General features: G+C 38.4%; 48 protein-coding genes, 1 tRNA gene and 1 other RNA gene. 25 read left to right on the top strand and 25 right to left on the bottom strand.

Annotation, left to right across the window (positions count from 1 at the left end):
• Positions 1-4: 4 nt before the first annotated feature.
• Positions 5-169: a class II aldolase/adducin head domain-containing protein gene (locus XM47_RS19085; RefSeq protein ID WP_154665743.1), complete on the bottom strand. Its 165-nt coding sequence runs from the start codon at positions 167-169 to the stop codon at positions 5-7.
• Positions 170-541: 372 nt separating this feature from the next.
• On the opposite strand from XM47_RS19085, the gene XM47_RS04680 reads away from it, so the two are divergent.
• The 6 genes from XM47_RS04680 to XM47_RS04655 all read left to right on the top strand — a co-directional run bounded on the left by XM47_RS04680 (position 542) and on the right by XM47_RS04655 (position 6,799).
• The gene (locus XM47_RS04680; protein ID WP_048690530.1) at positions 542-1,219 is read left to right on the top strand and encodes a GntR family transcriptional regulator; all 678 of its coding nucleotides are present in this window, start codon (positions 542-544) and stop codon (positions 1,217-1,219) included.
• Between the two features lie 219 nt (positions 1,220-1,438).
• Positions 1,439-2,470: a Gfo/Idh/MocA family protein gene (locus XM47_RS04675; protein ID WP_048690292.1), complete on the top strand. Its 1,032-nt coding sequence runs from the start codon at positions 1,439-1,441 to the stop codon at positions 2,468-2,470.
• Between the two features lie 50 nt (positions 2,471-2,520).
• Positions 2,521-3,489 (top strand): SMP-30/gluconolactonase/LRE family protein, encoded by a 969-nt coding sequence (locus XM47_RS04670; RefSeq protein ID WP_048690291.1) that lies wholly within the window; start codon positions 2,521-2,523, stop codon positions 3,487-3,489.
• 69 nt (positions 3,490-3,558) lie between these two features.
• Positions 3,559-4,521: a D-2-hydroxyacid dehydrogenase gene (locus tag XM47_RS04665; protein WP_048690289.1), complete on the top strand. Its 963-nt coding sequence runs from the start codon at positions 3,559-3,561 to the stop codon at positions 4,519-4,521.
• Positions 4,518-5,459, top strand: a complete 942-nt coding sequence (locus tag XM47_RS04660) for a hypothetical protein (protein WP_048690287.1) — start codon at positions 4,518-4,520, stop codon at positions 5,457-5,459. The genes XM47_RS04665 and XM47_RS04660 overlap by 4 nt, the downstream gene beginning before the upstream one ends.
• Positions 5,460-5,539: 80 nt before the next feature.
• Complete coding sequence (locus XM47_RS04655; RefSeq protein WP_048690286.1) at positions 5,540-6,799, top strand: hypothetical protein; 1,260 nt, start codon at positions 5,540-5,542, stop codon at positions 6,797-6,799.
• A 602-nt stretch (positions 6,800-7,401) separates the two neighbouring features.
• On the opposite strand, the gene XM47_RS04650 is transcribed toward XM47_RS04655, so the two are convergent.
• Entirely contained in the window at positions 7,402-9,042 is a 1,641-nt protein-coding gene (locus XM47_RS04650; RefSeq protein ID WP_048690284.1) for a nicotinate phosphoribosyltransferase, read from the bottom strand.
• A 9-nt stretch (positions 9,043-9,051) separates the two neighbouring features.
• The gene (prs, locus tag XM47_RS04645; protein WP_048690282.1) at positions 9,052-9,927 is read right to left on the bottom strand and encodes a ribose-phosphate diphosphokinase; all 876 of its coding nucleotides are present in this window, start codon (positions 9,925-9,927) and stop codon (positions 9,052-9,054) included.
• A 216-nt stretch (positions 9,928-10,143) separates the two neighbouring features.
• On the opposite strand from prs, the gene XM47_RS04640 reads away from it, so the two are divergent.
• Positions 10,144-10,842: an NUDIX domain-containing protein gene (locus tag XM47_RS04640; RefSeq protein WP_048690280.1), complete on the top strand. Its 699-nt coding sequence runs from the start codon at positions 10,144-10,146 to the stop codon at positions 10,840-10,842.
• 51 nt (positions 10,843-10,893) lie between these two features.
• Positions 10,894-13,635 carry a DEAD/DEAH box helicase gene (locus XM47_RS04635; protein ID WP_245623418.1) on the top strand — a complete coding sequence of 914 codons (2,742 nt, stop codon included), beginning with the start codon at positions 10,894-10,896 and terminating at the stop codon, positions 13,633-13,635.
• A gap of 253 nt (positions 13,636-13,888) precedes the next feature.
• On the opposite strand, the gene nrdG is transcribed toward XM47_RS04635, so the two are convergent.
• A complete protein-coding gene (gene nrdG, locus XM47_RS04630) occupies positions 13,889-14,341 on the bottom strand; it encodes an anaerobic ribonucleoside-triphosphate reductase activating protein (RefSeq protein ID WP_048690279.1) in 453 nt (150 codons plus the stop codon).
• 98 nt (positions 14,342-14,439) lie between these two features.
• Between nrdG and pdxH the strand changes: the two genes are divergently transcribed.
• Positions 14,440-15,075: a pyridoxamine 5'-phosphate oxidase gene (gene pdxH, locus XM47_RS04625; protein WP_048690277.1), complete on the top strand. Its 636-nt coding sequence runs from the start codon at positions 14,440-14,442 to the stop codon at positions 15,073-15,075.
• Between the two features lie 15 nt (positions 15,076-15,090).
• On the opposite strand, the gene nrdD is transcribed toward pdxH, so the two are convergent.
• The 3 genes from nrdD to XM47_RS04610 all read right to left on the bottom strand — a co-directional run bounded on the left by nrdD (position 15,091) and on the right by XM47_RS04610 (position 19,586).
• The gene (gene nrdD, locus XM47_RS04620) at positions 15,091-16,911 is read right to left on the bottom strand and encodes an anaerobic ribonucleoside-triphosphate reductase (protein ID WP_048690275.1); all 1,821 of its coding nucleotides are present in this window, start codon (positions 16,909-16,911) and stop codon (positions 15,091-15,093) included.
• 364 nt (positions 16,912-17,275) lie between these two features.
• Positions 17,276-18,562, bottom strand: coding sequence for a glutamate-1-semialdehyde 2,1-aminomutase (gene hemL, locus XM47_RS04615; protein ID WP_048690273.1), 1,287 nt, complete (start codon positions 18,560-18,562; stop codon positions 17,276-17,278).
• Position 18,563: 1 nt separating this feature from the next.
• Complete coding sequence (locus XM47_RS04610; RefSeq protein ID WP_048690271.1) at positions 18,564-19,586, bottom strand: aspartate carbamoyltransferase; 1,023 nt, start codon at positions 19,584-19,586, stop codon at positions 18,564-18,566.
• 418 nt (positions 19,587-20,004) lie between these two features.
• Here XM47_RS04610 and XM47_RS04605 point away from each other — a divergent pair, with 418 nt between their 5' ends.
• Complete coding sequence (locus XM47_RS04605; protein ID WP_048690270.1) at positions 20,005-20,316, top strand: hypothetical protein; 312 nt, start codon at positions 20,005-20,007, stop codon at positions 20,314-20,316.
• A 290-nt stretch (positions 20,317-20,606) separates the two neighbouring features.
• Positions 20,607-22,055: a sulfatase family protein gene (locus tag XM47_RS04600; protein WP_077066475.1), complete on the top strand. Its 1,449-nt coding sequence runs from the start codon at positions 20,607-20,609 to the stop codon at positions 22,053-22,055.
• 30 nt (positions 22,056-22,085) lie between these two features.
• Here the strand turns inward: XM47_RS04600 and XM47_RS04595 are convergent, their stop codons facing one another.
• The 6 genes from XM47_RS04595 to XM47_RS04570 are packed head-to-tail and all read right to left on the bottom strand — an operon-like array spanning position 22,086 to position 28,729.
• Positions 22,086-22,898, bottom strand: coding sequence for a symmetrical bis(5'-nucleosyl)-tetraphosphatase (locus XM47_RS04595; protein ID WP_048690268.1), 813 nt, complete (start codon positions 22,896-22,898; stop codon positions 22,086-22,088).
• 9 nt (positions 22,899-22,907) lie between these two features.
• Entirely contained in the window at positions 22,908-23,297 is a 390-nt protein-coding gene (gene apaG, locus XM47_RS04590) for a Co2+/Mg2+ efflux protein ApaG (RefSeq protein ID WP_048690267.1), read from the bottom strand.
• Positions 23,298-23,312: 15 nt separating this feature from the next.
• Positions 23,313-24,116, bottom strand: a complete 804-nt coding sequence (rsmA, locus tag XM47_RS04585) for a 16S rRNA (adenine(1518)-N(6)/adenine(1519)-N(6))-dimethyltransferase RsmA (RefSeq protein ID WP_048690265.1) — start codon at positions 24,114-24,116, stop codon at positions 23,313-23,315.
• Entirely contained in the window at positions 24,109-25,101 is a 993-nt protein-coding gene (gene pdxA / locus XM47_RS04580; RefSeq protein WP_048690264.1) for a 4-hydroxythreonine-4-phosphate dehydrogenase PdxA, read from the bottom strand. Before pdxA ends, rsmA begins: the two co-directional genes overlap by 8 nt.
• Positions 25,101-26,402, bottom strand: a complete 1,302-nt coding sequence (surA, locus tag XM47_RS04575; protein WP_048690262.1) for a peptidylprolyl isomerase SurA — start codon at positions 26,400-26,402, stop codon at positions 25,101-25,103. Before surA ends, pdxA begins: the two co-directional genes overlap by 1 nt.
• An 8-nt stretch (positions 26,403-26,410) precedes the next feature.
• Positions 26,411-28,729, bottom strand: a complete 2,319-nt coding sequence (locus tag XM47_RS04570; RefSeq protein ID WP_048690260.1) for an LPS-assembly protein LptD — start codon at positions 28,727-28,729, stop codon at positions 26,411-26,413.
• Between the two features lie 201 nt (positions 28,730-28,930).
• Here XM47_RS04570 and XM47_RS04565 point away from each other — a divergent pair, with 201 nt between their 5' ends.
• The 4 genes from XM47_RS04565 to XM47_RS04550 all read left to right on the top strand — a co-directional run bounded on the left by XM47_RS04565 (position 28,931) and on the right by XM47_RS04550 (position 33,030).
• Positions 28,931-29,926, top strand: a complete 996-nt coding sequence (locus XM47_RS04565; protein ID WP_048690258.1) for an aminoglycoside phosphotransferase family protein — start codon at positions 28,931-28,933, stop codon at positions 29,924-29,926.
• On the top strand, positions 29,923-30,585 hold the full coding sequence (gene murU / locus XM47_RS04560; protein WP_048690257.1) for an N-acetylmuramate alpha-1-phosphate uridylyltransferase MurU: 663 nt from the start codon (positions 29,923-29,925) through the stop codon (positions 30,583-30,585). The genes XM47_RS04565 and murU overlap by 4 nt, the downstream gene beginning before the upstream one ends.
• A 10-nt stretch (positions 30,586-30,595) precedes the next feature.
• Positions 30,596-31,402, top strand: a complete 807-nt coding sequence (gene djlA, locus XM47_RS04555; RefSeq protein ID WP_048690256.1) for a co-chaperone DjlA — start codon at positions 30,596-30,598, stop codon at positions 31,400-31,402.
• Positions 31,403-31,464: 62 nt separating this feature from the next.
• Positions 31,465-33,030: a GGDEF domain-containing protein gene (locus XM47_RS04550; protein WP_077066474.1), complete on the top strand. Its 1,566-nt coding sequence runs from the start codon at positions 31,465-31,467 to the stop codon at positions 33,028-33,030.
• Between the two features lie 41 nt (positions 33,031-33,071).
• On the opposite strand, the gene XM47_RS04545 is transcribed toward XM47_RS04550, so the two are convergent.
• From XM47_RS04545 to trxA, 5 genes are all read right to left on the bottom strand, one after another.
• A complete protein-coding gene (locus XM47_RS04545) occupies positions 33,072-34,823 on the bottom strand; it encodes a flotillin family protein (RefSeq protein ID WP_048690254.1) in 1,752 nt (583 codons plus the stop codon).
• A gap of 21 nt (positions 34,824-34,844) precedes the next feature.
• Positions 34,845-35,483: an OB-fold-containig protein gene (locus XM47_RS04540; protein ID WP_048690253.1), complete on the bottom strand. Its 639-nt coding sequence runs from the start codon at positions 35,481-35,483 to the stop codon at positions 34,845-34,847.
• Positions 35,484-35,970: 487 nt separating this feature from the next.
• Positions 35,971-36,047 (bottom strand) — tRNA-Arg (locus tag XM47_RS04535).
• 150 nt (positions 36,048-36,197) lie between these two features.
• The gene (rho, locus tag XM47_RS04530; protein ID WP_048690251.1) at positions 36,198-37,460 is read right to left on the bottom strand and encodes a transcription termination factor Rho; all 1,263 of its coding nucleotides are present in this window, start codon (positions 37,458-37,460) and stop codon (positions 36,198-36,200) included.
• 194 nt (positions 37,461-37,654) lie between these two features.
• Complete coding sequence (gene trxA, locus XM47_RS04525) at positions 37,655-37,984, bottom strand: thioredoxin TrxA (protein ID WP_048690249.1); 330 nt, start codon at positions 37,982-37,984, stop codon at positions 37,655-37,657.
• Between the two features lie 110 nt (positions 37,985-38,094).
• On the opposite strand from trxA, the gene rhlB reads away from it, so the two are divergent.
• Both rhlB and gppA read left to right on the top strand, forming a co-directional pair.
• Positions 38,095-39,348: an ATP-dependent RNA helicase RhlB gene (rhlB, locus tag XM47_RS04520; protein WP_048690523.1), complete on the top strand. Its 1,254-nt coding sequence runs from the start codon at positions 38,095-38,097 to the stop codon at positions 39,346-39,348.
• Positions 39,349-39,378: 30 nt separating this feature from the next.
• Entirely contained in the window at positions 39,379-40,872 is a 1,494-nt protein-coding gene (gene gppA / locus XM47_RS04515) for a guanosine-5'-triphosphate,3'-diphosphate diphosphatase (RefSeq protein WP_048690248.1), read from the top strand.
• Positions 40,873-40,899: 27 nt separating this feature from the next.
• Here gppA and XM47_RS04510 read toward each other — a convergent pair whose 3' ends face one another.
• Together XM47_RS04510 and XM47_RS04505 are read right to left on the bottom strand one after the other, a co-directional pair.
• Positions 40,900-41,742 (bottom strand): DUF6279 family lipoprotein, encoded by an 843-nt coding sequence (locus XM47_RS04510; protein ID WP_048690245.1) that lies wholly within the window; start codon positions 41,740-41,742, stop codon positions 40,900-40,902.
• A complete protein-coding gene (locus XM47_RS04505; protein ID WP_048690243.1) occupies positions 41,743-42,237 on the bottom strand; it encodes a DUF4760 domain-containing protein in 495 nt (164 codons plus the stop codon).
• A 140-nt stretch (positions 42,238-42,377) separates the two neighbouring features.
• On the opposite strand from XM47_RS04505, the gene hemC reads away from it, so the two are divergent.
• The 4 genes from hemC to XM47_RS04485 are packed head-to-tail and all read left to right on the top strand — an operon-like array spanning position 42,378 to position 46,407.
• Positions 42,378-43,304 carry a hydroxymethylbilane synthase gene (hemC, locus tag XM47_RS04500; protein WP_048690242.1) on the top strand — a complete coding sequence of 309 codons (927 nt, stop codon included), beginning with the start codon at positions 42,378-42,380 and terminating at the stop codon, positions 43,302-43,304.
• The gene (locus tag XM47_RS04495) at positions 43,294-44,019 is read left to right on the top strand and encodes a uroporphyrinogen-III synthase (RefSeq protein WP_048690240.1); all 726 of its coding nucleotides are present in this window, start codon (positions 43,294-43,296) and stop codon (positions 44,017-44,019) included. Before hemC ends, XM47_RS04495 begins: the two co-directional genes overlap by 11 nt.
• 8 nt (positions 44,020-44,027) lie before the next feature.
• The gene (locus tag XM47_RS04490) at positions 44,028-45,158 is read left to right on the top strand and encodes a uroporphyrinogen-III C-methyltransferase (protein WP_172656503.1); all 1,131 of its coding nucleotides are present in this window, start codon (positions 44,028-44,030) and stop codon (positions 45,156-45,158) included.
• A 16-nt stretch (positions 45,159-45,174) separates the two neighbouring features.
• Positions 45,175-46,407: a heme biosynthesis HemY N-terminal domain-containing protein gene (locus tag XM47_RS04485; RefSeq protein WP_048690237.1), complete on the top strand. Its 1,233-nt coding sequence runs from the start codon at positions 45,175-45,177 to the stop codon at positions 46,405-46,407.
• A 95-nt stretch (positions 46,408-46,502) separates the two neighbouring features.
• Here the strand turns inward: XM47_RS04485 and XM47_RS04480 are convergent, their stop codons facing one another.
• The gene (locus tag XM47_RS04480; protein WP_048690236.1) at positions 46,503-48,674 is read right to left on the bottom strand and encodes a YgiQ family radical SAM protein; all 2,172 of its coding nucleotides are present in this window, start codon (positions 48,672-48,674) and stop codon (positions 46,503-46,505) included.
• Positions 48,675-48,901: 227 nt separating this feature from the next.
• Between XM47_RS04480 and XM47_RS04475 the strand changes: the two genes are divergently transcribed.
• Together XM47_RS04475 and ssrA are read left to right on the top strand one after the other, a co-directional pair.
• Positions 48,902-51,430 (top strand): reprolysin-like metallopeptidase, encoded by a 2,529-nt coding sequence (locus XM47_RS04475; RefSeq protein WP_048690234.1) that lies wholly within the window; start codon positions 48,902-48,904, stop codon positions 51,428-51,430.
• A 58-nt stretch (positions 51,431-51,488) separates the two neighbouring features.
• Positions 51,489-51,854, top strand: a transfer-messenger RNA (tmRNA) gene (gene ssrA, locus XM47_RS18835).
• A gap of 329 nt (positions 51,855-52,183) precedes the next feature.
• Here the strand turns inward: ssrA and XM47_RS04470 are convergent.
• Genes XM47_RS04470 through XM47_RS04455 form a run of 4 tightly spaced genes read right to left on the bottom strand, consistent with a single transcriptional unit; the run spans position 52,184 to position 56,762 of the window.
• Positions 52,184-52,588 carry a DUF2750 domain-containing protein gene (locus XM47_RS04470; RefSeq protein WP_048690232.1) on the bottom strand — a complete coding sequence of 135 codons (405 nt, stop codon included), beginning with the start codon at positions 52,586-52,588 and terminating at the stop codon, positions 52,184-52,186.
• Between the two features lie 27 nt (positions 52,589-52,615).
• On the bottom strand, positions 52,616-53,845 hold the full coding sequence (locus tag XM47_RS04465; RefSeq protein ID WP_048690231.1) for a glycosyltransferase: 1,230 nt from the start codon (positions 53,843-53,845) through the stop codon (positions 52,616-52,618).
• 57 nt (positions 53,846-53,902) lie between these two features.
• Positions 53,903-54,871 carry an LPP20 family lipoprotein gene (locus tag XM47_RS04460; protein ID WP_048690229.1) on the bottom strand — a complete coding sequence of 323 codons (969 nt, stop codon included), beginning with the start codon at positions 54,869-54,871 and terminating at the stop codon, positions 53,903-53,905.
• Between the two features lie 10 nt (positions 54,872-54,881).
• Positions 54,882-56,762, bottom strand: a complete 1,881-nt coding sequence (locus tag XM47_RS04455; protein ID WP_048690228.1) for a GNA1162 family protein — start codon at positions 56,760-56,762, stop codon at positions 54,882-54,884.
• A 155-nt stretch (positions 56,763-56,917) separates the two neighbouring features.
• Here XM47_RS04455 and tusA point away from each other — a divergent pair, with 155 nt between their 5' ends.
• Both tusA and XM47_RS04445 read left to right on the top strand, forming a co-directional pair.
• Positions 56,918-57,160: a sulfurtransferase TusA gene (gene tusA, locus XM47_RS04450; protein WP_048690226.1), complete on the top strand. Its 243-nt coding sequence runs from the start codon at positions 56,918-56,920 to the stop codon at positions 57,158-57,160.
• Between the two features lie 205 nt (positions 57,161-57,365).
• Entirely contained in the window at positions 57,366-57,548 is a 183-nt protein-coding gene (locus tag XM47_RS04445; RefSeq protein WP_048690224.1) for a hypothetical protein, read from the top strand.
• Positions 57,549-57,671: the final 123 nt, after the last annotated feature.

The raw sequence follows: 57,671 nt of genomic DNA, 5'->3' as shown, positions 1-57,671 counted from the left end.
AACCTTATCCAAATCGTGATAATAATTCTTGCCAGTCTAATTCACTTAACGGATTCGTATTCTTACCGTCTAATAACATCATTAACTTGGCACTTTCTGCTAACGCTTCCATATTATACATGGTTGTTATTAAATATTTACCAGCAACTATCGGACCATGATTAGCCATTAAACTGCACACTTGGCGTACTCATGCTTCTAGCAGCTCTTATAGCCGTAATTTAGCTATCGCTGGATAGAAAAACACTATAACTAGTCGTCATAATTAGAGCTTCAAGCAGACTTGCTTTATTCTTAACCAGTTCAGGAAGGAATATAAAACCATACGGCAAGTGCTGCACTGAGATACCCATTCAAATTGCCTGATTATAATGCAATTAAGTCCCACTTCTAGTGTCTGTAATAAATAGCTAGCATCCAAGAGGCCCCTTGAAGGGGATTATTTTGTCGCTTTAAAATTAAGTTGGAAATTCAATAAAACTCAGTATAGACTGGCAATAAACCAATGTATACATTAACGTACGGACTCTTAGAGCTATTAATGACTAAAACGATAACAACGAATATCCCACTTGCTGAAAAAGCTTATCAAGTAATTCGGGAACAAATTCTCAATAATAGCTATAGAGCTGGAGAGCAAATATTAGAGAAGACTCTAGTCGAGACGCTAGCAATAAGCCGAACGCCTGTGAGGGAAGCCTGCGTTAGGTTAGAAAAAGAAGGTTTAATAGAAATTAAACCTCGTCATGGAATTAGAGTTAAACCTATTTCACTTGAAGACATGGCGGAAATATACGAAATACTTACAGCCCTTGAATCTGAAGCAGCGAGAAAGTTAGCGACACAAAACCTCAAAGCAGCTGATTTAAAAAAATTAGTCACACCAACGACGGCCATGGAAAAAGCACTCGCTAAAAACGATCTCGAAGCTTGGGCTGAAGCGGATGAGGCTTTCCATTTAGCATTAGTAGAGCTGTCAGGTAACCAAAGATTAAAACAAGTTGTCCTACAGTTTTGGGGACAAGCTCATAGAGTTAGATACTTCACCTTACATCTGCGTGACAAGCCAACTGGTTCAACCCAAGATCATATAGATTTAGTCAATGCGATAAAAGCAGGTAACTCTGAACTAGCAGCAAGCATCCACAGAAATCACCGAATAGAGGGTAAAGAAAACTTATTAAAACTACTTGATAAGTATAGATTCGTGCAGCTCTAATCTATTATTTCTGCTCATTAAATCAATCTTAACTGAATATAGCTGTTTTTCAAAAAGGATGAGTGAGGACAGAAGCGGATTTATTCCCTATGCTTTCAAAGCAAGTTTCGGTTATCTTATTGTCTATTATCGTGATTGTTGTACTCAGCAATTCCCCTGGTTTAACAAAATAGCCAAAAATGTACTCAACCACTCAAAAAATTCTAGGAATAATAACGCATGACGCCATTAAAAGTAGCTTGTATTGGCACAGGATATTTTGCTCAATTTCATTACCAAGCTTGGCAAAAACTGAGCAAAACTTTACCAATTGAACTTGTCGCTGTTATCGATAAAGACATAGCGAAAGCAGAAAAAACAGCTGCCGAATTTAGGATCCCCTTTGCGTTTAGTTCATTAAAAGAACTTGATTTTATTCAAGTCGATTTAATCGATATTATTACCCCACCTCAAAGTCACCAAACCTTGATTAAACAGGCACTAGAGTTAGATGCAAATATAATCTGCCAGAAACCTTTTTGCGAAAATTATAAACAAGCTAAAAATATGGTGGATTTAGCTAAACAGAAAAATCAAACCTTAGTCATTCACGAAAATTTCAGATTTATGCCTTGGCATAGAAAATTAAAAGAACTACTTAGTCAAAACTTGATTGGTGACGTGTTAAATACCAGTTTTAAATTTCGTCCGGGTGATGGGCAAGGTAAAGAAGCCTACTTAGAACGCCAACCTTATTTTCAAAAAATGCCTAAATTTTTAGTTCATGAAACGGCAATTCACATTATTGATGTATTTAGATATCTGTTTGGCGAAATCTCAGAAGTAAGCGCTCAATTACGTCAGTGTAATCCTGTCATTAACGGCGAAGACTCTGCTTTAATCAGCTTTGCGTTTAAAAAGGGTATGAGCGGTTTATTTGATGGCAACCGATGTTTAGATCACGCGGCGAGCAACCATAGACGAACTATGGGTGAAATGTGGATTGAAGGTACTAAAGGCTGTTTACGTTTAGATGGCGAAGCCAGAATTTGGCACAGAGAATTCCAGCAAATAGAAGAAAAACAAATTGATTACGCTTGGCAAGATATTGGCTTTGGTGGTGACTGTGTTTACCTAACCATAGAGCACATTTGTCAGCACTTTATAAATGGGACTAAATTGGAAAATAACGGCTTTGAGTACCTAAAGAATATCAAAATTGAAGATGCAGTCTATAAATCGAGTAAAGATAAACGTGTCATAACTGTGTGAATATCCCTATCAAAATAAAGTTGTTCAAGTAAATACCAAGAGATAATCGGATGAGCGAAATTAACCAATTTAACCAAGCAATCAAAAGAATTGGCGTTCAGCTAACCAGACCCGAATGTGTGCTAACCAACGCTAAGGGAGAAGTTTACGTCTCGGATTTTGGAGGCGGTGTCACACAAATCAAGTCAAATGGCAGCCAAGCGTTCTATGGCGGTGAATACCCAGGTTTTGGGGTTCTGCAAACCAATGGCTTTGCCATGTTAGCTGATGGTAGCTTTTTAATTGCCCATTTAGGGCAAGACAAAGGCGGCATTTTCAAATTAACTCGAGACAATAGAATCACCCCTTTTCTGCTTGAGATAAATGGTAAGCCCTTGCCTCCGAGTAATTTTGTTTACCTTGATCACCAAGGGCGAATTTGGATAACCGTTAGTACTCAGATCCTACCGAGAGCCGACGCCTATAAAGCTAGCTGTAACGATGGTTTTATTATACTAGTGGATCAAAGCGGCGCGAGAGTCGTCGCTGAAGGCATTGGCTATACCAATGAATGCTGGGTTAATCCAGAGGGAACAGAATTATATGTCAACGCGACCTTTAGCCGAGAATTACTCAAATATAACATACATAATAACGGCGACTTATCCAATCAAAGCCTAGTTACTAAATTTGGCGCTGGCACCTTTCCGGATGGCCTCACTCGAGATGTTCAAGGCAATTTTTGGGTAACCAGTATTGTTAGCAATCGAGTGATAAAAATTACGCCTGATGGCGAGCAAGAAATCATGCTCGAAATAAGTAACGACCAACATATCAATAAAACAGAAATTGCATTTCAAACCGAAATCATGGGTCGACCACACCTAGATAATAACCCTGCACCACTCAAAAACATCTCTTCGTTAGCCTTTGCCGGCGAAAAGCTCAATCAAATTTTGCTCGGCTGTTTGTTAGACCAACAAATTTATCAACTCGATACCGAATTTAACGGCGTAAAACCTGCACACTGGTACTTTTAACGTTACAATCAGGCTTATACCTTAGATATCCAAGACAATTGGAAATATAAATTTGAAGTTGAGCCTATTATGAAGTGTGCTTTTTTAGATGTGGATACTGTCGGTGATGTCGATTTTAGTCAGATACAACAAGTAACTGGAGACTTTGCTCGATACACTAAAGCCGAGTTTGAACAAAACTCAGAAGCCATTTTAGCCGATATTGAAGTCATCATTACCAATAAAGTCGTAATAAATGAAGACAGACTCAAACTAGCACCCAATTTAAAACTTATCTGCGTAGCGGCTACTGGCTACAATATTATTGACTTAACGGCTTGTGAAAAGCACCAAGTAGTCGTGTGTAATGTCACGAATTACGCGACAAATACTGTTGCACAACACGTATTTGCATTACTCTTAAGCTGGGCAAACCAAATAAAACAGTATCACCAAGCAAGTGTTGATGGTACTTGGCAACGCAGCCAATTTTTCTGTTTACTCGACTTCCCGATCTTTGAATTAGCAGGTAAAACCCTAGGTATTATTGGCTACGGAGCATCAGGCCAAAAAGTTGCTGAAATCGCCAAAGCTTTTGGGATGAAAGTACTGATTGCCGAGCGTGAAAACGCGACTGATTTACGACCAGATAGAACAGAATACAAGACTGTACTAGCCCAAGCCGATATCATCAGTTTGCATTGTCCACTCACGGCAGAAAATGCAAACTTTATTAATACAGAGTTTTTCCAACAACTAAAACCAAGTTGCATTTTAGTCAACACCGCTCGCGGTGGTTTAATTAACGAAGAAGCGCTATATAACGCTTTATCAAAACAGCAAATACAAGCGGCTTTATTAGATGGTTTATCTGTTGAACCAGCTCCTCATGAGCATATTTTAATTAAAAATAAATTACCAAACCTAATTATCACGCCGCATACAGCTTGGGCGAGTCAAGAAGCAAGACAGGTATTAATCGATGAAATCGCTAACAACATTCAAGCTTTTATTGCCAATGAGCCAAGAAATAGAATAGGTCTAGAGCCATGAAACTCATATCTACACAATCGATTTGGCAAAACAACCAACACAATGCCTTTACCGATCTTGTTGAATACCAAGGCCGCTATTTTTGCTGTTTCCGACAAGCGACAAATCATGTAAGTAAAGATGGCATCGTTCGAATTTTAGTATCGGATGATCTTGAAAACTGGCAGCTTATTTCAACCGAAAGCTATCATTTAGCCGACTTGCGCGATCCTAAGCTCACGATACATCCTAGTGGAAAATTACTCCTAACCTATTATAGAAAACGCTTTACGCCAGCAGGGCAATGCATAGCCAATGAAAACTGTGTCAGCTTTTCAACAACAGCGATTTCATGGTCTCAACCTAAAGTGCTCGGTGAAAATAACTGGTGGCTTTGGCGCTATCGCTTTTATCAAAATACAGGCTTAGCCATTGCTTATAATCGTAGCCAAAACACAGTTCATTTATATCAAGGCGACCCGCTGGCAAGCTTTCATAAAGTAAAAGATCCTCTATTTAGCTTATCCAGTCATGGAAAAGGCTACCCAAACGAAAGCGATATTCTATTCACAGAGGATGGCACCGCCATTTGTATTTTACGCCGTGATGCTGATAGCTTTAGCGCCCAACTCGGCATTGCAAAATTAGGCTATCAAAATTGGCAATGGTACGACCTAGCTGAATATGTGGGTGGCCCCGCCATGCTCAGATTAAGCAATGGAAAAATCATTGTGGCCGGAAGACGCTGGATAGCAAATAGACTCAAAAAACAATTAACAACTTGGATATTTGAACTCGATCTCGATAATAAAAAATTAATTCCTCTACTCGAGCTAGAATCCGCTGGTGATAATAGTTATCCTGCTATGATAGAAAAACAGGGTAAACTTTACGTCAGCTACTACTCGCAACATAGCAATAGAAAGTGTGCTATCTATCTTGCAAGTATAGATTTATGAGCCTAGCAAAATACTCAAACTGATGGGAATAGTGAACGATTCAATATTAAAAAATCGGTTTTAAAGGAATTAATATAAAAATGAAAGTATTACTCAAGATTGCAGTATTGTCCTTGACGCTAACAGGATGTGACCTCAGCTTTACAGATAACATAGAAGATACAGAAACAACTAGCATTTCGTCATTTGAGTCATCTAAAACGAACTCTAACTCTGCGATATGTAGACAGGATGAAATATTTGATTGGACCGATAAAATAGCTCAACTCAATCAACATACACTGAATCAAGCATCTAAAATTAACGAGCATGAGGTATATAATGCTTTCGCTAATTTATACAATGCAAGCTTAATTAGCTTAACGGCTAAAAACCATTCCCTAGCAGAATTAGCAAAAATTGATTTAGTTGAATTTACAACCGATTATGACTGGCATGATGTAATTTGCCACCAAGAAAAAGCGACCCCAACTTCAAGTTTACAAATAGATGTTGCCTCTAATTGGTTACTTAATAAAAGTTTACTACACAAGTATCAAAAATATTACCAAGCAAATTTTGCTGCTAAATCAATCGATTTAACCTCAAACCTCTGGCGCCTAAACGCGAACTATCATTGGCAATTGGATATTTCATTAGCAGTCACAGCTATTGAAACTATACATTATCAATCGAGTAGCGACTCTGCACTTCAATATGCAAATGCCATAAAGGTTAGCGGTCAAATAGAAGCTGCATCAAATGAATACGCAGATTACCTGAGCATAATGGAACCAAGCGGGACTTATCAACTACATTTTATTCAGCCCGTATTTAGCCAAACTAGCTATGTGATGAATAATTTTTCAAGCCTGCTGAGTCAATTTAAACAAGTAGAAAAAACAGAACTCACTAGCGCTATTATTCCATATTTTGATCACGTGCTAACTTCCATTGACTTTTCGGCTTGGCTTGCGCAACAAGACATATCTGAAATTTTCGATCCAGAGGGGCAAGACTTTTCAGCGATAAATACGCTCGAGAAATTTAAGTTAGAAACCTCACAAGCTAGCGCAATAAATTTTGCTGATGACGGCGTTTTATCATTAACACAAACCAACTCACACCATTATTCTGCTCTAAAATATGTCGCAGATGCGGACACCACGCTATCGAGTAATATTACGACTGAAACTATTGTGTTTAAAATTTCACTTTGTGGCAACTGGCAAACCTTTGATACCCACTGGCGCCCTTATATCCTAATTATCGAAGACATAAACACAGGTCTAATTTACTCTGTCATTAACTCACCGCAACCAGAATTAGTAAGCGATACGGAAACGTTTTGTTTAGACTAAGCGGTGAAATAACACCGTATGTATTCGAGTTATACCAGTTCACCTAAACTTTTGATCTATATTTTACGTAGAAAAAAGTGCGCTAACAAGGCATGAATTGCCGCTACTAGTAAACTAATAGCAAAATTCATAACGCAGTTTACGTGCTTTTTAACCCTTAAAATTGAGCAATAATTAGGATGGATTGGTATTATACATTGGACCTCAAGATATAAATAAGTGGATAGGCATTAGTGATGGAGGATTCGAAGTTGTTCCGCCCTTTGGTGTCGAAAGCTTAGAGGGATTTGCCAGTGAAACATCATTTATTAAAGCAAAAGCGTTCCCCCCACTAAACTAATCAATGATTACTATATTATGGGAAATAATATGAAACAGGCTGCATCCCTCAGTCGTGGATTAAAGAAAACAAGGCAGAAAAAATTAAACCGCCGAAGCCGCACGTTTCATTAATACGATTAAGAAATAATCTTCAAAGAACGTTCTGACAGTTGCCGCTTCAAAACCGATAACTGTCAGATACAAACTGAGCAATTCTCCTAAATCATTTTACAATGAGACAACTTAATTTAAGCGGGCTATAAAATTCCCCCCGTTGATGCTCAAATTTGCTGAGCAATCAACGCTCGGATGTCTGCTAACGTAGTCTCTTTAAGTAACTGGCCATTTTCAAATACGACTTCTAACAATCCCGCCTGCTCCTCTTGCTCGCTCACGTTATCAAATAACGTTAACTCTCCGTTAACACGCTCTATTTTAAGTAAACCTTTAGCTGACTTTTTCTTAGTGTCGGTTTTAGGATCTTTAAAAATAGCTAAGCGTTGATTATTTTTTACCACACTGGTGGCTTTAACAGCCGAACCATGTGTGTCACGAGTCACATATTGATAGCTATATGAACCAATGCCCAGCACGACTTTTGATGCAAAGCCTTTATCCATTAAACGTTGCAATATTTGACGTTGACGTTGCAACGTGATCGCATCGCCATAAATAGCACCGATGTGCTCATCCAATAATTTAAAACCTTTATCGGTTATGGTTCCGCCAAAAATATCCCATAGACATTCAATTAATCCCTTTACTTCGCACGGCATTAATACAGTGTGCGCTTCAATACTTTCAATTTTACCGCCGCTGTTTAATGATTCCGCATCTATAGCAAAATATTGCCCCTGCCAGCGATAGGCTTCAAAACCGTTAACTCGAGCATACTCTGCTGCACTTATTTGATTTTGAAACAGCGATTTATTATGGCTAAAATCCGTTGTATTATCTAAGGTATAACCGGTTAAAATTTTCACTGGGTCGCCTGAATCAGGTCGAATAACCAAAGTGCCTTCGCGCTGCATAATCGTTTCTTTTAGCTGCGGTAAATAATCAGTGACTAGCGTCCAAAAATCCCATGTATCTGACACAACACTCAAGATACCTTTAGGTGATTGGGTTTCCATTAAATATTTAAAAAACTCAATTTCACCTTCCAGGATCCAAGAGCACGTTACTGAATGCTCGGTAGCATCTACAGAGCACCCAACCAATTCATTCTCGACATTAGCCCCGTAATACTGCTCAGCAAATAAAACGGCTGGAATAGTATCGGTACCGACTAACCCCGAAGCTAAATGGCCAAAACCACTCATCGCAGCAGCCTGCTTACCAAACATGCCTCTAAAACTGAAGTCATGCCCTTGAAATGGTACAAAATCACTTGGTAATCCGGTTTTAGCGGCAAACTCTTTGAACACTTTTAAATAAGCAACCGACGTTGTGGTACTGGTTTGAATAGGCCAGTTTTCGCAGCTTAATACCGTTTCTATCATATTTGTTAACCATTGAAAGCCCGCCTTGGTGTTGACCACCGTCATAGGGGGGACTAAATAAGGTACAAGCGTTCCTTCTGGTAAAGCTTTAATTTTAAGTGGCAAATAGCCTAAATCATGCAAATCTTCTAAATATTTTACATCTACCGAATAACCCAGCATGGCACTCATTATGCGTTTATGGTTAGCGACAGCACTCGCTTTGTCTTGCTTAAAAAAAGCAGCCCATTCGTCTTGTAAATAACTCTTAATAAAATACTGTAATCCGACAAAAGCCACTTTATCGTTATTTTCAACATTACTTAACTTACCACTACGTGAAGTAAAATTAGCATAAACTTCACTCACATCAGGGTGATAAGCGCGGCTATGAAACTCTTTATAAACATCTTTTTGCATACTTGCGGCGATAATAGTCATGTCCTTCTCCTATAATTCAATAATGGTTAAGTTAATCGCTGAATCAACAACAAATTCATTCTTGGCTTTAAATGAGTCAGTGGTGTAAATGTGATCAATTAATCCTTCAAATACCCCTAAACCTTTTGAAAATATGCCATGCGTAATAAACAATGAAACCGTAGAGGCACCCTGATTTTTCAACACTTTTGCAAGTTCAATAAAGGTTCGCCCGCCATCGCAAATATCATCGGCTATGAGTACTTTTTTACCTTTTACATCACCTAAAATTTCGGTTTTGTCAATTTCACCCGTTTTTAAATTGCGTACTTTTTGTGCTTGAACAACGTCGGGGTCACCGTTAAATGACTCGGCAATCTTCATGGTTTTTTTAGTCGCGCCAGCATCTGGCGAAATCAAAGTCAACTCGCCTGCGCTTAATAACGCGCTCAATTGTGCATTTTGTTTTAACAAAGTAACTTGCGGTACATTCACCACATTATTAATTAACGCGGGGGTTACATCACTGTGTGCGTCCCAAATGGTGACTTTGGCAAAATTTAATTGATTAATAAATGTTGCCATCACCGCAGCCCCTAACGCTTCACCTTCAACACACACTCGATCTTGACGCGCATAGGGAAAATACGGAATAACCAATTCAATAGGTACATTGTTATGTGTTAAACGCTTTAATGCATCAACCGCCAGCATTAATCGAATCAATTTAGCTGAGCAAGTTAATCGTTCAACAATTTCAAATTTAATAACGCAATTCGAATTATCCAATATTGAGTTCAACTGAGTTGCATCAAAACGAATATGCTCCTCACCGCCCGAAAATGTGAAACATTCAAAATTTAATAAACTTTTTATTTGATTACTTTGATGGCTATATACACGCATTTAAATCCCCTTTTCTTTTTTAGTGTCCCTAAGACACAATTAAACTTTAGCAATCATTTTTTTGAACGTCAAGAAAAAGTGTCACTAAGACACAATTAAACTTTTTTCGTCATTAAAGCGTATTGAAATAAAATGATGAATAAACTAATGTAGCGGAATCAAATGTGTCGTATAGACATGAAGTAAATAACCGTTTAAACAACTGAGCATCATCAAATGACCACACCGTATAATATCAACGACTACCAAAACCCACTTTTTACCGTTGATAGTGTGTTATTTACTATCAAAAATAATGCACTTAATGTATTACTGGTTAAACGAGCCAACCAACCCTTTATCGACCATTGGGGTTTACCCGGTGGTTTTGTTGATATTAATAAAGACACATCGACTGACCAAACCGCATTACGAAAATTAAAGGAAAAAACAAATGTCAGCCCTCTCTACCTTGAGCAATTAGAAAGCTACTCGGGTCACGAGCGTGATCCAAGAGGTTTTAGTGTCACTTTAGTCTATTTTGCGTTAGTACCCGAGCAAGCCGTATCAACCCATATCGAAACCGTAGATGATGTTAAATGGATTGAGGTGAATAGCTTAAACACACTGTCGATTGCGTTTGATCATGCCTACATCATCCAACAAGCTAAAACACGTTTACAACAAAAAGCCTTGTATTCAATGACGCCGGTTTATTGCTTACCACCGTGTTTTACCATCGGACAATTCAAGCAGGTAATTGAAGCCATTATTGAAAAAACCATACAGCGTAAAACCCTCATTCGGCGTATTGAGGCTTCAGATATGTTTGAAACCATTGATAAAAAAGTCAAATCTGGTGGCCGGTTAGCACAAGTTTATAAAATAAAACCGGGTGTTGATATCGTCAATTTTGAGCGTAACCTATCTATTTGAATGTGGTGTGAATGAACATTCAAAACAATAATAAAAGCAAAGGATGATGACTTGAAACAACAAAATATGTTTTCTTATTACCGTGATTGTTACAAAGAAGACAGCGCCGATTTAAATTTATGGCACTTGAATAAGCTAAAAGCTGAAGACAGATTTATACTCTCAGGGCAAGACGATCTCGGCAGTGGTTTTTTAACGCAATTACCGATCCCTCGTGATTTTGCCGAACCCATGCACAAACGGATAGACATCTATCAACGCGAACGTGTCTTGTTATATGTAAGCTTTTTATTTGTCGGAAAAATAGAAATCAAAGGCGAAATAAAATCGGTCGTTTCGCCTTTGATTTTTAATGACGCAAGCCTGACTCATAAACACGATGAGCATAACCTAGCCAATAATGGGGGCCATAACGATTATTATTATTGCTCCATCGATCAAAACGAACCTGAAATCAATAGCGCCTTAGTTGATATATTATTAGCAGAACAAGCTAACGAACCAGAGGTGGTAAATGCGTTGAATCAAGCCGATGTACGCTCGCCCACATTTTGGACTGCACTACTTAAGCACAGCGAGACAAACATTGATACACTTGAGCTGCTTAACTTCCCTACACTTTCACACGCAGATAGTATAAAAACGGCACTCAAAAAAAAGGTGGCATCACTGCTCCCCGTGTCTATGTTGGTGTTTATCGAACGTTCAAGCAGTAGTCGAGGCGTATTACACGAGCTTGAAACCATTAGTACAAGCCAATCATTTTCAGCACCGTTAGCCCAATTAATTAATCCCCAACCGCCAATAAACACACTAAAAAAATTAAAATATGATTATTTGCCAGGATTACTGTCTATACCACAGCAGAAACTCATTTCAATTGCTGCACACGAGCCATTAGGGTGTGCATCGGGCCCACCCGGTACCGGAAAAAGTTATACCATTGCTGCGATCGCCGCTGAGCATATGGCACGGGGCGAGTCAGTTTTAATTGTTGCAAACAACGATGCCGCATTAGAAGTCATAGGTCAAAAACTAGATGAGAATTTTGCATTAAGTGACGTGTCTATTCGTACGGGGCAAAAAATATTTTTAAAGCAATTTAAAAACTACTTAGCCGATTTACTTTCGGGTTATTTTAACGATACGTTAAAGCAACAACCTGATGCCTGTGAAGCGCAATTAAAGTCGATCAACAAACAGCTAAAAACGCTTGAGTCTCAATTTTTACGTTTTTGCAAACAAGCCATAAAAAGAGGCCTGCGACTAAAAAAACTAGCACAGCGACAGTCACCTTGGCTTTATAAACTTTATTTAACTTTTGCTCATCGTCGCATAAACAAACTAGTGGACCAATGGCACGCATTAGACGCAATAAACAAGCAACACGCGCAACGTGAAACACTCGCGAGCCAATATTTAAGCGCACTGAAAAATAAAAATTTAAAAACCTTAGTCGACAATCATCGCTCTTCTTTGCAGGCTTTTAATAAAGCAATTAGAAGCCGTACATCAAAAAGGCAGTTTGAATTGTTCGATAACATCGAATATCCGGCCTTGTTGTCGGCATTTCCTATTTGGTTAGTTAACTTAAACAGCCTTTACCGTGTATTACCCTTAAAAACAGAAATGTTCGACTTAGTCATTATTGATGAAGCCACGCAATGTAATATAGCCAGCTGTTTACCGGCTTTATATCGCGCTAAGCGCGCCTTGATCGTAGGCGATACCAAACAGCTGCGCCATTATTCATTTTTAGCTAAACGCAAAGAGTCGCAACTCATGGTTAAAAATGCGGTCTCAACAAGCCATCATGCTATTGTTAGTTATCGCGACAACTCGATACTCGACTTAACATTAGGCACGTTGAGCAGTACCGACCAACTGGCTTTTTTAGATGAACATTTTAGAAGCAAACCTGAGCTGATCCATTTTAGTAATCAACACTTTTATCAAAACAAACTAAAAATTATGCAGCATCGCCCTTGCACACGAGCCGGTTTTTTACATGTGCAACGCGTTGAGGGCGAACGAAATAAAGCCGGTGTTAATCAAATTGAGACTGAACAGGTTATAAATGCAATCCGTGAGGAAATAGCCAACGATTCAATCACAGGTCACCAACACACTATTGGCGTTATCTCGCCTTTTAGACATCAAGCTGAGTTCATTGCACAAGCGATCGAGTCTGCATTTACGCCACAACAGATCAATGACCATAAATTACGCGCAGCGAGCCCGTTCGGCTTTCAAGGCGAAGAGCGCGATATTATGTTGATCTCATTTGCGATTGATAACCAAGCCAAAAGAGCGGCTGCCTATTTAAACAAACCCGATGTATTTAATGTAACCATTACTCGCGCTAAGCAAAAGCAAATTTTATTTTTGTCGATAGATGAACAGCAACTGCCTGAAAGCAACCTGTTGAAGCAGTATTTAAATAGCATTAATCAATTTAACGCAACACACCATGTCGCCTCTCAACTAGGTCACTTTCAAACCGAAATAATAGCCGCACTCAATAAACTAGACATTGAAACGTGGCCGGGATATATGCTGGCCAATACCGAACTCGATATATTGTGCCGTTATCAAGGCCAGTATTTAGCACTTGATTTAATAGGCTACCCAGGACCATGGTCTGATTATTTTGAGCTGAATACTTACAAATTACTTAAACGCGCTAAAATCAATGTATTGCCCATCAGCTACGGATTATGGGTGGTTAACCCTACAGCCTGTTTAAATAAAATTGTCACTCTGTTAAAAATTAATGAGCATCATAAAAGATAATCTAGCCCATACTTGCTTTCTCAAGCATGGGCATACCAGAACTAAAATCCAGTTACGTGCCACATAGTAGGAAGCTGTTTAGTAGAGGTCTCGCTATAAGATTGAAAGGTGCAGAAAGTTACACCTAAAAAGCAGCATTTCAATAACTTAAACTCATTGCCAATTATCTACTTCCTTGTTTGTTTGATTAATAATATCGCTAACTGACATGACTGGCCGCCTTGCGATATCAAAGCATGAAAAATCTCTCTCTTTATCGCAAAAATCTAACATTAAGTAACTCACCGGTTTTAACGTTGAACATGCGTTGATTTGTGTTTGAGCTTTCCAACCCGCCCAAACTCTCAACCCAAGGACCCAATTTAAGGTAATCCAAGTGTGCTATGATAGCTTGGCTTACTTTTTCTTTGCCTGTATATAAACAGGTTTTCAATTTATATCCTTGGCTAATTTTGAGTAGCTCAATTAATCTTTGGCTCTGCCACTCTCCACCAAAAAAAACGACACAACTAATTAATGCCTGATATTTGTCAATCCATTGAGTAAATATCTCGCAGCTTAATGGTGTACCAAATTTTGCATTTTGAATTTCTGGACTATGGCAGCCAAGGCAATTTAACCGACAGCCTGTAATAGTGAATAATAAACTGATTTCACTTGGCACTTCTTGCAAAACAATCTGGGGTGGCGATATATAATTAAACATAAAAATTCCTATATAAACGCAAGTCATTATTCTATATCAACACAGTAAATCGTTGGCTTAGTTAGCCTTAACCACACCTTAAATGCTGGACTAATTCGATGAAACAATTTACTGATAGGCGTGAATACCAATTTGCTCAACTCAACGAAAACCAACTCACCCCTGACCCGATAAAACAACTAGACACTTGGTTAAACCAAGCAATTGAACTTCCGATTCAAGATGCAAACGCTATGGTGCTATCTACTCTAAACCCAGAACTAGAAATAAGCGCTAGGGTTGTGTTACTCAAACAAATAGATCAAACTGGCTTAACTTTTTTCACTAGTTTGAATAGTGAGAAGGCGCAAGATATACGTTTTAGTAATAAGGTGTCTGTGCTATTTCCTTGGCTCGCATTAGACAGGCAAGTTCGAATTAAAGGCATAGCCGAACCAATACCAACTCATTTTGCAAAGCTGTATTTCCAAACTCGACCAAGAAATAGTCAGCTTACCGCTTGGGTTAATTCAACCAGCTTAATTGCAGATTCTAAACAGTACCTAAAGCACCAATACCAATACATGAAACAAAAGTTTTTAAACCAACAAATTCCTATGCCTGATAACTGGGGCGGGTATATCATCAAGCCCCATTATTTTGAATTTTGGCAAGGTGGTGAAGCTAGGTTACACGATCGTCTTTGTTACCAACTTTGCGCTAAAACAGGTTGGAAAATTAGCCGTTTAGTCTAGCTTCTGTTGTTTTTGTTAGCTTGCTCGTTTCACCGGCTGTATATGATAATGCCTTAACTTGTGTTCCTGCTGCCTAGGCGAACTAAAGCTAGATACCTTCTTTAAATAGCCAATAACACGGGTTGCCCAAGTTATCTGTTTTGAACCACATTGAGTGCAGGCATATTCTGTTCTCTTATCAATGTAATGACAGTCATTACATACTGTCACCTTGATGTTAGTTGTCCAATAATTACATCCTGTTCTGGCGGCGATTTGATAAATTTTGAGGTATTGTGCTTTATCTGGATAATCATCCAAATTTAAATGCAAGGCTGAACCGCCATCTAAAAATCGATTTAACTTTTTGCCATGTAAAATAAACTTATCCAGCATATTAATATCTTCATCTTCAACTGCATAAAAATACGAGTTGTAGCAATCTCGATTAACCTTTAACCCATCGGCTTTATCCCATTTTGCATTTTTAACCCCTAAATTCTCAGCTGGGACAAACTCTGTGTTGAACTTATAACCCCACTTGCGACTTGCCAGTCTATTTTGCTGATATATGGTTTGGAGTTTTTCAGAGACAAAATCTATGTATCGCGCATTGTTATCTGCGACTATGCCTTCTGACTCTGCAGCTTCAACCATGCCATTTATACCTATAGTTAAAAATTGCTTATCTAGTTGAATAAAGCCAGCGTCATATACAGGCATCAAACCATGTGCTTGATAGTCTTCAATTAACTGTCGGTAAGCGACCTGATAACAATGAATTTTATTAACCTGCTCTGTTAAATCTAAGCCTAATTGAGTCAAACGGTTAATATTTAGCGTCATTACGTTAATAGAGCCAGTTGCAACCCCACCCGCTCCGAGTGAATAAGAAAATGTGTTATCTTGTACTTCATTCCTTAAGCGGCAACATGAAGCTAACGAATCAGGACTATCCGACATATAAACAAAAAAGCTATTGCCTTGGGCATTTTGGTCCGCGCAAAAATCAGCAAATTCGGTATCCGCAACTTCGCCGTTATTTGTCAACATAGCAGCTGTCACGACAGGGTAAGTTAACAATGCTTTGGTTCTTTCTTGATTAAACCAAGTCATAAAAAAAGCCTGTAATGCTTGTATACTTGTCCAATCTGGGCAGTGATTGCTTGTCTTTGAGGAGCTAGATTCATCATAAGGAAAGACAAAATTATCGAACATGGCTTCGCCGAATGTGCGAGAAAACAAGCTTATATTCCAAAAAACCGACTGATAACCACGTGCTGCAGCTGGTTGATTTAAGCTATAAACCACATGTTGTAGGTGCGCAATAATCGTTTTCGTATGCTGCTCTAGGTAATTTTCACCGTAATCTTTACGAGCAAAATAATCAAAATAAGTTAAAAATTCGACCGTTGCCACAGCCCCAGCAAATTGCGCACTCACTGCAAAGACTAAATTAATAAACGAGCCACAGAAAGACTCTAAGTGCTTGGGCGCTTTAGATTCACCACCGAGTTGAGTTAAACCATCCAGCAACAATGGATACAAGGTTAAACTAACACAGTAAGGCTTGAGCGAGCTCTCATCATGACAATATATTAAGTGCTGTTCTAAATCAGCAAGATAACTCTCCGCCATCTCTTGGCCAAAGACCGAATTAATTTTATCGACCAATAATGCTCGATTTACCGCTATATTGATGTCCTTATTTAATTCGCTTTCTAGAGTTGCAATATTCTTACAATTTACATTGGCATTAGCATCGTATTTAGAGCCATCTGCCGCATTCTCTGCTTGCACATATTGCTTAATAAATTGAGTTTTATGTTGGATCAGTGATGGTGATATATGTTGCATTAGCGCCCCTATTACTAGATATAGTATTTTTTATAGAGTTAATCACTATATCTAGTAAGCAACAATCGACAACAGAATCTCACTTGACCCACATCAAGCAGTAAATCAATTTAGCTTTACCCTTTTAATTTGTAAGTATTTATTGGCATAGTATTTTTAATTTAAGTGCTAGGAAATATTAGCTGATACAATCAAATAGGGAAGTTGAAAATACGCTAAAAGGCATGATCAATGAAGCTATATTTAGCTGCTATGCACGCTCGCATAACCATATAGTTTTTTAAATGAAAAATTCAGAAAACTAAACCTTGAGCCGTTAATCCTTACATGCTCAAGGTTTTATTTTTTATCGGTTTAGTACAGATTAAAGCTGTCTGAATGCGATTTCAGCGGCTTTAATTGTAGCTTCAATATCAGCTTGTGTATGCGCAGTAGAAGTAAAGCCAGCTTCAAACGCAGAAGGCGCTAGGTAAACACCTTGATCTAACATTAAGTGATAAAACTTCTGAAAACGCTCAATATTGCATTCTGTTGCTTGTTGATAGCTAGTAACTTGCTCTGCATCAGTAAAGAAAAAACCAAACATACCGCCAACCTGATTTGTGGTTAACGCAATACCAGCAGAGTCGGCAGCTGCTTTAAAACCTTTTACTAATTGCTCAGCTTGTGCAGTAATATTGCTATATACAGCTTCAGCATTATCCGCTAATAAGGTTAATGCTTTTATCCCTGCCGCCATAGCGATTGGGTTTCCAGAAAGCGTACCCGCTTGATAAACAGGACCGTCTGGTGCGATATGGTTCATGATTTCAGCTTTACCGCCAAATGCACCAACTGGCATACCACCACCAATGACTTTACCTAAAGTAGTTAAATCTGGCGTGATATTGTAATAACCTTGCGCGCCACTTAATGACACACGAAAACCAGTCATGACTTCATCAAAAATAAGTACAGAACCTGATTCATCACAAATTTGACGTAAGCCTTCTAAAAAGCCTTCATTTGGTGGGATACAGTTCATATTACCGGCAACAGGCTCAACAATAATACAAGCAATATCGTCACCACATTCGGAGAATAATGCTCTAACTGAGTCTAAATCGTTAAATTGAGCGGTTAATGTGTGTTTAGCGAAATCAGCAGGTACGCCCGGAGAGTTAGGCACACCTAAGGTTAAAGCACCTGAACCAGCTTTTACTAATAAGCTATCCGCATGGCCATGGTAACAACCTTCAAATTTCAATAATTTATTACGGCCGGTATAACCACGAGCAAGGCGAATAGCAGTCATAGTTGCTTCTGTACCTGAGTTCACCATACGAACTTTTTCCATTGAAGGTACAATTTTTTTTACTAACTCAGCCATAGTGATTTCAGCTTGAGTTGGTGCGCCATAGCTTAAGCCTTTATCTACCGCTTCATGAACAGCTTGACGAATTTCAGCATGGTTATGACCTAAAATCATAGGTCCCCAAGAACCAACATAATCTATGTATTTTTTGCCATCGACATCAAATAAATAAGCACCGTCTGCTTTATCAATAAAAATAGGATCGCCACCAACTCCTTTAAAAGCTCTAACTGGAGAATTAACGCCACCCGGAATGTGCTGCTGCGCTTGCGCAAATAATTGTTCTGAAATTGTCATATTAAATTACCGTGTTGCCTTTATTGCTATACCAGTGAACTGGCGTTTCGTATTTACTAACCACATCTTGTACACCCAATGTCAGCGCAAATAATGCCATTCTGACTAATACGCCATTATCGGCTTGACGGAAAATAGCTAGGTTAGGGTTTAGATTTAAATCGTTATCTAGTTCGTTCGCATCGGCACGCGAATCACGTGGCAATGGATGCATTATAATAGTGTTAGATTTACAGTGCTGAGTGTAGATAGCTTGATTTAAACGGAAACGACCACGATACAAGTTTGCTTCAGCTTCTGTTGGGAATCGCTCTTGTTGGATACGGGTTTGATAAACGATATCCGCATCTAAGTGGCCTTCTAATTGCTCTGAAATAACACACTCATGACCTGCACTAACAATTTTATCGACTATATCAGTCGGCATTGCTAACTCTTTAGGTGCGATAAATGTGAATTTTATATTTTTGTGTAAGCAAAGTAATTTAGATAAAGAATGAACCGTTCGACCGTGCTTTAAATCACCGACCATAGCGATATGCATGCCATCAATTGACGCACCGTGTGCTTGTTGTTCTTTTTTAATCGTATATAAATCAAGTAAAGCTTGAGTTGGATGCTCGTTGGCGCCGTCACCGCCATTAATAACAGGCACTCGGCTACCTGTTGCAAATTCGGCTACTGAGCCTATATCAGGGTGACGCATTGCAATCACATCACTATAACTACTTAAAACACGAGCCGTATCAAATAAAGATTCACCTTTAGATAACGCTGAAGTACCTGCACCTGCAGTTTCTCGAACATGGCCGCCTAAAAGGTTAAAAGAAGTACCAAAGCTAACTCGAGTTCTTGTGCTCGCTTCAAAGAAAAGGTTACCTAAAATGGCACCGTCTAATACTCGGGTTTGTTTTTGTCTGTGAGCATAAGGCTGCATGGTATCGGCTATTCTAAATATGTATTCAATACTTTCACGATCAAATTGGTTGACCGAAAGAATATTAGCGCCTTCAAATTTAAACATAAAAATCACCTTATCGCTGCGAAAAACTAGACTGAAAAATATATGCCTGAATCTGTAGATAATTAAACTCAGTATGGACTAAGTAAATCATTAGACTGGATTTATTTGGCTTGTCAAAATGTGCATCCATTAACTTTATAATTCGCACATACTGCCACCAAGTAAACAGGCGGCTTATGTTACCATATTTGATTTTAAATGCTGTAGCTTGTTGATGATTTATATCATGATAAATGACCTAATTTCTTATCCAAAGCCCTGGTGAAATATTAATAAACCGTCAAACAAAAAGGAACGAATTGATTCAAAACCTGTCACATTAGGCATCACTAATTTATCGAATTTTTCCGAACTGAGCTAGGATAATACTTAATCAGCACACGGATAGAAGATCAAAAATGAAGGATAAAGGAAATTAATGAAACACTACCTAACGACAACTTGCCTGTTATTAACACTAACTGCTTGCGCTAAAAAGCCGAGTGTAAATTATGTTTCTGAGGGTACACCTGAATTAGATTCACCACTCCACAATTGCTATAAAATGCCCAAAGACAAAAACTCAAGGCTTGAAGATGTAGACTCAAGCAAAAATGAAGAGTTAGGCTTAGCAATAGTAACGGCTGCAGCAATTGTAAATACTGAATCATCCTATGATGACTGCGGCAAAAGAATGAAAAATCAAAAACCAAAAATAGATAAATTTATCCAAGATAGAGTAACAAAATAGCGATTAGTTATAAACGAACAAAAGGCGCTCCAACCTCTTTAAGTTGGAGCGGACTATCTGTAATAGCTCAATCGACTAAGCTAGTAATTGAGTTATAAAATAAGTTATTCGCGCTAAATTAAGCTGCCTCTCTAATATTTAAGCATCATTATGTTTAATAAGCACTACTTAACGTTTCTTTAATCATACTGACCAAAAGTGCCAGTAAAATGAGATATATTGTCATTTTTAAACCTTGTCTTTAACGCTATCCTAAAAAGTCTTAAAAACCTCAAAATGGTTAGCTAGCTATGATAAATACACTTAAAAAAATCAGCCTCATTTTTACTATTTTCTTGTCTGCATGCGGCACATTAAATACAAATCAAACAACTAAAACACAAGTAAATCATGCAGCTCAAAAGCCTAATATCATTATTGTTTTCACCGATGATCAAGGCTTCCAAGATTTATCTAGCTACGGTTCGCCATTAATTAAAACGCCTAATTTGGATAGAATGGCGAAACAAGGCGCCCGCTTTAACAATTTTTATGTCGCATCATCTGTTTGCAGCGCTTCTCGAGCTTCATTGCTAACAGGCCGGCTAGGTGCTCGAAATGGCACAACAGGCGTTTATTTTCCCGATAGCAAAGGCTTAAATCCAGATGAAATCACCTTAGCTGAAATGCTTAAAAAATCTGGTTACAGTACAGCTATGTACGGCAAGTGGCATTTAGGTGATTTAGAAGCGTCTTTACCAATAGCCCAAGGTTTTGATGAATATTTTGGCGTGCCGTACAGCAATGACATGTATATAGGTTCGAAACAAAAACTTGCTGAAAATATAAAACTAAACCTAAATTACAATTTAGAAAAAATAAAATCGGATCAAGTCTTTGTCGAGAAAAATCGTAAAAAGCGGGCAAATATCAAGAAAGCAGGCATTAAAGAGTTAGTTCCTTTGATGGAAGGCAACCTAATTGTTGAATACCCTGCTGAGCAATCAAGTTTAACCCAGCGTTTTTTTGATAGAGCAATCTCATTTATTGAGCAGCAAGATGAGAAGCCTTTCTTTATTTACTTAACACCCGCAATGCCACACGTGCCTTTGTTTACCTCTGAGCAATTTAAAGGTAAAAGTGCACGGGGGTTATATGGAGATGTAATTGAAGAAATTGATTGGCACATGGGCCGCTTAACTAAACATTTAGAAAGAAATAACTTAGCTGACAACACGCTCATTATATTTGCTTCAGATAACGGTCCATGGCTTGGATACAAAGATCATGCTGGTTCAGCAGGTCATTTACGCGATGGTAAATTTACTAACTTTGAAGGTGGCGTTCGAGTCCCTGGCATTTTTTACTGGCCAAACAGGATAAAGCCAAATTCAAACAGTCAGCAACTTGCCAGCAGTTTAGATCTCATGCCAACATTAGCTTACTTTGCAAAAGCAGAATTACCGAATGTGAAAATAGATGGTATAAACCTAGCGCCACATTTGCTAAACCCTAAAGAGTCAATTGAACGCAGCATAATATATAGTTCGTCTAAAATGATTGCAGGTATTCGAGAAGGTGATTGGAAATATATCCGTAAAGGCGGTGTCAATTTACGTAAGCATAAGAGCAACAATCAAGCTTATTTATTTAATTTAGCCTATGATGAAGCAGAACAAGTTAACTTGATAAGTAAGCACCCAGATATAGTGAATCAACTAGAAGCGAAAATTAAAACAATTGAAGCTGACATTAACTAACTTCAGCCGTTTATAATTCAAATATTACCGCTATGCTAATGCGCTTTTGCGATAATAAGTTTGATTTTCAGCGCAATACATAGTGAGTTCATTTCCCCAAACACAGCCTGTATCCAGAGCAATCACTGACTGACGGTTGGTTTGCCCTAACAAAGAAGCCCAATGACCAAATATGACTTTGGGCATCATAGTGTTTTCTGCATAACATTCAAACCAAGGGGTTAAAGACTTAGGGGATTCACCAACTGGCATTTTGGCTTTAAAATCTAAACGATTGCGTTTATCTAAATAGCGCATTCTGGTGGTAATATTAACGATTAATCTGAATTTATCAGTATCAGATAAGTCTTGGCTGTAACAATCTGGCTTATTGCCATACATTTTTTTAAGCCAATCTTGATAGTTATCCGCTCGTAATTTTTGTTGTGCAGAGTCAGCTAGGCTTAAATGTAAATCGAGTGATAAGTCAGGGTGTAAACCAGCATGAGAAGTCACTAAATTGAATTCGGGGAAACACCTAATTAAAGGCTGAAATCTAAGCCAATCTATATAATCTTCGATAAACTCTGCATTTAATAATGCTTCAAGCTTATCGTTTTTTTTCGCTGAATATAGGCCTGAGTAAATAGATAATAAATGTAAATCGTGGTTACCCAATACAGGCTTAACCGCATCACCCAGTTTCAACATTAAACTGGCGACTAACTCAGATTCTGGACCTCTTGCGACTAAATCGCCGACAGGTACGAGCGTATCTGTAGACGGCTCAAAGTTAACTCTATCTAGCAAGCTCATTAACTCGCTATAACAACCTTGTATGTCACCGACAAAGTAATGAGCCATAAAAACCGCTTAATTTAAAATGTTAGGTTGAGCGAGTCTAAAGACATTAATTGGTGCGTGAAACTCTGTTTCATCAAGCTTATTGATCATAACGTAATAGCCTTCCATAGTCGCAACTGGAGTTTCGACAACGGCACCACTCGTGTAATGAAATTTCGCATCCGGCTTAAGTATAGGTTGTTGGCCAATAACGCCATCCCCCTGCACTTCGACCTTTTTACCATTACTATCTGTTATTAGCCAATAACGACTTTTTAGCTTAACCGCAATGTCACTGGTATTATGAATCGTAATGCTATAAGTGAAGACAAACCTTTCTTCAGCAGGATCAGACTGATCATCTACGTACTGAGTACTGACTGAAACTAAAACTTTATCTCCAAGATTATTCTGGCTCAATGTCACTTTCCTTTACTACTTATTATCTTTTGCTTCAACATACTGAGCAATCTTAACGAAATCATTTAAGGATAAGTACTCAGCTCTGATTGTTGGATCTAAACCTAACTCAGTAATTTCATCAGCTGAAACTATATCTTTTAAACTATTGCGTATGGTTTTACGTCTTTGATTAAACGCGGCGGCTGCGACCTTTTCTAACACTTTGGGGCTCACATCAGCTCGGCTAGCTTTTGGAATTAGACGCACAACCGAAGACTCAACTTTAGGTGGTGGTGTAAAACATTCAGGGCCAACTCGTACCACAGGATAAGCATCGCAATAATATTGCGTCATAACACTTAATTTGCCAAAGGTTTTGCTACCTGGCTCGGCGCACATGCGATCTACCACTTCTTTTTGTAGCATAAAGTGCATGTCTGCAATTTGCTCACAAAAATTGAATAAATGGAATAGCAAAGGGGTCGAAATGTTATAAGGTAAGTTGCCGAATACTTTTAATTTCTTCTCATCCGAAATCAAGCTCGCAAAGTCAAACTTCATCGCATCAGCTTGATAAACAGTTAATCTGCGTTTTAGTAACTGATCTTCTTCAAACCTTTGCACTAAATCACGATCTAGTTCAACCACGTTTAGATGTTTTACCCTATCAAGTACAGGGAAAGTAATCGCTCCTAAACCTGGACCAATTTCGACCAAAATATGGTCATCATCCGGATCGATTGCATCAACAATTTGGCCAATAATAAAATCGTCATTTAAGAAATTTTGACCAAATCGCTTACGAGCTTTGTGACCTAAATGTACATCATTAGCCATGTTTTTTGGACCTATTCGCTAAGTTTATCGCTTCGTTTAATGCCACAGTAAAGCTACCAACTTCAGCTTCACCAGTACCGGCTAAATCTAATGCAGTACCATGATCCACTGAGGTTCTAATAAAAGGTAAACCTAAAGTAATGTTAACCGCTTTGCCGAAACCTTTATATTTTAAAACAGTTAGGCCTTGGTCGTGATACATAGACAACACAGCATCTGCATGTTGTAGGTATTTATCTTGAAATAAAGTGTCAGCAGGTAAAGGGCCGACTATATTCATTCCTCGACCACGCAACTCATCTAACGCAGGCGTAATCGTTGTCATTTCTTCTGTGCCTAAATGACCATCTTCACCTGCATGTGGGTTTAAACCACAAACATATATAGTTGGATCATCTATGCCAAATTTTGAAATAAGCTCAGAGTGCAGTATCTCAGTCACATTAATCACGCGCTCGTAAGTAACGGCTTTTGATACATAGGCTAGCGGAATATGAGTTGTTACTAATGCAACTCGCAAGCCTTCTGTCGCAAGCATCATAACGACGTCAGCCGTATTAGACTCTGTCGCGAAAAACTCAGTGTGGCCACTAAAAGAAATACCAGAATCGTTAATTATGCCTTTATTAACAGGGCCAGTTACAATTGCATCAAACTCGCCTGAAATATTTTTTTCACACGCAACTCTCATGCTTTCTACAACATAAAGACCATTTTTGGCATTCAACTCACCACATTTGACTTCTTCAGCTAATTCAACAGGCAATATAGTTAGCGTGCCTTTAGCTTGAGGTGTCGCTGGTACTGTCTCGTCGTAAGGAATTAATTCAATTGGTAAATTAAGCTTTTTTGCTCTGTCTTTGAGTAATTCAGGCGAAGCAATTGTAATAAGCTGCGCAGGCCAATCTTGTTGCGCCAGTTGTAATACTAGATCAGGGCCGATACCAGCTGGCTCGCCCGGTGTAATTGCAATACGTATAGTCATTAACTTGCATCACCTACAATTTCAACAAAAGCTTGGTCTCTAATTTCACGAACCCAAGCTTCTACTTCTTCATTAAATTTACGATTAAAAATCATTCTATAAGCATGATCTTGATACGCGTTCTCTGTCGCATCTTTAACGCGACGATCGATTAATTGTACTAAGTGCCAACCGTGAACCGTTTTAAATGGCTGAGCATATTCACCCGGGTTTAAACGTGCTAATGCATCTTTAAACTCTGGTACATACATGCTTGGATCAGCCCAACCTAGCTCACCACCTTTAGTTGCAGAGCCTGGATCTGCTGAGTGCTCTTTTGCTAACTCGGAAAAGTCTAATTCACCGGCTTGAACTTTAACTAAGAAATCATTCAACATATTTTTCGCTTTTTCATCGCTTAAAATAATGGTTGGTTTGATTAAAATATGACGTGCGTTCGCCTCTTTAACTTCAACTGTCTGGCGCCCTCTGATATCCGTAATTTTTAAAATATGAAAACCTGCACCACTTCGAATTGGACCGATAATGTCGTCTTTTTTCTGATTCACAACCGCTTCAGCAAACAAGGTAGGCATTTCGTTTACATTCATCCACCCCAGATCACCACCATCCAATGCTTTTGCACCTGATGAAGAACCAATCGCAATTTTTTTAAAGTCGCTGCCTGAATTTAATAACTTAATGATTTTATTCGCGCGTTCTTGTGTGCTTTCAATTTCATCTGCACTCGCACTCGGAGCTAAACCAACCAAGATATGACCTAGATTATATTCCTCAGTTTGCTTTCCTCTTTCTTTCAATAATGCGACTAAGCCATCTATTTCTTGTGGCGACACATAAACTCTACGAGAAACAACAGCTTGCCTGACTTCTTGCGAAGTAATGTCTTGACGTAAGCGTTCTAGAAACGTTTCATAATCCATCCCCGAAGCGATTACATTTTGGCGAAACTTCTCTAAAGTTAAGTTTTGTTGTAAGGCGAGTTGCTGCACTTGTTGTTGTACTTGGGCATCACTAATTTGCAAACCGATTCTTTCCGCAAACTGCAGTTGTAATTCGTTTGCAATAAGCCTTTCTGTTACCTGAACTTTTAATGCTTTATCAGAAGGTAAAGCTTGGCCGGATTTTTTAGCTTCAGCTTGTAACTGCAACATCATTCCCGTTATTTCGTTTTCTAAAATAACGCCTTGATTGACAACTACCGCAACTTTATCTAGTAATTCAGCAGCACTAAGTGAGCGAATTGTGCCGACATTGGCGCACAATAAAATTATTAAACTGATTATTTTTGTTAGTTTCATTCTTAAACTCACTGATTTAAAAAGTGTGGTTCTCTATATTTAAATAAACCACGATTAAGTATCTTACGAGCAGCTCGGCTACTTTGACCAAAACCTCTTATCGTAAATGATAACATAAGACCCGAATCTCTTTCGTCGGTCGCGACCGAAGTCTGACTATCATTCGCGGCTAAGTTAGATTGAACCTTAGTTTGCCAACCTAAGCTAAGCTCCCAACAACAAGATTGATATAACAGACCAGCTTGAGCCTCGACAGTTCGATTTAATCGTAAATCTTGGTGAAAACTTGCAAAAGTCTGCCACTGGGAATTAATCCGCCAAAATGAGGTTAAGCCCAATTGCTGGATCCCATTGTTAGCGATATTTTTAAGATATCTATGGCTGAATTGCAATAAGTGGTCTTCGTCTCGGCGATAATCAATTGTAACCTGACTTTTTCTGGTTTCGCCTTGTTGTGCATCAAACTGCAAGCCATAATGCAAAAACCAGACTTTTCGAATATCTAAATCTAGCTCTAACGCAAGTGCAGACTCGCCTCTTTCATTAATATCCTGAATTAATTGCTCATTATCATTGAAATTAAAATCACTAAAATCGGTTCTAGATTCTTTTAAATAAAGGATTTGACCTATACTCAGACGCAATTTTTCTCGATTAAAGCGATTAAACAATCGAGTTGTTACCCCTAAGGTTAACTGGTTTGCTTCTGGGATTCTATCAATTCCGCTAAATCGGTTCTCTCTAAATAAACCGATGAAGTCATCTTGTAGTAATACAGAGTCATATAAACCAATGTTTTGCTGGCTTTTATAACCAACTCTTAAATATTGGAACCTAGGCTCTAAGGTTTGACGCATACTTTTATCAAACCAATCAACGGGCCGTTCAAGAATCAGTCGGCCATTCACTCTAAACCTAGGTAAAGTTCGGGTTATTGTATCATAGCCATCGACTTCACCTACTTCTGTAATATTCTGTTGATGATAAGCAGTCGAAGCTAACGAGCTGGCTATACTTAACTCCCAAGCAGGGCGGTAAATAGACCAGCTTAATTTAGGTTCTGTATGTAACCTAATTGCATTAGGTAATGACTTTTCTTCGGAATGAAACCAAGCAAACTCAGCAGGTAGCTCAAGCGACCACCCTTCTGGCTGGGTGTAACCTGAATAGTTTAGGCTTATTTCGGGTAAAGTTCGGTAAGGTCGACTATGGCTACCAAAAACTTCAAAGTCACGTAAATTAATCGACAAATCCCAATTTTTATCAATTCGGTTAAAAGAAACACGTCGCTGTACATGCGTATCAACTTCATTCAAATCTTTAAAGCCTAAATCGGATACATAGCTATCATCACTAATTAAAATCAAATCGACTGATGTATCCCAAAATTCATTTAACTGTGCTGTATGTAGCCAATTAATCGCATTTCGACTTTGAATGCCTGAACCGGCGATATCATCAGCAACAAACTCACTATCACTCGACATAATCTCAAAGTAGATTTCGCCTTCTGAGTTTTTCGTTAAATATCTATATTCAGTACCAAGTTGCAAACCACGTTTAGATAATAGCCTAGGGGTAAAAGTCGCATCCATTTGCTGCGAAATGTTCCAGTAATAAGGTGCAGATACATCCAAACCGCTTTGGGTTGAGGTTTCAATGCTAGGGTATAACCAACCGCTCTTTCGCTTATCCGTTAACGGGAAAGACAAATAAGGCAGGTAAATAACGGGCACTTCAAACAACTCAATTCGACTATGCCAAGCTTCGCCCCACTCATCTTGCATAGATAAGGTTATTTTTTCTGATTTAAGCTGCCAATCGGGTGCTGCTTGTGGCGGGCAGTTAGTAAAAGTAGCATCGGATAATTCTAATTTTTGATTTTTTTCATCGATTAGAAAAACACCTGCTTGTCCATGTCCAGCAAAGTTATCTAACTGGTATTTTGTTTTTGTCAGGCTGAGCTGCGATTTATTAAAATCAGCTTCAAGTACATCACTATGAGCTTGGAAAAATTGGTTACTAAATTCAATGCCGCCTGAGGCTATAATTCTGTCTCTGTTACTCGAAATGTTTGCTGTATTCGCCCGAATAGAATTATTACCTTGGCGAATGCTAACGTCTCCAATAAATTTAGCTGCGCTTTCTTTGCTAACTTCGGTTTTATCTGCTTCGATAATAATAGGTAAGTTAGGGTCTGTTTCTAGCGTTTGAGTTGAGGCTGGCTCATCAGCCTTACTAACACTGGCGTTGACATAACATTGCAATTCATCAGCAGCAAGACAGCTACTAAAGAAAAAAACCGAAACTAATAAAATACGAATCACGTGTGATTGAACCAGTATAAATAAACTTAGGATAAAAATTTAGCGCGCTAATTAAAAGACAATAAAAACGAAAGCGTCTTACCTAAATACAATGAAAGCGTTATGATAAAGCAAAATAAATCTTAGGGCTATTTCTTGTGAGTTTAAGCTGCAATTCTTAGTCATTTTTTAGTCTTTAACGCCAATAATTAAGTCAAATAAATGAATTCGTCTATTTCACCAAGTGAACAATTACAAAATTGGGTTAATCTTCAACTACCAAACTTAGCATTTAATATAAATTTAATCTCAGGCGATGCCAGTTTTAGAAAATATTACCGAGTAGAATTAGCTGATAAAAGTCTAATTGCGGTTAATTCGCCACCAGCGCAAGAAAACAACCCGCTGTTTGTAAATCTAGCAAAAAAACTCAAGCAAGCCGGCTTAAATACACCGGAAGTTATTGCCACTGATTTTGAAATGGGCTTTATGTTGTTAAGCGATTTTGGTGATATTCATCTTGCCAATTTAATTTCGTCAAAAAATTACCCAAGTTTATACCAAAATATTTTTCCCACTTTAAATCAGTTACAGCAATTGCCAACAAGTGAATTTGATTTAGTTGATAAATATTCTAGCAACTTGGTCCAGTTTGAGATGAGCTTATTCAATGACTGGTTCGTCGAGCAACATTTAGGGCTAAAATTAAATACAAAAGAACATGAGATGCTAAATTCTGCCTTTGAATTCATCTCAAATCAGTTCCAACAGCAGCCTCAAGTTTTAGTACACAGAGACTTCCATAGCCGCAACATTATGTTTGCCGGCGGAGATATAAACCAACTCGGTTTAATTGATTTTCAAGGTGCTTTAATTGGACCTATTACCTATGATCTCGTTTCTTTACTTAAAGATTGCTACCTAATTTGGCCGCAAGATAAAGTTACTGAGCTAGCAGAAACGTTTCGTCAAACATACCAAGCTAATATAACCAAAGAAGCATGGCATAAGTGGTTTGATTTAACTGGGCTACAACGCCACATAAAATGCGCCGGTATTTTTTCTCGCCTTGCAATTAGGGACGATAAACCCAATTACCTTAAACATATTCCAGATGTCATGAACTACATTTATCAAGTTTGCATTAAATACCCAGAATTAACCGAATTTGCGAAGTTAATCGAGAGTAAGTTACAACTAGGAAGTAACACTAAATGAAAGCTATGATTTTAGCCGCTGGTCGCGGTGAAAGAATGAAACCTTTAACGGATATAACGCCAAAACCTTTATTAAACGTCAATAATAAATGTTTAATTGAATATCATATTGAAGCTCTAGTTAAAGCGGGTATCAGCCAGATAGTTATTAACCATGCATGGTTAGGTGAGCAAATTCCTAAAAAATTGGGTGACGGTTCAAAATATGGCTGTTCAATACAATATAGCCCTGAACCAGTTGGCGCATTTGAAACTGCTGGGGGCATAATAAAAGCTCTACCCTTGCTAGGTGATGAACCTTTCATTGTAGTCAACGGTGATGTTTGGACTGACTTTGATTTTGCCAAATTGAAACAGCAAAAGCTAACACACCTAGCACATATAGTACTCGTTAATAATCCAGAACATAACCTTGATGGTGATTTTGGGATACAAGGTTCTCATGCAGAATTAGTTTCTAAGCAAAAATATACTTTCTCAGGAATTGGACTTTATTCGAGTAAGTTTTTCCAAGAAGAATTTGAACTCCCGTTAGGTTTAGGTAAACTGCTAAAGCAAGAAATTGATAAAAAACAAGTAACTGCAGAGATTTACCAAGGTCAGTGGTCTGATATTGGCACACCAGAAAGATTAAGAAAAATACAAGAACAACAAGCATAAGGCGGCATGAATGAATAGTTGGGGAAAAATACTAGGTTTAATTTTTGGATTTATGTTTTTCCGCTGGCCTGGTGCCATTATGGGCGTACTCATTGGCCACTATTTTGATAAAGCCTACGCCAAAGCTTTGGCAGATAGCGGCGGTTTATCCAGTTTAATAAAAGGCCAAGCCCCGCTCGCCAGTCGAGCTATCTTTTTTCATACCTTATTCTCAATTATGGGCCACATCGCCAAATCTTCAGGCAGAGTAACAGAGTCTGATATCGCCCTAGCGACTGCTTTTATGGATAAAATGGGACTAAAAGGAGATATCAGAAAAGAAGCTCAAGCCGCATACCGAGAAGGCAAACAAACTGATTTTCCAATTAAAGAAACACTGGAAGAATTTAAACTATATTGCTTTAGCCGCCGTGATTTCATGCTGGTTTATTTAGAAATCCAAACCCAAGCGGCTTACGCCAATGGACAACTACATCCCAATGCCAAGGCAGTGCTAAAAAAAGTAGCAAAAGAGTTAGGTATAGACGACTCAACGTTTAACGCTTTATTAAGTCAAGTAGCAGCAAGTGTAAAACACCATCAACAAAATCAATCTGCAAACAGCAAAGTTGATATTAACAATGCCTACAATATTTTAGGTGTGAAACCGACTGACGATGTAAAAACGATCAAAAAAGCATATAAAAGGTTGATGGCTCAGCATCATCCAGACAAACTATCTGCTCAAGGCTTACCTGAGCAAGCAATTGATTTAGCAAAAGAAAAGGCGCAGGACATACAAGCGGCATATGAAGCTATTTCAACTAGTAAGAAATAATCAGAAGTTTTTTCGATTCAAACTATACTATTAGTATTCACTTTAAGATCTATGATTCATTTATGAAAATAAACTTAAAATTAGCTATATATGTCGCCTCAATGGCCATTTTTGCCATGCTAATTATTTCTTATTCTTCATACCAACGTATTTTAAATAATAGTCAAAGTGAATCTAATACAGCGATAAAGTCACTTGTCGCGACTGTTTATGATGCTGCAGCTGTCGCCGCCTATCTAAATAACCAATCACTGGCAGATGATGTTGTAAACGGTCTACTTAAGAATAATATCGTACTGTGTGCCAGTATAAAAACCGAAGAAATCAGTAACCAACTTGGTCAAATATGTAATACGGAGCAATATAAAGAGCAGCTTATTTCGCCTTTCGATGAACAAGAAAGTATTGGTGAAATCATCATTTATAAAAATGAATTACTCGTCAAAGAAAAAGCTCAGAACCTAGCTAAATCAGAAATTATAGGCAGTAGCTGGATTGTCATTATCAGCTCTATAGTTGCTTGGGTAGTTACCTACTTACTAGTCTCTCATCCGATTGAAAACTTAACTCAAGAACTTGCCAAAGTTGACTTAAACAGTGATCATCCCAGTCACTTAAAAGAAAGCCTAAGAAACGACGAAATAGGTATTATTCGTCACAGAGTCAATGAATTGCTAACCAAACTAGATGAGAGAATAAATAAAGAGCGCACGTTAGCAATGCAGACCCAAATGCTTTCTAACAATTTCAAAATGATCTGTGAGCTCTCCACTAATGCGCTAGCGGTAACCGATCAAGATCTTGTCCTTAAATCTTACAACCCAAAATTTAAAGAGCTATGGCAAAAAAATAGCGGTTTGAATGAGATAATCTTAGATGACCTTTGGCTTGAGCGAATGTGTTATGAAATTGATGAAGTTAAACAAGAAATTATAAGCTGTACCGAGCTCAACCATCCGCATACAGTTGAAATTGAAATTATAAACTCAGCTCACCCAGAATCAGAACAGCAGTGGTTTAATCTAACTTATACCAAAGCCGAAAACATGTTTGGCGAATTAAATACTTTTATTTTCTTAAATGATGTGACTCAGCAACGTAAAAAACTACTTCAAACTGAATTTGAAGCCGACCATGACACATTAACTCACTTAAAAAATCGTCGTTCGGCAAGACGCATCATTGAACAATATATAGCCAACAAAGATATGAGCTCAGAGTTAGGCTTACTTGTGATTGATTTAGATGGCTTTAAAGCAGTTAATGATACATACGGCCATGATGCGGGCGATTTAGTATTAATTGAGCTGGCAAACCGGATTAAAAAGCTAACTCGTAAATCAGACTTAGTTGCTCGCTGGGGCGGTGATGAGTTTGTAGTCGCTTTAAATAACGCAAATCAAAGCCAAGTTGAATCTATAGCTGAAAAGATAGTAATAGCCACCCAAATGGCCATCCCTCTCAATGCTGAAGTCAGCGTTAATTTAGGCTCGAGTATAGGCGTTGCCATGTTCCCAGCATCGGCAAATTCATTTGAAAAGCTATTCGACAATGCCGACTTCGCCATGTACCAGGTTAAAAAACAAGGCAAAAACAACTACTCTGTTTTTGATTGGCAAGAAAGCTAACCGCATACTAAATACAGTTAGCTTGTTTTACTTATGTGATACTACTGAGTGTTCTTAACACCTGCACCATTATGCTTTGGCGATTCTGAAGCAGCTGTAACGTTAATTGCGTCAGCTACAATTGAACTATTACCCGTGACTAAATCAACTAATGATCCCGTATCTTTATCTACTAAACCTACTTCTTTGAGCATAGCATCAACCACAGGCGCATTGGCTCTATAATTAAGCGCAGCTTTAGTTACTTGCTCTGCAATGCCAGCTGAATCAGCATTTGAAGCAGAATCGCCAGCTGAAGTCATACTTCCGTAGCCTTGCAATATTTTAATACCTTCAATGCTTTCCAGTGGCTTAACTGCATTCGCAATTAGCTCTGGTAATACTTTCAATATCGCGAGCGATTTTTGAAGTTCAACTTGCTCATCTCTTAAAGTATTTTCAGCGTCATACATTGCTTGTTTACCAGCTGCTTCTACCGCGTAAACTTTTTCATCAGCTTCGGCTTTTAGTTTTTTCGCATCGGATTCAGCTTTCGCTTCAATCAAAATAGCAGATGCTTTATCTTCCGCAGCTATTTTTTCCGCCTCAGCTTGCACTTTAACCCCAACCGCTTCACGTTCTGCTTCTTTTTTAGCATCAATCACTTCAATCTCTTTACGACGATTGGCTTCTGCTATTTGCTTGGCCGTTATTACGGCTTCACTTTTTTCAACTTTCTCTTTTTCTGCTTCAGCGGCTCTAGCCTGAGCTGCTGATTCTTCTTCTGATTTTTGTGCTATGGCTATGTGTTTATCTTGCTCTGCAACTTCTAAATCTTTTTGTTGCTGAATTCTAGCTTGTTCAAGTGCTTTTCTTTTCTCAATTTCTCGAGTCTCTATTTCTTTTGATTTCTCAAGTTCAGCTACCTCTAACGCTTTTTGCTTAGCGATCTCAGCTTCGCGTTCTTCTCTTTCTTTTTGCTCTCTATGCTTTGCAACTTCTGCTTTTTGTTCGGCTCGTTTAAACTCTAACTCTTGTTCCTGACTGAGCTTAGCTTCTTCCTCTTCCTTTTTAACCAACATAGATTGCTTTTCTGCTTCCAAGTTTCTTTGCTCAATCAAAACGCGGTTTTCTTGTTGGATATCATTTGTTTCTTTACGCTTTTGTTCAATTATTTTAGTTAATCTGGCTCGCCCTTCGGCATCGAAAGCATTGTTTTCATTAAAATACTGAAGGTCCGTTTGATCAAAGCCAGTTAGAGATACAGATTCTAGCTCTAGACCATTTTTTTCTAAATCGTTCATCACATTTTGCTGAACTTTCTGTACGAATTCCGATCTTTGCTCATGCATTTCTGTCATCGACATTTCTGCAGCTACCGCTCGCAATACGTCAACAAATTTCGACTCGACTAATTTTTTTAACTCTTCAACTCGCATGGTTCTAGTACCAAGGGTTTGAGCTGCCATAGAGATCCCTTCGACATTAGGTGCAACTCTCAAATAGAAATCAGCTTTAACGTCGACACGCATTCTATCTTTGGTAATAAGTGCATCTTTTTGTGTTTTTTCAACTTCAATGCGTAACGTATTCATATTTACTGGAATAGTCTCGTGCACCACGGGTAAAACCACAGCGCCACCATCCTTAACTACTTTTTCGCCGCCTAATCCTGTCCTAACAAAAGCAATTTCTTTGGTTGCCCGAGTATATAATTTGGCAAAAATAAGACCTATCGTCAGTAAGGCAATCAGTACTAAGCCTGCTGAGGTCAAAATAAATGTAATATTGCTATCTAATCCTAAAGATTCCATATGTTTTTTCCTTTTAAGTTTCTAGTTTAATTTTGCGACTAACCAATAGTTAGTTTGTTTCTCTATTAATACAACATTAGTACCCGCTGTAAATTCCTGATTTTCTTCAATCGGCTGCACCATGACATAATGCCTTTGGCCATAATTATCGACACAAGTGGCTTCTGCTGAGCTGTTTAATTTAGCCACGCCTACCGTTATTCTTGCCTCAAGTCCTTGCATGTCGAGTGATGAAATGGCGGTTGACTCGTTCTTAGGAAATATTTTAGCTAAGCGGCGCCCCCAAAATTTACTGAAAATAACAGCAAAAATAAAAGAGAAGCCGAAAAGTATGCTACTTGGGAACAACATATCTAGAGTAGAGAGACTAATATAATTAACACTTACCCCAGTTAAGCCAAAACTAGTTAAAAACAGCACAAGCCAAATCAGCAAGGGTAATTGATTAAGACCTAACCAACCTAAAACACTGGTTAAGCCAGGCGTCGTTATCTGTGCGTCTGAATCTACACTTAAGTCTGCTGGAATTAAATCATCTAATGCGCTTAGTAAACTTAGGCCAATGAGCATAGCAACCCCTTCAAGCATTGCTAGCCCTAGCATAATTGCTAAAGCGATACTGTAGGCAGAATTAAAATCTGCGGTGAAAAATGTAAACATCTATACCTCCTTATATGATTAGCCATTGCTAATAATCCTGATTTAGCTTCTATACGCTCAAAAGAAGCCAACATAACATAGCACTCAAAATTTACAACTAATCAACAATTCGCTAATGATGCACCAGCAAGACATATTATGTCAAATTAATTTATTAACCTTAACTCGAGATAAAAAATTAACCAACCTCATGAAGCTATTGATATTATTAAATGTTGATTTCTTGAAAGATATTTTTTCTCAGAACAAGGCGAATTTACATACGTAATAGCTGGCGATTACTAGCGTATTCAACACAGTTATTAGGAAATAAGGCCTTCAAGAAAGCAAGTTGTTATCCCTAGTTGAGATTTATTACTAAGGTGTTAGATGCGGATATACTAACAATTTAAATAAGCAGAACTGTCAAAAGTAAATAATGTAAGGCACAAAGGATTGCAAAATAAAGGTAGCGAAGTTAAAGAATATAGGTAGATACAAAAAGAAATGGCGCGCCCGGAGAGATTCGAACTCCCGACCAAGTGGTTCGAAGCCACCTACTCTATCCAGCTGAGCTACGGGCGCATTTAAAAAACCTGACAAAGATTAGTTATTTACACATTAATATAAACAAGATGTCAGGCTTTTGATTTTAACGATAAAAGTTAAATTATCCAGCTTTATTTGAACAGTCTTGTTTGACTGCTCAAATAAAAATCAATTTACAAAACTAATTTATTTTTGACGACGCATAGCGTCAAAGAATTCATTATTCGTTTTTGTCATTGATAGTTTATCAATTAAGAATTCCATCGCATCGACTTCTGTCATCTCATGTACGATTCGACGCAAGATCCAAAGTTTCTGCAATTCATCTGGCGTCGTTAATAATTCTTCACGACGAGTACCTGAACGATTAAAGTCTATTGCTGGGAATACACGTCTTTCCGCAATTTTACGGTTTAAGTGGATTTCCATGTTACCAGTACCTTTAAACTCTTCGTAGATAACTTCATCCATCTTAGAGCCAGTGTCGGTTAACGCAGTTGCGATAATCGTTAAACTACCACCTTCTTCTACGTTACGTGCAGCACCAAAGAAACGTTTTGGTTTATGTAATGCGTTTGCATCAACACCACCTGTTAGTACCTTACCTGATGAAGGAATAACTGTGTTGTATGCACGTGCTAAACGAGTGATTGAATCTAGTAAGATAACAACATCTTTTTTATGCTCAACTAAACGTTTTGCTTTTTCAATGACCATTTCAGCAACTTGAACGTGGCGGCTCGCAGGTTCATCAAAAGTTGAAGCGACAACTTCACCATTAACAAGACGCTGCATCTCTGTAACTTCTTCCGGACGCTCATCAATTAGCAATACCATAAGAACACATTCTGGGTGGTTTGCTGAGATAGCTTGAGCAATGTTTTGTAGTAACATTGTTTTACCCGCTTTTGGCGGTGCTACTACTAAGGCACGTTGACCTTTACCAATTGGAGAGGCTAAATCAAGTACACGGGCTGTTATATCTTCTTTACTGCCGTTACCACGTTCCATAACCATTCTTTCATTTGCATGAAGCGGGGTTAAGTTTTCAAATAAGATTTTATTACGTGAATTTTCTGGCTTGTCAAAATTAACTTGGTTAATTTTTAATAGTGCAAAATATCTTTCGCCTTCTTTTGGCGGTCTAATTTTACCGGCAATTGAATCGCCTGTTCGTAAATTAAAACGTCTAATTTGCGAAGGAGAGACATAGATATCATCTGGTCCAGCTAAGAACGAAGAGTCAGCTGAGCGAAGAAAGCCGAAGCCATCTTGCAATATTTCTAATACACCATCACCAAAAATGTCTTCACCACTTTTAGCGTGTCGTTTAAGAATAGAGAAGATAATATCTTGCTTACGTAGCCTAGCCATATTGTCTAAGCCCATAGATTCAGCAAGCTGAACAAGTTCACTAATTGGTTTGTTTTTTAGTTCGGTTAAATTCATACTGGTGGGTTCTTTGTGTTTTTAATACTGGATGATTCAGTAAAATATCTGATTAGGTTAAATTAGGGATTTAATAAAATTGGGATTTAGCTTGGGTTTAAGCAAACTAATAGATGATAAGTTAGCACTTAAGATAAAATAGATCCAGAAAAAGAAGTACTTTTTTTGAACTTCTTTTTCTGGCGTTCAGTCAATTAAAGGTTTTCGTCTAACCATTGTTTTAACTGAGTTTTAGATAAAGCACCAACTTTAGTCGCTGCAACACTACCCGCTTTAAATAAAAGCAATGTAGGAATACCACGAACACCGTATTTTGCAGGTGAAGCATTGTTTTGGTCTATATTTAATTTACCAATCGTTACTTTATCTGCATATTCTGTTGCTACCTCAGCTAAAATTGGCGCGATCATTTTACATGGTCCACACCACTCAGCCCAAAAATCAACTAGCACAGGCTTGTCAGAATTAAGTACATCGGCTTCGAAAGCCGCATCAGATAAGGTTAAAATGCTATCAGAGCTCATTGAGTTCTCCAGAGTTTTATCGGAAAAATCCGATTATAATAAATTTCAGAGTGTTTTTTTAATCTATTCAGTTTTTTTTTGCAAGCTTAAACTGTATGCTTGGCGATACTATGACAATACAAACTCACTTATCACAGACAGAATTTGCCTCTTTAGAGATGCATAATTCAATAAAGCAAGCGCTTGCTGAAGCCAATTATCAATATTGTACTCCAATTCAAGCAGAAAGTTTGCCTATCGCATTGGCAGGAAAAGACGTTGCTGGCCAAGCCCAAACCGGGACTGGCAAAACAATGGCATTTCTTGTCGCTATTTTCAATCATTTAAAAAACAATACGCCTGATAACCATCAAGCAGATCATAAGACCCGTGCAATTGTATTGGCACCAACAAGAGAGTTGGTAGTACAAATTCACAAAGATGCGGCTTTACTTGCTAAATATACAGGTTTAAAAATCGCCTTAATATACGGTGGTGATGGCTACGAAAGCCAAAAAGCCGACCTTGAAGCAGGTGCAGACATCATCATAGGTACCACTGGTCGGATTATAGATTACTACAAACAAGGTCTATTTGATATCAGTCAACTAGAAGCTGTCGTGCTTGATGAAGCCGATAGAATGTTTGATCTTGGTTTTATCAAAGATATTCGCTATTTATTTAGACGCATGCCTGCGCCTAAAGAAAGATTAAATTTATTGTTCTCAGCAACTTTGTCAAATAAGGTTCAAGAGCTTGCTTACGAGCACATGAATGACCCTACTCATGTCCATATCGCACCTGAGCAAATGACAAATACAAGAATAACTGAAGAGTTATTTTACCCTGCTGATGAAGATAAAATGCTACTACTCTTAACTTTATTGGAAGAAGAGTGGCCAGATAAAGCGATTGTTTTCTCAAACACTAAGCACGGCTGTGAAAATGTCTATAATTGGTTAAAAGCAGACGGACACAGAGTTGGCCTACTAACTGGTGATGTCCCGCAGAAAAAACGCTTAAGTATTTTAGAAAAGTTTACCCAAGGTACTTTAGATATTTTAGTCGCGACAGATGTTGCTGCACGTGGTTTACATATTCCTTTAGTTACTCATGTAATCAATTTTGATTTACCTGACGACTGTGAAGATTATGTCCACCGTATTGGTCGTACCGGCCGAGCAGGTCAAAGTGGTCACGCAATTAGCTTTGCTTGCGAAAAATACGTATACAACTTACCAGGTATCGAGACTTATATAGATCATGCGATTCCGGTTACCAATTATGATTCAAGTGCATTATTAGATGATGTAACGCCTCCTAGTCGTCCTCAATACAGAAATAATCGAGGACAGGGCAACAGACCTAATAAAGGCCGACGTTAAGAATATTTAGAGTTAAGGAAAAAATCCTGTATGTCTGAACCGAGTTACCCTATTTACGCAGCGATTGATTTAGGTTCAAACAGCTTTCACATGTTAATTGTGCGATCTGTTGAAGGAAGTGTTCAGACAATTGGCAAAATCAAACGCAAAGTAAGACTTGCCGCAGGTTTGCAAGAAAATGGTGAGTTAGATGAAGCAGCCATGGCTAGAGGTCTAGACTGCTTATCTTTATTTGCCGAACGATTACAAGATTTACCACGAAAAAATGTCAGAATTGTAGGAACTGCGGCACTGAGAATCGCAACTAATCGCGATGTATTCTTAGAGAAAGCAGAAGCGATCTTAGGCCACAGAATAGATATTATTAGTGGTGAAGAAGAAGCTAAGCTAATTTATGTTGGTGTCGCTCATACCTCTGGCACCTCGATCACAAAATTAGTCATAGATATAGGTGGCGCCAGCACAGAAATTGTTGCTGGTGAACGGTTTGAGCCCAAAATAGTCAATAGCTTAAACATTGGCTGTGTCACTTATAAACAAAACTACTTTATTAATGGCGAAATCAACCATAGAAACTTTGAGCAAGCAATCAAAGCTGCGCAAATGGCTCTATCTGGAAAATTACAACCATACTTATCTTTTGGCTGGCAAGCCTGTTTAGGTGCATCAGGCACCCCACAAGCGCTTCAAGAAATATTAATTGCAAGTGGCGAATCAGAAATGATAACGCTCGAGAAGCTGCTCAAAATAAAACAAGCAGCCATAGATTGCGGCAATATAGACAATTTAATTTTGCCGGGACTTTTAGAAGAAAGGCGCCCAGTATTTGTGAGTGGATTAGCTATCTTAATCGCCATTTTTCAAGCGCTACATATCAATTATATGGTAGTTGCGGGAGGCGCATTAAGAGAAGGCATGATCTACAGCATGATCCCTTGCCTACAGCAGCATGATATACGCCAAAGAACCTTATTAAGTTTTATTGGACGCTATCAATTAGATAAAGAACATGCTTATCGAGTTAGAGACACAGCTCTAAAGTTATTTGATCAACTTGAATTACATTGGTCACTCGACCAACATGACAGCAAAGCGATTTTAGAAGCGGCTGCCGTTTTGCACGAGGTCGGTTTAGCAATTGATTTTAAATCGGCTGCTCGCCATGGCGAATACATTTTAAGTAATACCGCAATTCCTGGATTTAGCCTAGCTCAACGAAAACTATTGATATCGATTGTTAGAAACTATAAAGATGACATAGATCTAATGCAAATCAATCAACAAACCATGACAAGTCCAATTTTGGCGGGTCAATTAACTCGACTGCTCAGATTGGCGGTTTTGCTAACAATGCGAAGAAAAGATGAAGTTTTACCGCACGTAAAAGCCATTAGCCATGGGCTAGACGATATTCATCTAAAATTTGATGATAACTGGCTAGCGCAGCATCCTCTGATGGATTCAGAGCTAAGCCAAGAGCATACCTATCAAGCTAAAGTAAAGTGGCAATTAACATTTGAGTAGTGTATTACAACCTCAAAGCTTTTAGTTTTACTGTTGCAAGCTCTCAAAAATATCAATGTAATCATCCAACTCAGCAATAAAATGCTGCTTTTGTTCATCGCTCGCTTGATTGATAAATCTCGCCAAAAGCACAGTAAACTGCTTATTTTTATGGTTTAGGCTTTGTTGAAAAACGTCTTTTCTTAACTGGTAAGGCCTAGCAATTAAATTGGTAATTTGAGAAAGCTGACTTTGATTATTATCGCTAACTGAATCCCTTTGTAAACTTGCTGAGAAGACTTGCTGCCAGTCGTCTCTATACTCAAACCAAGCAGTTCGGTCCGAGTTATGTTGCCGAGTGAATTCAGTAATATTCTCTAGTTGAATCTGGCTTAATTCACCAAACCATTTTTTAAACGACTTATGAGCCCGTTTAATGCTTTTTTCTAACCGTTCTTCGCTTGATAACTCTAAATAATCTTGACGCTTTTCTAAATTGGTTTGCGCGATATTGTCCAGCAATTGTTGCTTTTGCTGAGCAGACAAAGTAACAATTTGTTGGCTCAACTGAGGCGCAATATAATCCAGCACAGTATGCCAATGAGCCTCTAACTGATACAGATGGAGTTCGACTTGTTGGGACGAAACTTCTTGATCAACTAAAGTTTTAATTTCGTTTAACTGAGCTGTGTATTTAACGAGTTGAGTATCTCTATGCCACTGATGCCACTTAGAAAAGTTGAGGTCAAATTCGTCTTGTTGTAATTCAGTCAAGTCGACATAATCATCCAAATACCAACTTACGAGCCAATCTAATTTGTTGTAATAAAAAGAAATACTACAGCTTGTGATTAATGGTATGACTAACAACAACCAATAGTATTTTTTCATTTAATTCTCCTTTAACTGGCTCCAGTTGTTCACAACCTGCTCAGTTTTAGCGTACAAGTTTGGCGTCAGATCTGTACGTCTTTGTTCTATATATGGTTTAAAAAAATCAAAAGCATAGCCAATTGTATTCCCCATGCTATCTTGAATGAGTTTTTCTTCGTACACTCCATTGAGTAAACCTGCACATAAAATTTCAATTTGGTTTAAATACATATGAACATCGGCACGTAGCTCTGAGTCTAATTCGAACGCAGAGTTCATTTCTGATAAGGATAATTCATGTTCATTACCTAAATAACCTAGCTTAGTACTAATATTTTTTAAACTTTGGTTTTTTCTAAAATCCACAATCGCATTTTGAGTCAGCATCATTCGCTCCCATTCATGTGATTTAGTATGTAAATTAAACTGCTTACGCGCATATACAAAACCACTCGCGATAATTAAGATCATCCCAAGTTGCACTGCAATATTTAAAACTTCATATACAGACACCAAAACCTCCACTGTGCTCGCAAAATAATGATTTAGAACAAGGTATAAATAGATAACAACACTTAGCTAAAGACAAGCTAGAGTATAACAACCAATTAAGCTAATATAACCGCCTATTCTACATAGTAAAAAACTTTGATATGAACAAACAGCTTAAAATAGCCACCCGCGACAGTTTACTTGCTTTATGGCAGGCCAATTTTGTAAAAACAGAATTAGAAAAATTACACCCAGACCTAGATGTTTCACTGGTCACAATGAAAACTCAAGGTGACAAAATTTTAGATACGCCGTTGGCAAAAATTGGTGGCAAAGGCCTGTTCGTTAAAGAATTAGAAGTCGCTATGTTAAACGGTGAAGCTGATATTGCCGTTCACTCAATGAAAGACGTTCCGATGGAATTTCCGCAAGGTTTAGGCTTAGCAGTGATATGCGAACGTGAAGATCCAAGAGATGCTTTTGTATCGAATACTTACGCATCACTCGAAGCACTCCCTCAAGGTGCTGTAGTTGGCACATCGAGCTTACGTCGCCAGTGTCAATTGCTCAATATACGCCCAGATTTACAAATAAAAAGTTTACGTGGCAATGTTCAAACCCGATTACGTAAACTCGACGAAGGTCAATTTGATGCCATTATTCTAGCCGCTGCAGGTTTAATACGCTTAGAACAAAAAGACAGAATTAAGCAATATATCGCGCCAGAAACCATGTTACCCGCGGTTGGCCAAGGTGCAGTTGGGATCGAGTGTAGGTTAGACGATGAAGCAACTTTAAGTTTGCTTAAACCACTCGCAGATAAGGATACTAGCATTAGGTTAAAAGCTGAAAGAGCATTCAATACCCACTTAAACGGTGGTTGCCAAGTTCCAATTGCTGGACATGCGATTTTACAAGGCGATCAAATTTACTTTAGAGGTTTAGTGGCTGCGGTAGACGGTAGTGAAAGATTCTTCTATGAGGAGACTGGTTCTCTGCTTAATGCAGAAAAAATCGGACAGTCTGTTGCCCAAAAATTATTAGATGCGGGCGCCAAAAAAGTATTAGACCAAGTGTATGGTAAGTAAACCTAGCGTTTATAACCCAAGAGTCGGTGAGCGTGGAGAAGCCCTCACCGATTTACTTATTCAAAATAATTACCTGAGCATTCACCAACCTCTATTTAACATAACAAAGGGCGAACACTTTACGGCTCTTAATTCAATTTCTACTAACTCAAAAACCATTTATATATTTACCAGCCAATTTGCAGTGCAATATTTTGAACTTGCTAAACTAAACCTAGATTTATCACAAGTCACAGCAATTGGCATCGGCAAAGCCAGTTCACAAGCCCTAGCAAACTTTGGTTTCGCTCAAGTATTAACCCCTACACAAGCAATATCAGAAAGTTTAATCGAGCTATGCCAGCAAATTGAATTTGACCAAGCTTTTTTATTTAAAGGTGAAGCAGGCCGAGATGAAATTGCAAACGCTTTTAAACTGGCTAAAAAAAATTTAAAAACCTACAATGTGTATAAGCGTGTTTGGATTTCCATACCTGACACACAATTAGCTAAAATTAAGCAAGCGGATGTGTTTATAATCACCAGTGGTGAAATAGGACTGCAACTTATCTCGTTAGATAACGACTTGTTCGGTAAACTAAAGTCCACTTTATGTTTAGTGCCTTCAGTTAGAGTAAAAACTCAACTCGAACAGCTAGGGCTTAACAATGTTACAAATATAAATAGTGCAAATAACCAAACAATAATAACGTCACTAAATCAAATTTACTTATAGAGATGGCTATGACAGACAAAAAAGAAGAAATAAGCGCGCCTGTTGAACTAAGAGTCGAAGCAACATCTGAAAACACAATTCCACATTCAAAGGTTGAAGCTCAGGCTAAACCTGAAGTTGAAGATAAACCAGAAAGTGGCATCAGTTATAGTGGCATATTCGCCCTACTTATAGCAGCTTGCGCAGCTGGTTTATCTGGTTGGCTATATTGGCAACAAACTCAATTAGAAGCCCTATTAGACCAAAGACAATCAGCAGTATTAAATGCTGTAGAAAATAGCCAAGAAGCTATCAATCATGACATCACTCGTCGTTTAGACACCTTAAGCCAAAAATTAAATGACGACATAGATAAACGTAACCAAGACACACAAATTGCGCTAGACCAAATCTCGTCAAAGAAATCAACATCGACTGAAGAATCAGTGTTAATTGACGTAAAATATTTAATTACGCTAGCATCTAGAAAGCTTTATATAGAACAAGACAAACAAAGCACAATAGCAACATTAAGACTTGCACAAGCAAGGGCAAACGATATTAGCTCAGCAAGCTGGTTCCAGTTAAAACAAATTATTGCCGATGATATAGGTACGGTTGAATCAATTAATGAGGCTGATATTGAAGGAATATTTTTCACTATCACAGAGTTAATTCGCCAAGTCATGTTTTTGCCGCTAAACGAATCTCAACTGCCAAAACTAACACAAGAAATTGCACAGAAAGAAATAACAGATACACCTAGTATGAGTAATTTGACTAATTCATTTGAGGATTTTTTAGAGTCTTTCTTACCGAAAAAACGAGAAGCAACAGCAGAAGCTATGCTAACGCCGGCACAAGAAGCGAACATCAGACAAAACCTAATTAGTAAATTAAATCAGGTTCAGTGGGCGGCACTTCACAGAAAACAACAGGTGTATCGTGTTGGCATTCAACAAACTCTAGATTGGATAACGCTTTATTATCAAAAGGATGATCCTGCAATCAAAAATATTTTGGTGCAACTAGCCGGATTACACGAGCAAGAGCTAAACCGAAACTACAACTTATTAAAAATAAATTCATTAATTGAAGCAGAGAAATTACTCGTTAGTATCAGTAATAATTCGAATGCAGATACTAACTTAAACGAATAAAGATTAGGCTGATAAAATGATCAGATTCATTTTAGCATTTTTCGCACTTTGTTGCTTACTAGCTTTCGGTTCTATGCTAGCTGAAGAAAAAGGCTATGTTTTAATTTCCGTCTCAGGATGGACGTGGGAAATGAACTTATTTGGTTTTTTCTTTGTATTGCTCATTGCATATATAGGGATAAAAGCCTGCCAAATCATGTTGCGATTAATATTTAATAGTAAGCGCAACTTCAGCCAATGGCGTGAAAAAAAGGCCAAGCAAAAAAGTTTATTAACCTTACAACAATCACTACAAGCTTTGTTTAATCATGATTTTGCGCTTGCAGAAAAATTAAGCTTAAAAAATGCAACCAAAAGCCCGATTGAATCAACGCATTACTTAGTTGCAGCGGAAGCGAATAAAAATTTAAACCAGCCAGAAAAAGTTGCCCAGCTATTGTTAAAAGCTGAATCACATGGTGATGAAGTGCAGAAAAAACTGGCTATGGTAAAAAGCTTAGTCACAGAAGAAAAGCAAGACAAAGCCATCAGCTTATGTGAAGAACTGCACCAAGCGCATCCTAAAGATGCTCATGTACTTAACTTACTAGCGCAAGTCTATCAGGAAGCAAATTCAGCAGATAAGCTTAGAGCGCTTCTACCGCAATTAAGAAAGCACTCAGATTTAAGCTTAAATCAATTTAATACTCTAGTTTACATCTCATTTAAGCCAGCTTTTGAGCAAGCCGGTCAGAATCGTGATAAAACTCAGATAGAGTCTCTTTATAAACAAATCAAAAAATGGGTTAAAACGAGTCCAATCGCAGATAATTATTATCTAGCCTCACTAGTGGCCGCGGCTGAGCACGAAAGTGCAGAGAAAGCTTTAATTAAAATATTAAAGGCAGATGTGTCAGAGCAAGTTATTGCTAGTTTATACAACTTACCACTGCAACAACCTAACAAGTTAATTAGCTACTTAGAAAAACAAATTAAAGCACACCCTGAAAACGACAACTTATTAACTGCATTAGGGATTTGTGCGGCCAAAAATTATGATTGGCAATTGGCGCAGCAAGCAATTGAAGCCAGTATTAAAGTAGAAAAATCCGCCAAAAAATATGCGTTATTGGGTGCGATTTATGAACAACAGAACATGGCTAGCCAAGCAAAATCGGCTTACCAACATGGTTTAGCTATGGCATTAAACCCTTCAGGTAATTCATCAAATGATGCTTTCTTAGCTGAAATAGCGACTGAAAGAACATAAATCAAAACCACAAAAAAAACGGTAAGTTTTGCTTACCGCTTTCGTTATATCTACCGCCGTATTAACGCAATTCCAGTTGGATTTATGCGCTCAATTTACTTTCGTTTTTTGGCATATGTTTTGGTAGAGGAAGTCTTAGCCGCTTTATTAAAGGTTTGGTCTTTACTAAAACGAGTCGCGCCTTTTTGAAAGCCTTTCGTATTAGCTCGCTTGCTGCCTTTTTTATCGTCGCCAAATGGCACCAGGTGATTCGCACCATTACCTATCAATTTAGATAAACCCATTTGTTTTAATGCATCTCTAATTTGTGGCCAGCCTTTAGGATCGTGGTATCGCAACAAAGCTTTGTGTAAGCGGCGCTGTTTATCCCCTTTTGGAGAAAATACCTTCTCACTTTTATGATTCACTTTGTGTAATGGATTCGCGCCACTATGATACATAGTCGTCGCACTGGCCATAGGTGAAGGATAAAAGTTTTGTACCTGATCAAGCTTAAATTTATTGGTCTTTAGCCAAATTGCTAAATTCACCATATCTTCATCTGTCGTACCTGGATGCGACGATATAAAGTAAGGTATCAAATATTGCTCTTTACCTGCTTCGCGAGAGTATTTATCAAACAACTCTTTAAACTTATAATATGTCCCCATACCTGGTTTCATCATTTTGTTTAAAGGGCCTTCTTCGGTATGTTCTGGCGCTATTTTTAAATACCCGCCCACATGATGCTCTGCTAATTCTTTAACGTACATAGGGTCTTTAACCGCTAAATCGTAACGAACACCAGAGGCAATCAGAATCTTCTTAATGCCTTTAATTTTGCGAGCTCTTCGATATAAATTAATCGTAGGCGTGTGATCTGTATCCATATGACCACAAATATCAGGCCATACACAAGACATGCGTCGACATGTTTGTTCAGCTTTAGGATGTTTGCACCTGAGTTTATACATATTAGCCGTAGGGCCACCTAAATCAGATATAACCCCAGTAAAGCCAGGCACTTTGTCTCGTATTTCTTCAATTTCACGAATAATTGAATCTTCTGAACGGCTTTGAATAATACGCCCTTCATGCTCAGTAATAGAGCAAAAAGTACAACCGCCAAAACAACCTCGCATAATATTAACCGAGGTTTTAATCATGTCATATGCAGGTATTTTTTGATTGCCATAAACAGGATGTGGAATACGAGCGTAAGGCAAGCCAAACACAGCATCCATCTCTGACGTTTCTAATGGAAAAGCTGGCGGGTTAACCCAAACAATACGATCACCGTGGCGCTGAGCTAGCGCTCGGGCACAACCTGGGTTAGTCTCTTGATGTAAAATACGAGATGTATGAGCGTAATGAACTTTCTCAGCTCGCACAACATCGTATGGTGGTAAATTAACATAAGTCATTTCCCACGGGCGACGGTTTTTGGCGGGCTGAATCTGAACGACTTCAGCTTTAACTTCTTCTACTTCTTCCTTTTTAGAATCGCAGCTTGCTTCATCAATCATCTCATAAGGATTCGGTATAGGATCTATTTTACCTAATTTATCTAATTGAGTTGAATCAACCCCATACCAGCCAGGCAATGCTTCTTTACGTAAAACAGCAGTGCCGCGAATATCTTGCATTTCAGCAACCGTTTTACCCGCTGCAAAGCCATGTGCAATTTCAGCTAACGGTCGCTCCGCATTACCGTAAATGAGCAAATCAGCTTTAGAATCAAATAAAACAGAACGTCTAACTTTATCGGACCAATAATCGTAATGGGCAATTCTACGTAAACTCGCCTCAATACCGCCTATCACAACAGGCACCTTGAAAGCCTCTTTACATCTTTGGGTGTATACAGTTACGGCTCTGTCTGGGCGTTTTCCGCCGATATCACCAGCAGTATAGGCGTCGTCATGTCTTAATTTTCGATCAGACGTATAACGATTGATCATAGAGTCCATGTTGCCAGCTGTCACACCAAAAAATAAATTGGGTTTGCCTAGCTTCATAAAATCATTTTTATTGGTCCAATCAGGCTGAGAAATAATACCAACTCGAAAACCTTGAGCTTCGAGCATTCGACCAATAACAGCCATGCCAAAACTAGGGTGATCAACATAAGCATCCCCAGTTACAATAATAATGTCGCAGCTATCCCAGCCTAATTTATCCATTTCTTTACGAGACATAGGTAAAAAAGGCGCAGGTTCAAAACACTCTGCCCAATATTTTTGATACGAGAATAAATCTTTATCCGCACGCATGCGTTCAGCTTGCATAACACCACCACAACCAATAAATCAGCGCGCATTTTAGCAAAGTAACTAAACAATAGATATTGAATGTAAAAATCGAATTGGATTAAAAATAACAAAACGTAGAATAACTGAAACAACTAATGATGGGGGCATTCGTATATTAAGTCACAAAACGTGCAACCAAAAGTGCAATATTCTCGTCTTAAGTTAATATTAATAAGATTCCAAATCCGTAATTGCTGGCGACTATGAATAAACTTATCTTACTTTTGAGCTGTTATTGGGTTTCGTTTGTTGCGGTTGGGAACTGGTTGCAAGCAAAGCCTACACAAAATAGCAGTATTGTGTTAGAAAACACCAATGCCGTTTATTTACAAAATAGCCAGATAAATGAATTACAACAAAAGCTATTATCACTAACAAAAGCCAATCAAACAGAAAAAGTAATATTAGAGTTGCCCGACCTTACGGGTGAAACCGTAAAATTTTTAGCTCATTATGATCCTGTCTACGAATTAGATTTTCAGCAAAAATATCCAAACATAGCAAGCTTTAAAGCCCACAGGTTAAATGACGAGAATCAAACAGCCCGAATTGACACAGGGCCAAATGGCCTTCATGCGGTCTATATCCTAGATGGCAAAAAACTATATCTAGATCCAATTAAAGACAACTCAGGTTACCAAGTTTATCAATACGAACAGGCTGGTGACATTCAAGATAGAGTGATTCAGCAAACAATTGAAACCAATCTAGCTCGTAGAGGTGCGCTAGGTAGTGCGAACCAAACAAGCTCTATTATCACTTATCGAATTGCCGTTGCGGCTACAGGGCAATACACAAATTTTTATGGAAGTAAAAGCAATGCTGCGAATGGCATAGTGACCAGCATCAATCGAGTCAATGAAATATTTGAACGAGATTTTGGAATTAGACTCAGCATAGTTGCAAACAATGACTTAGTCATTTTTGAAGATACAAACACTGACCCTTTCGAAAATAATGATCCAGACGCAGATCTACCGATAGCACAAACAGAAATAGATAATGCAATTGGCAGAAATAATTACGACATAGGTCATCTATTCACGACAGAAGGTGGTGGTTTAGCCCAAGTAGGAGCAGTTTGCGGAAGCTCAAAAGCGAAAGGGCTTACTGGCATAAGAAGACCAACCGGAGACGCATTCAACATAGACTATGTATCGCATGAAATTGCCCACCAGTTTGGCGCCACCCATACATTTAATGCCACAGCATCAGACTGTGAAACCAGTCGTAACAACTCTGCAGCCTATGAAATCGGTAGTGGCGTTACCATAATGGGATATGCTGGTATATGTGGTGAAGAAAATGTTAGAAACTCATCCTTAGCGGTTTTCCACAGTAAAAGTATCCAACAAGTGAGTAGTTTTATCACCTCTGGCTTGGGCCGAAATTGCGGTACACAGTCAACCAGCTCAAATGCGATACCAACCGCAAATGCAGGAAATCACTATACGATTCCGGCAGGCACACCGTTTAAGCTCACTGGGACAGCAACAGACTTAAACAACGACTCCCTAAGTTATTCATGGGAGCAATTCGATTTAGGTACAAAGACCTCAAGTAAATCTGATTGGGCAAATAATGGCGATGGACCGATTTTTAGAAACTGGTTACCCAAAGACACAGGAATTAGATATATACCAGATATAAATGATTTAATATTTAGCCGGAGCACCCCAGCTGAAATACTAGCAACCAATACCAGAGAGCTAAATTTTAACTTTGTGGTTCGAGACCAAGTTGGTGGTGTTAATATTGATACAACCACTATCAGTGTGAATTCTGCATTTGGTCCGTTTACCGTAACGAAACCTGACGACTCAAGCGTTTTCATGGGTGGTAACTTAGTACAGATTGAATGGGACGTAGAAGGCACAGGATCAATCTGTAGTAGTGTCGATATATCTATTTCAACAGATGGTACTGATAGCTTTACAAACATAGCGACACAGCAAGCTAACTCAGGTTCAGCACAAGTGAACTTACCTAATTTAACAACTAGCTTGGGGAAAATAATGGTGGCTTGTCACGACAATATATTTTTCAATCTGTCTCCTAGTTTTTTCACCATAAATGAACAAGCCATAAACCAGCCGCCAGAAATAACAGCTCAACAAGCCCTATCGACTTTAGAAGAAGATGCCTTCACTTTTAGCTTGTCGCAATTTACCATAGCAGATCAAGATAGTAATCAATTTCAACTTAAAGTTTTAGCCGGTGATAACTATCAAGTGAATGGTGACACGATTACGCCTTTAGACGATTTTTTTGGTCAACTAAGTGTGCCGATAACAGTGACGGACGGCAGCAGCACCAGCGAAGTATTTAATGCCAGCATTACAGTTGAAAACATAAATGACAAACCAACAGCTAGTTCTGATTTTGCCCGAGTTGAAGAAGGTGAAACGGTTACCATTGATGTATTAAGTAACGATGCTGACATAGACAGCTCATCGTTAACAATCTCAAGTACCGACTACCAAGGTTTAGGGCAGATCAGCATAGTTAATAATCAAATCAATTTTATGCCCGGAGTTAATTCGGGTACAGAAACATTTAGCTATCAAATTACTGACGGCGAACTCACTGACAGTGCATCTGTCACAGTGAATGTTTCAGCTAAAGCAGAACCAGACATTACGATAAAAACCAGCGGTGGTAGTGGCGGTGTATTATTCACTTTGCTGTTACCTTTAGTGCTGATTCGTTTTACAAAGCGTAATAAAGATTGATATAGCTAAGTATTAGCGGTATATTTGCAGCAACTACAGAGTAAGTTGGATATCCAACGGGGTCGATTAGGATTCGACGGGTTACACAAACTCTAAGGTGCATGTCGTGGGGCGGTTGGCCACGTAAAAAGCCGCAAAAAAATAGTCGCAAACGACGAAACTTACGCACTAGCAGCTTAATAACCTGCTCAGAGCACTTCTGCCCTAGCTTCCGCTTGTAAGACGGGGAATTACAGAAGTTCAAACCCAAACAAGATAGTGTGGATGCTCCCGCCTGAGAGTTGAAGCATGAAATCTAATTCAGGATAGCCTAACTGTGGCGTGTTTGTTCGCAGCAATTGGGTGAAATTAAAGACAAACTAAGCATGTAGTACCGAGGACGGCGGTATTCCGGACGGGGGTTCAAATCCCCCCGGCTCCACCAAACACTTAATTAAAGACATCCAAGGATGTCTTTTTTTATGCCTAAAATAAAACAAATCAACAACATAGCCTGACAATAAGCTCTTTAAAACCCTTTCGAGTTTAGCCACATACAAAGTTTATAGTAACATTTGTAGTAACATAAGCTCTTGTGTCGCTAAGTTCGTGTTACTAAAAAATGAGCGTCTCGAAAGTTACCGCTTTAGTCAATAAATATAGCAACTCATGTAGTACCGCTTGTAGTACCACACAAATTTTACACACTGGTACTACATTAGGTAATAAGCAAAGATTTAGGTTAAAACGCAGTAGCTGAGCACTGAAATTCAGCTACTTAGCTTTTTTAATCGGTTTGTTTTTTAGCATTTCTATTATGCCTTTTAGCATAAGCTCTACTTCTGTTACGCAGTTTTCGCCATCAATTTTCTGCCAGTTTAAACCAACCAATAAATCGTCTTGGGCAATGCCTTCAATCCATTTGTCTTGGAAAATAGACCACTCAATTGGATAAGGTTGGAATTGGGTAAAACCTTCGTTTGATTGAATAAAGTCTAACGCTGCAGCTTCACTTGACCAAAATGGCATTACTTTTAAGCCATCATCCCCAGTAGGAGTTGGTATACCTTTGTCGTCGATTATGCTGAACAAAGATTCTGTTTGCGCAACTTGACGGTAAAATTCAATTTCGGTTTTAGCTGTTGATACTGTTGTGTTTTCAGGGTTATTGGTTTGCAAAATATGCTTCTCTTAATTTTAAATGAATTAGGTGTTTTTGTTTTTCGCTTCAATCCATTGCGCCATGTATTGCGTGCTTTTCATTGTATGGTGCTGCAACATGGCACCTATGATATTTCGATTTCTAAAATCTTCTAAGTTTTCTTCAATCAATTTAATACTTTGTTTAAGGCTATTAATATGTGGCTCAGCCAAGTATAACGTCTCTAACAAGGTTTTTCCTTGTTGTTGTGCTTGCTGCCATACGCTTTTGTCTTGATACAAATTTATTGCGGCTTCAGCAAATTCAGCGTCTGTTTGGGCGATTGCGCCAGGCCAAGTAAGATCTGCGTGCATAGCCTCTGCGCCAATCGGTGTTGTTACACTTGGTGTACCGACCAGCATGGCTTCAAATAGCTTTCCTTTTAATCCTGCGCCAAATCTTAACGGTGCCAAACAAACTCTAGCACTAGAGACAACAGCTTCAGCATCGTCTGCCCAGCCCTTTACTAAAAATCCTTGTTTTGGGTTGTTTAATTGAGTTGCCTTTTTCGGCACATAGGCGCCGTAAATATGCATTTCAGCGTGTTTAAGTTTAGCTCTAATTAAAGGCCAAATCTTTTGCTGTAAATACAAAACCGCATCCCAATTTGGCTCATGTCTAAAATTCCCTATAGTGACGAAGTGAGCCCTGTCGTCATAAGTTTGCCAACTTGCTGGCTCTGGCATTTCGTCTAACAAAAAAGGCAGGTGAAATAACTTTTCGGCAGGTAAACTATATTTGGTTTGGAGTAATTCCATTTCAAAGCTAGAAATCACCAAGGCTAAGTCACAGCGCCATATTGCGGCAATTTCACGTAAAGCTAGCTCAGATTTATAGTCAATGTCATTTAATGTACGGTTTTGCTTTAAAGCTAATTGCCTTGCATTTCGTAGAGAGCACAGATCTTCTAAATCTAAAATCTTGATTGCGTTAGGGCAATGTTTGCTGACTCGCCAGCCAAATTGCTCTTCCATCATAAAGCGATCAAACAACACAACATCAGGATTTAGGGCTGAGACAAAATGATCAAAGCTTTCGTTATTCAACTCAATTTCAGCTTTAGCTATGCCCCACTCTTCAAATTGAAATCTATGTGGGCTTTCAGCGGCTGGACTCGCAAAAGTGATTTGATAGTTTTGCTGTTGGAAAAACTGTAACAAAGTAAGCATGTTACGCCCAGCTGCAGATGAATTAGGTTCAGGCCAAACATAGCCGATCACCAATAGTTGCTTCATGAAGATGTCGTTGTATAAATCCAAAAAGCCATTTTACTGGCTTTTTGGCATAGTTAGCTAGTCTAAAACCATAATAACTGCTAAATCCGTTCCTTTGATATTGGCAAATAAGCGACTGAGTTTTTCTGATGTTTCAGGGTTAAATAATACGTCTGTTTTATCTTTACCTGCTCGGTTTGCTTTTACGACAAGAGGCCTATCACCAATACTAGGGTGACGTTGTGCAAATTGTAAATCACGAGTAAATAATGAAACTAGCCGTCCACTCGCTAAAATAGTGTCTTTATCGTCTTGAGTTGGATAAAGTAACTTGCCTTTGTCGGTTCTTAATTTAGGCGCTAATGATGGTCTAAAGTGGCTGCCTCTTACATCAACCACTAGCCCAGTTGGTTGATACTGAACAGCAGAATTAGCATTGGTTGGCATTTTCCCGAGTTGACCTTCCAGCTGCTGCACTCTCAGTTCTAAAGCTTGATATTTTGAAAGTAAGTCTTGCTCACTAAAAGCATAAGCTTTTTGCGGAGCTAACCAACTTAGTTGCTCACCTAAACCATCCAACATTTTGTAAAATACAGATTTCTGCGTTTGCTGTTCAAATAAATCTTTGTAAATGCTAGTTGATAAAGTTCCACTGAGCGGCGCTTCAATGACAACTTTACATGTACTGTCAGGATACGGTGTTTTTTCCATAATCAGCCCACCGCGTACAACACCTTGAACCGAAGTTGTGATTGTGTCGTTTGCTAGCATGTATTTTTCAACGACTGTCGATGCCTCGACACGAACGCCTTTAACCGACTCAAGTAAATTCCTTTGTGCATCAGCTATTGCAGCACGACAAGATAGCAAAGGGATCACATGTGGTGGTTTATTACTTGGCGCTGCGCCCATACCAATCGCGCTAATTTTACCTGTCGTCCAATTTACAGAACCATTCGCACCGACAAATTCTGTATATTCTGTTTCAGCAAAACTATTTTGGCTAAAAGCAAGGCTAAAAATAAAAGCTGTTATTTTAAATTTCATTGATTAAACCCTAATATTTCACTTTACCCAGAACCGTTAACGAATCAGCGGCTGGTTGCCATTTGTTATTACTCGCGTCTATTTCATATATACTTGAGCTTTGGATGTGGAATGGCTGGTTATTAATAAATTTATTGTTGTTTATTTTAGGGATAGCGTGACCAGAGATAATCATCCCCGCGGTAAAACTACCTGAAATTTCACAATTTTGTATGCTTGGTCTTGCATTACCTGAAATATCAAAGGCACTAAATTGGTTGTTGATAAAATGACTATTTTTAATGCTCGCTTCTCCAGCTTGTATAGTAATAGCCACGTCTGCACCTTCAACTTTTAAATAATCTATCATGACGCTCGCTTGACCATTTAAAGCTAAAAACTGTCTAAAGCCGGATTTATCCGCTGCTGTTACGGTTACAAGCGCATTAGACTCTCCATATATTTTTAAAGATCCTAAAACGGTTAAGTTTGCATTCCGACTTGCGATAATTTCAACACCGGGTTCAACAAGCAAAGTGGCATTGGCATTTAAGCGAGTTGTTTGATTTAAGTAATACGGGCTTTGCGCTTTACTTAATATTGAATTTTCCTGTATTACATTTGCCAGATTAGGCTCAAGCACAGCATATTGATTAAAACCTGCATCAGGCACTGGTTTGGCTGTTATTCGACTCACTTCACTCTGATTTCCAGCTTGATCCAGCGCAACGACATCAAATTGATAATCGACAAAATTAGTTAAGTTAGAAATTGATAATTGCGTTTCTTGAGTCGATTTAACTAATTGCTTTTGTTTTGTTTCTGTATCGAGTAAGTAAACTTGGTAAGTTGCAATTTCATCGGTCAAATCGGCTTGCCATGATAAATTAACAGCCTTAGCATTCACGGCCGCATTAAGATTTTGAGGTGCTGTGGGGGCTATATTATCGACAGTCACTAATCCAAATGGACTTAACCAACGACTAATATTGCCTTGTTGATCCATCAGCACACCTTCAACCACAACCTTTTTTGCATTCGCTTTTTTCGAGACAGGGATTTTGCCCAAATATTCACCCGGCTCAACTTCTTGTAAATCAAAGTTACCAACCCCTTCAATATTGACTTGGGCACGCATACCAGCTTGACCTTGCAGCCCTACTTCCAGTAAATCGCCATATTTAAGCGTTTTATTAATACCGTTATGGATTACGGTTGATATACTTGGTCCAGCGGCAGTTGCTAACCTTTTAGGTTGAGGCATCACCTTGGCTAGCTCTCGGCCTACATCGTCAGCAGCCCGCAATAAATTTTCTTCTTTTAAATGTAAGGTTGCTACAGCTGCATTGAGTAATAGTCCAATTGGGGAAACAGAAATACCACCAGCTCGACTTGTTGCTGTATCAGACTCTTGCCAGAGTAGTTGGCCATTCCTATTGTAAAACCTTAGCTCTACACCCACCTTAATTTGTGTAACTATGCCAGCAAAAATTCGTTCAAAATGGTTAATATCCCCGAAGATAACCCCATCGACTTCTAATATATCGGCTAGTTTAGCCGAATCCATTTGATGAGCTTGTGCTAAATCTATTCCCGCTAAACTTAATTTGTCATCTACAGCCTGCCAATGCAGCATATGATAATTTTTAGACGCTATATGGTTATATATAACACGTCGAACAACTTCAAATGCCCCATCAGATTCAGTTAAGTTGTTGAAAGGTAATACCGCTATGGTTTTAGGTATCTCATCCTGTTCTAATTCAATTTGTTTTTTTTCGTCTTTAAACAGTTTCTCAACTTGATCTAAAGGCTCTGTCGTTAAAATAGTATCTCTATTGCTGACAGCACAGCTCATTAAACAAAAGCATACTATGATTAATATGAGCGATTTGGTTCGGTTAATTAACATGTTTTGTCCTTTTTTTATGACAAACTTTCTGTTTTAAATTGTAGCTCAATGCCAAACTAATTGACTAAAAAACCAGCAAGATGATTGTATATGTTAAAAAATTCTTTTTCAGTTAAACTATATCGTAAACGCGTCAATACATTAACTAATATTCAATGAAAATTTTCGAACAAGCAGATCACAAATTAAATGCATTAGGGCTACTTTGCCCCGAGCCGGTGATGATGGTTAGGCAAGCCGTCAGAAAGATAGATGTTGGTGAAACCTTACTAGTAGAAGCGGATGATCCATCAACAACCCGTGATATCCCCAGCTTTTGTCGATTTATGGATCATCAGCTCCTTGCTCAGCAAGTTGAAACTCGACCATTTCAGTATTTAATCAAAAAAGGCAGTTAATCCAAATTTGAATAAAACTGTTTTCTCATTACCAAAATATATATTACTTTGATTATTTTAGACTTTTTTAATATATTGAATTTTTAAGTTCTCATTTTTTGGCAAAGCGCCCCATAATAATCTATTGTTTTTGATATTAATTCATCAAATTTAGATTATGTGTTGCTAACCCGAAATACATAACAAAAATAAGGCAGGTACTAAAATGAGTTTAATGACAGTGAAAGAAGTGGCTGAATTTCTAGGTGTGCAAGATTTAAGAGTGCTTAGATTAGAGCGTGAACATTTACTTGTAGCAAAAGACAAAGACAGCGAAGGCTCTCCTCTTTTTGAAAAAGACGCGGTAGAAAAATATAAAGAATTAGCTAAACGCCTTGGTGGTTTATAATCATCGCTGGGTGATTTTCTATTCTAAACAAGCTAAGCTCTGGGTATAGCCCTCTGTGTGAACAAGTCCTGAATTTTAACTTCAAATTTTGACATTAGCATTGAGGGTAGTAAATATGAATAA

The sequence above is a fragment of the Catenovulum maritimum genome (genome assembly GCF_001050375.1).
Taxonomy (GTDB): domain Bacteria; phylum Pseudomonadota; class Gammaproteobacteria; order Enterobacterales; family Alteromonadaceae; genus Catenovulum; species Catenovulum maritimum.
Note: the sequence above shows the minus strand (reverse complement) of the source record. Positions and strands in the feature narration are given on the sequence as shown.

What these genes read in the sequence shown, in the direction of transcription:
- XM47_RS19085 (WP_154665743.1), bottom strand. Translation starts at nt 169, where the DNA reads ATGGCTAATCATGGTCCGATAGTTGCTGGTAAATATTTAATAACAACC.
- XM47_RS04680 (WP_048690530.1), top strand. Translation starts at nt 542, where the DNA reads ATGACTAAAACGATAACAACGAATATCCCACTTGCTGAAAAAGCTTAT.
- XM47_RS04675 (WP_048690292.1), top strand. Translation starts at nt 1,439, where the DNA reads ATGACGCCATTAAAAGTAGCTTGTATTGGCACAGGATATTTTGCTCAA.
- XM47_RS04670 (WP_048690291.1), top strand. Translation starts at nt 2,521, where the DNA reads ATGAGCGAAATTAACCAATTTAACCAAGCAATCAAAAGAATTGGCGTT.
- XM47_RS04665 (WP_048690289.1), top strand. Translation starts at nt 3,559, where the DNA reads ATGAAGTGTGCTTTTTTAGATGTGGATACTGTCGGTGATGTCGATTTT.
- XM47_RS04660 (WP_048690287.1), top strand. Translation starts at nt 4,518, where the DNA reads ATGAAACTCATATCTACACAATCGATTTGGCAAAACAACCAACACAAT.
- XM47_RS04655 (WP_048690286.1), top strand. Translation starts at nt 5,540, where the DNA reads ATGAAAGTATTACTCAAGATTGCAGTATTGTCCTTGACGCTAACAGGA.
- XM47_RS04650 (WP_048690284.1), bottom strand. Translation starts at nt 9,042, where the DNA reads ATGACTATTATCGCCGCAAGTATGCAAAAAGATGTTTATAAAGAGTTT.
- prs (WP_048690282.1), bottom strand. Translation starts at nt 9,927, where the DNA reads ATGCGTGTATATAGCCATCAAAGTAATCAAATAAAAAGTTTATTAAAT.
- XM47_RS04640 (WP_048690280.1), top strand. Translation starts at nt 10,144, where the DNA reads ATGACCACACCGTATAATATCAACGACTACCAAAACCCACTTTTTACC.
- nrdG (WP_048690279.1), bottom strand. Translation starts at nt 14,341, where the DNA reads ATGTTTAATTATATATCGCCACCCCAGATTGTTTTGCAAGAAGTGCCA.
- pdxH (WP_048690277.1), top strand. Translation starts at nt 14,440, where the DNA reads ATGAAACAATTTACTGATAGGCGTGAATACCAATTTGCTCAACTCAAC.
- nrdD (WP_048690275.1), bottom strand. Translation starts at nt 16,911, where the DNA reads ATGCAACATATATCACCATCACTGATCCAACATAAAACTCAATTTATT.
- hemL (WP_048690273.1), bottom strand. Translation starts at nt 18,562, where the DNA reads ATGACAATTTCAGAACAATTATTTGCGCAAGCGCAGCAGCACATTCCG.
- XM47_RS04610 (WP_048690271.1), bottom strand. Translation starts at nt 19,586, where the DNA reads ATGTTTAAATTTGAAGGCGCTAATATTCTTTCGGTCAACCAATTTGAT.
- XM47_RS04605 (WP_048690270.1), top strand. Translation starts at nt 20,005, where the DNA reads ATGAAACACTACCTAACGACAACTTGCCTGTTATTAACACTAACTGCT.
- XM47_RS04600 (WP_077066475.1), top strand. Translation starts at nt 20,607, where the DNA reads ATGATAAATACACTTAAAAAAATCAGCCTCATTTTTACTATTTTCTTG.
- XM47_RS04595 (WP_048690268.1), bottom strand. Translation starts at nt 22,898, where the DNA reads ATGGCTCATTACTTTGTCGGTGACATACAAGGTTGTTATAGCGAGTTA.
- rsmA (WP_048690265.1), bottom strand. Translation starts at nt 24,116, where the DNA reads ATGGCTAATGATGTACATTTAGGTCACAAAGCTCGTAAGCGATTTGGT.
- pdxA (WP_048690264.1), bottom strand. Translation starts at nt 25,101, where the DNA reads ATGACTATACGTATTGCAATTACACCGGGCGAGCCAGCTGGTATCGGC.
- surA (WP_048690262.1), bottom strand. Translation starts at nt 26,402, where the DNA reads ATGAAACTAACAAAAATAATCAGTTTAATAATTTTATTGTGCGCCAAT.
- XM47_RS04565 (WP_048690258.1), top strand. Translation starts at nt 28,931, where the DNA reads ATGAATTCGTCTATTTCACCAAGTGAACAATTACAAAATTGGGTTAAT.
- murU (WP_048690257.1), top strand. Translation starts at nt 29,923, where the DNA reads ATGAAAGCTATGATTTTAGCCGCTGGTCGCGGTGAAAGAATGAAACCT.
- djlA (WP_048690256.1), top strand. Translation starts at nt 30,596, where the DNA reads ATGAATAGTTGGGGAAAAATACTAGGTTTAATTTTTGGATTTATGTTT.
- XM47_RS04550 (WP_077066474.1), top strand. Translation starts at nt 31,465, where the DNA reads ATGAAAATAAACTTAAAATTAGCTATATATGTCGCCTCAATGGCCATT.
- XM47_RS04545 (WP_048690254.1), bottom strand. Translation starts at nt 34,823, where the DNA reads ATGGAATCTTTAGGATTAGATAGCAATATTACATTTATTTTGACCTCA.
- XM47_RS04540 (WP_048690253.1), bottom strand. Translation starts at nt 35,483, where the DNA reads ATGTTTACATTTTTCACCGCAGATTTTAATTCTGCCTACAGTATCGCT.
- rho (WP_048690251.1), bottom strand. Translation starts at nt 37,460, where the DNA reads ATGAATTTAACCGAACTAAAAAACAAACCAATTAGTGAACTTGTTCAG.
- trxA (WP_048690249.1), bottom strand. Translation starts at nt 37,984, where the DNA reads ATGAGCTCTGATAGCATTTTAACCTTATCTGATGCGGCTTTCGAAGCC.
- rhlB (WP_048690523.1), top strand. Translation starts at nt 38,095, where the DNA reads ATGACAATACAAACTCACTTATCACAGACAGAATTTGCCTCTTTAGAG.
- gppA (WP_048690248.1), top strand. Translation starts at nt 39,379, where the DNA reads ATGTCTGAACCGAGTTACCCTATTTACGCAGCGATTGATTTAGGTTCA.
- XM47_RS04510 (WP_048690245.1), bottom strand. Translation starts at nt 41,742, where the DNA reads ATGAAAAAATACTATTGGTTGTTGTTAGTCATACCATTAATCACAAGC.
- hemC (WP_048690242.1), top strand. Translation starts at nt 42,378, where the DNA reads ATGAACAAACAGCTTAAAATAGCCACCCGCGACAGTTTACTTGCTTTA.
- XM47_RS04495 (WP_048690240.1), top strand. Translation starts at nt 43,294, where the DNA reads ATGGTAAGTAAACCTAGCGTTTATAACCCAAGAGTCGGTGAGCGTGGA.
- XM47_RS04490 (WP_172656503.1), top strand. Translation starts at nt 44,028, where the DNA reads ATGACAGACAAAAAAGAAGAAATAAGCGCGCCTGTTGAACTAAGAGTC.
- XM47_RS04485 (WP_048690237.1), top strand. Translation starts at nt 45,175, where the DNA reads ATGATCAGATTCATTTTAGCATTTTTCGCACTTTGTTGCTTACTAGCT.
- XM47_RS04480 (WP_048690236.1), bottom strand. Translation starts at nt 48,674, where the DNA reads ATGCAAGCTGAACGCATGCGTGCGGATAAAGATTTATTCTCGTATCAA.
- XM47_RS04475 (WP_048690234.1), top strand. Translation starts at nt 48,902, where the DNA reads ATGAATAAACTTATCTTACTTTTGAGCTGTTATTGGGTTTCGTTTGTT.
- XM47_RS04465 (WP_048690231.1), bottom strand. Translation starts at nt 53,845, where the DNA reads ATGAAGCAACTATTGGTGATCGGCTATGTTTGGCCTGAACCTAATTCA.
- XM47_RS04460 (WP_048690229.1), bottom strand. Translation starts at nt 54,871, where the DNA reads ATGAAATTTAAAATAACAGCTTTTATTTTTAGCCTTGCTTTTAGCCAA.
- XM47_RS04455 (WP_048690228.1), bottom strand. Translation starts at nt 56,762, where the DNA reads ATGTTAATTAACCGAACCAAATCGCTCATATTAATCATAGTATGCTTT.
- tusA (WP_048690226.1), top strand. Translation starts at nt 56,918, where the DNA reads ATGAAAATTTTCGAACAAGCAGATCACAAATTAAATGCATTAGGGCTA.
- XM47_RS04445 (WP_048690224.1), top strand. Translation starts at nt 57,366, where the DNA reads ATGAGTTTAATGACAGTGAAAGAAGTGGCTGAATTTCTAGGTGTGCAA.